46 protein-coding genes, 1 tRNA gene and 2 pseudogenes are annotated in these 51,628 nt (G+C 64.9%); 33 read left to right on the top strand and 16 right to left on the bottom strand.

Going from position 1 to position 51,628, the window contains the following annotated elements; translation table 11 throughout:
* The 11 genes and pseudogenes from K289_RS0134705 to K289_RS0134655 all read left to right on the top strand — a co-directional run.
* Nucleotides 1-274: pseudogene (locus tag K289_RS0134705) on the top strand (IS256 family transposase); the annotation flags it as partial.
* A gap of 36 nt (nucleotides 275-310) precedes the next feature.
* Nucleotides 311-1,345: pseudogene (locus K289_RS46150) on the top strand (PspA/IM30 family protein); the annotation flags it as partial.
* A 10-nt stretch (nucleotides 1,346-1,355) separates the two neighbouring features.
* Complete coding sequence (locus K289_RS0134695; RefSeq protein WP_027555662.1) at nucleotides 1,356-2,024, top strand: OB-fold-containig protein; 669 nt, start codon at nucleotides 1,356-1,358, stop codon at nucleotides 2,022-2,024.
* Between the two features lie 11 nt (nucleotides 2,025-2,035).
* Nucleotides 2,036-3,739 carry a flotillin family protein gene (locus tag K289_RS0134690; RefSeq protein WP_027555661.1) on the top strand — a complete coding sequence of 568 codons (1,704 nt, stop codon included), beginning with the start codon at nucleotides 2,036-2,038 and terminating at the stop codon, nucleotides 3,737-3,739.
* A gap of 150 nt (nucleotides 3,740-3,889) precedes the next feature.
* Nucleotides 3,890-4,258, top strand: coding sequence for a hypothetical protein (locus K289_RS0134685; RefSeq protein WP_027555660.1), 369 nt, complete (start codon nucleotides 3,890-3,892; stop codon nucleotides 4,256-4,258).
* Nucleotides 4,259-4,399: 141 nt separating this feature from the next.
* Nucleotides 4,400-4,474, top strand: a tRNA-Asn gene (locus tag K289_RS0134680).
* Between the two features lie 221 nt (nucleotides 4,475-4,695).
* Entirely contained in the window at nucleotides 4,696-4,875 is a 180-nt protein-coding gene (locus K289_RS0134675) for a hypothetical protein (protein WP_027555659.1), read from the top strand.
* Nucleotides 4,876-5,022: 147 nt separating this feature from the next.
* Entirely contained in the window at nucleotides 5,023-5,685 is a 663-nt protein-coding gene (locus K289_RS0134670; protein ID WP_027555658.1) for a protein-L-isoaspartate O-methyltransferase, read from the top strand.
* A 205-nt stretch (nucleotides 5,686-5,890) separates the two neighbouring features.
* Nucleotides 5,891-7,297, top strand: a complete 1,407-nt coding sequence (locus K289_RS0134665) for a TolC family outer membrane protein (RefSeq protein WP_027555657.1) — start codon at nucleotides 5,891-5,893, stop codon at nucleotides 7,295-7,297.
* 298 nt (nucleotides 7,298-7,595) lie between these two features.
* Nucleotides 7,596-8,363, top strand: a complete 768-nt coding sequence (locus K289_RS0134660) for a PopZ family protein (protein ID WP_027555656.1) — start codon at nucleotides 7,596-7,598, stop codon at nucleotides 8,361-8,363.
* 129 nt (nucleotides 8,364-8,492) lie between these two features.
* Nucleotides 8,493-11,369: a valine--tRNA ligase gene (locus tag K289_RS0134655; RefSeq protein ID WP_027555655.1), complete on the top strand. Its 2,877-nt coding sequence runs from the start codon at nucleotides 8,493-8,495 to the stop codon at nucleotides 11,367-11,369.
* A 49-nt stretch (nucleotides 11,370-11,418) separates the two neighbouring features.
* Here the strand turns inward: K289_RS0134655 and K289_RS0134650 are convergent, their stop codons facing one another.
* Nucleotides 11,419-12,033, bottom strand: a complete 615-nt coding sequence (locus tag K289_RS0134650; protein ID WP_027555654.1) for a DNA-3-methyladenine glycosylase — start codon at nucleotides 12,031-12,033, stop codon at nucleotides 11,419-11,421.
* A 130-nt stretch (nucleotides 12,034-12,163) separates the two neighbouring features.
* Between K289_RS0134650 and lipA the strand changes: the two genes are divergently transcribed.
* Both lipA and K289_RS0134640 read left to right on the top strand, forming a co-directional pair.
* Nucleotides 12,164-13,120, top strand: a complete 957-nt coding sequence (gene lipA / locus K289_RS0134645) for a lipoyl synthase (RefSeq protein ID WP_027555653.1) — start codon at nucleotides 12,164-12,166, stop codon at nucleotides 13,118-13,120.
* A gap of 6 nt (nucleotides 13,121-13,126) precedes the next feature.
* A complete protein-coding gene (locus K289_RS0134640) occupies nucleotides 13,127-13,597 on the top strand; it encodes a type II toxin-antitoxin system RatA family toxin (protein ID WP_027555652.1) in 471 nt (156 codons plus the stop codon).
* Here the strand turns inward: K289_RS0134640 and K289_RS0134635 are convergent, their stop codons facing one another.
* From K289_RS0134635 to K289_RS0134610, 6 genes are read right to left on the bottom strand one after another with little or no spacing between them, the layout of a single operon-like run.
* Nucleotides 13,598-14,413: a cytochrome c gene (locus K289_RS0134635; RefSeq protein ID WP_027555651.1), complete on the bottom strand. Its 816-nt coding sequence runs from the start codon at nucleotides 14,411-14,413 to the stop codon at nucleotides 13,598-13,600.
* Entirely contained in the window at nucleotides 14,413-16,035 is a 1,623-nt protein-coding gene (locus tag K289_RS0134630; protein WP_027555650.1) for a b(o/a)3-type cytochrome-c oxidase subunit 1, read from the bottom strand. Before K289_RS0134630 ends, K289_RS0134635 begins: the two co-directional genes overlap by 1 nt.
* Nucleotides 16,022-16,588 carry a cytochrome c oxidase subunit II gene (locus K289_RS0134625; RefSeq protein ID WP_027555649.1) on the bottom strand — a complete coding sequence of 189 codons (567 nt, stop codon included), beginning with the start codon at nucleotides 16,586-16,588 and terminating at the stop codon, nucleotides 16,022-16,024. The genes K289_RS0134630 and K289_RS0134625 overlap by 14 nt, the downstream gene beginning before the upstream one ends.
* On the bottom strand, nucleotides 16,585-16,761 hold the full coding sequence (locus K289_RS51865) for a hypothetical protein (protein WP_027555648.1): 177 nt from the start codon (nucleotides 16,759-16,761) through the stop codon (nucleotides 16,585-16,587). The genes K289_RS0134625 and K289_RS51865 overlap by 4 nt, the downstream gene beginning before the upstream one ends.
* Before the next feature lie 7 nt (nucleotides 16,762-16,768).
* Nucleotides 16,769-18,025, bottom strand: coding sequence for a cytochrome c (locus K289_RS0134615; RefSeq protein WP_027555647.1), 1,257 nt, complete (start codon nucleotides 18,023-18,025; stop codon nucleotides 16,769-16,771).
* A gap of 10 nt (nucleotides 18,026-18,035) precedes the next feature.
* A complete protein-coding gene (locus K289_RS0134610; protein WP_027555646.1) occupies nucleotides 18,036-18,743 on the bottom strand; it encodes a c-type cytochrome in 708 nt (235 codons plus the stop codon).
* A 383-nt stretch (nucleotides 18,744-19,126) separates the two neighbouring features.
* On the opposite strand from K289_RS0134610, the gene K289_RS0134605 reads away from it, so the two are divergent.
* The gene (locus tag K289_RS0134605; protein ID WP_027555645.1) at nucleotides 19,127-19,306 is read left to right on the top strand and encodes a hypothetical protein; all 180 of its coding nucleotides are present in this window, start codon (nucleotides 19,127-19,129) and stop codon (nucleotides 19,304-19,306) included.
* 195 nt (nucleotides 19,307-19,501) lie between these two features.
* On the opposite strand, the gene K289_RS0134600 is transcribed toward K289_RS0134605, so the two are convergent.
* Together K289_RS0134600 and K289_RS0134595 are read right to left on the bottom strand one after the other, a co-directional pair.
* Entirely contained in the window at nucleotides 19,502-20,104 is a 603-nt protein-coding gene (locus K289_RS0134600; protein WP_027555644.1) for a CinA family protein, read from the bottom strand.
* 3 nt (nucleotides 20,105-20,107) lie between these two features.
* Nucleotides 20,108-21,289, bottom strand: a complete 1,182-nt coding sequence (locus K289_RS0134595; protein ID WP_027555643.1) for a bifunctional 2-C-methyl-D-erythritol 4-phosphate cytidylyltransferase/2-C-methyl-D-erythritol 2,4-cyclodiphosphate synthase — start codon at nucleotides 21,287-21,289, stop codon at nucleotides 20,108-20,110.
* 280 nt (nucleotides 21,290-21,569) lie between these two features.
* Here K289_RS0134595 and dusB point away from each other — a divergent pair, with 280 nt between their 5' ends.
* The 3 genes from dusB to ntrC are packed head-to-tail and all read left to right on the top strand — an operon-like array spanning nucleotide 21,570 to nucleotide 25,195.
* A complete protein-coding gene (gene dusB / locus K289_RS0134590) occupies nucleotides 21,570-22,571 on the top strand; it encodes a tRNA dihydrouridine synthase DusB (RefSeq protein ID WP_027555642.1) in 1,002 nt (333 codons plus the stop codon).
* On the top strand, nucleotides 22,568-23,743 hold the full coding sequence (locus K289_RS0134585) for a nitrogen regulation protein NR(II) (RefSeq protein WP_027555641.1): 1,176 nt from the start codon (nucleotides 22,568-22,570) through the stop codon (nucleotides 23,741-23,743). Before dusB ends, K289_RS0134585 begins: the two co-directional genes overlap by 4 nt.
* A gap of 9 nt (nucleotides 23,744-23,752) precedes the next feature.
* The gene (gene ntrC / locus K289_RS0134580; protein WP_027555640.1) at nucleotides 23,753-25,195 is read left to right on the top strand and encodes a nitrogen regulation protein NR(I); all 1,443 of its coding nucleotides are present in this window, start codon (nucleotides 23,753-23,755) and stop codon (nucleotides 25,193-25,195) included.
* 162 nt (nucleotides 25,196-25,357) lie between these two features.
* Here ntrC and K289_RS50955 read toward each other — a convergent pair whose 3' ends face one another.
* Entirely contained in the window at nucleotides 25,358-25,510 is a 153-nt protein-coding gene (locus K289_RS50955; RefSeq protein ID WP_156918342.1) for a hypothetical protein, read from the bottom strand.
* A gap of 197 nt (nucleotides 25,511-25,707) precedes the next feature.
* Between K289_RS50955 and K289_RS0134570 the strand changes: the two genes are divergently transcribed.
* From K289_RS0134570 to hflX, 4 genes are all read left to right on the top strand, one after another.
* Nucleotides 25,708-28,077 (top strand): HAMP domain-containing histidine kinase, encoded by a 2,370-nt coding sequence (locus K289_RS0134570; RefSeq protein ID WP_027555638.1) that lies wholly within the window; start codon nucleotides 25,708-25,710, stop codon nucleotides 28,075-28,077.
* A gap of 17 nt (nucleotides 28,078-28,094) precedes the next feature.
* A complete protein-coding gene (locus tag K289_RS0134565) occupies nucleotides 28,095-29,465 on the top strand; it encodes a sigma-54 dependent transcriptional regulator (RefSeq protein WP_027555637.1) in 1,371 nt (456 codons plus the stop codon).
* A gap of 249 nt (nucleotides 29,466-29,714) precedes the next feature.
* A complete protein-coding gene (gene hfq, locus K289_RS0134560) occupies nucleotides 29,715-29,963 on the top strand; it encodes an RNA chaperone Hfq (protein WP_007591126.1) in 249 nt (82 codons plus the stop codon).
* A gap of 11 nt (nucleotides 29,964-29,974) precedes the next feature.
* Nucleotides 29,975-31,360 (top strand): GTPase HflX, encoded by a 1,386-nt coding sequence (gene hflX / locus K289_RS0134555; protein WP_027555636.1) that lies wholly within the window; start codon nucleotides 29,975-29,977, stop codon nucleotides 31,358-31,360.
* Between the two features lie 38 nt (nucleotides 31,361-31,398).
* Here the strand turns inward: hflX and mazG are convergent, their stop codons facing one another.
* On the bottom strand, nucleotides 31,399-32,256 hold the full coding sequence (gene mazG, locus K289_RS0134550) for a nucleoside triphosphate pyrophosphohydrolase (RefSeq protein WP_027555635.1): 858 nt from the start codon (nucleotides 32,254-32,256) through the stop codon (nucleotides 31,399-31,401).
* Nucleotides 32,257-32,382: 126 nt separating this feature from the next.
* On the opposite strand from mazG, the gene queC reads away from it, so the two are divergent.
* Nucleotides 32,383-33,096: a 7-cyano-7-deazaguanine synthase QueC gene (gene queC, locus K289_RS0134545; protein WP_027555634.1), complete on the top strand. Its 714-nt coding sequence runs from the start codon at nucleotides 32,383-32,385 to the stop codon at nucleotides 33,094-33,096.
* A gap of 242 nt (nucleotides 33,097-33,338) precedes the next feature.
* Here the strand turns inward: queC and K289_RS0134540 are convergent, their stop codons facing one another.
* From K289_RS0134540 to nthA, 3 genes are read right to left on the bottom strand one after another with little or no spacing between them, the layout of a single operon-like run.
* Complete coding sequence (locus K289_RS0134540; RefSeq protein ID WP_027555633.1) at nucleotides 33,339-33,716, bottom strand: nitrile hydratase accessory protein; 378 nt, start codon at nucleotides 33,714-33,716, stop codon at nucleotides 33,339-33,341.
* Nucleotides 33,716-34,375 carry a nitrile hydratase subunit beta gene (gene nthB, locus K289_RS0134535; protein ID WP_027555632.1) on the bottom strand — a complete coding sequence of 220 codons (660 nt, stop codon included), beginning with the start codon at nucleotides 34,373-34,375 and terminating at the stop codon, nucleotides 33,716-33,718. The genes K289_RS0134540 and nthB overlap by 1 nt, the downstream gene beginning before the upstream one ends.
* Nucleotides 34,372-35,004 (bottom strand): nitrile hydratase subunit alpha, encoded by a 633-nt coding sequence (gene nthA / locus K289_RS0134530; protein ID WP_027555631.1) that lies wholly within the window; start codon nucleotides 35,002-35,004, stop codon nucleotides 34,372-34,374. The genes nthB and nthA overlap by 4 nt, the downstream gene beginning before the upstream one ends.
* Before the next feature lie 122 nt (nucleotides 35,005-35,126).
* Between nthA and K289_RS0134525 the strand changes: the two genes are divergently transcribed.
* The 5 genes from K289_RS0134525 (at nucleotide 35,127) to K289_RS0134505 (ending at nucleotide 40,347) form a co-directional block, all read left to right on the top strand.
* Entirely contained in the window at nucleotides 35,127-35,933 is an 807-nt protein-coding gene (locus K289_RS0134525) for an enoyl-CoA hydratase/isomerase family protein (protein WP_027555630.1), read from the top strand.
* A 117-nt stretch (nucleotides 35,934-36,050) separates the two neighbouring features.
* The gene (locus K289_RS0134520) at nucleotides 36,051-37,526 is read left to right on the top strand and encodes a DASS family sodium-coupled anion symporter (RefSeq protein WP_027555629.1); all 1,476 of its coding nucleotides are present in this window, start codon (nucleotides 36,051-36,053) and stop codon (nucleotides 37,524-37,526) included.
* A 235-nt stretch (nucleotides 37,527-37,761) separates the two neighbouring features.
* Entirely contained in the window at nucleotides 37,762-38,886 is a 1,125-nt protein-coding gene (locus K289_RS0134515; protein ID WP_027555628.1) for a methionine ABC transporter ATP-binding protein, read from the top strand.
* Complete coding sequence (locus K289_RS0134510; protein WP_027555627.1) at nucleotides 38,876-39,541, top strand: methionine ABC transporter permease; 666 nt, start codon at nucleotides 38,876-38,878, stop codon at nucleotides 39,539-39,541. The genes K289_RS0134515 and K289_RS0134510 overlap by 11 nt, the downstream gene beginning before the upstream one ends.
* A gap of 29 nt (nucleotides 39,542-39,570) precedes the next feature.
* The gene (locus K289_RS0134505; protein ID WP_027555626.1) at nucleotides 39,571-40,347 is read left to right on the top strand and encodes a MetQ/NlpA family ABC transporter substrate-binding protein; all 777 of its coding nucleotides are present in this window, start codon (nucleotides 39,571-39,573) and stop codon (nucleotides 40,345-40,347) included.
* Nucleotides 40,348-40,362: 15 nt separating this feature from the next.
* Here the strand turns inward: K289_RS0134505 and K289_RS0134500 are convergent, their stop codons facing one another.
* Nucleotides 40,363-41,352 carry a helix-turn-helix domain-containing protein gene (locus K289_RS0134500; RefSeq protein ID WP_027555625.1) on the bottom strand — a complete coding sequence of 330 codons (990 nt, stop codon included), beginning with the start codon at nucleotides 41,350-41,352 and terminating at the stop codon, nucleotides 40,363-40,365.
* A 180-nt stretch (nucleotides 41,353-41,532) separates the two neighbouring features.
* On the opposite strand from K289_RS0134500, the gene K289_RS0134495 reads away from it, so the two are divergent.
* The 6 genes from K289_RS0134495 to K289_RS0134465 all read left to right on the top strand — a co-directional run bounded on the left by K289_RS0134495 (nucleotide 41,533) and on the right by K289_RS0134465 (nucleotide 50,240).
* Nucleotides 41,533-42,729, top strand: coding sequence for a serine hydrolase (locus K289_RS0134495; RefSeq protein WP_027555624.1), 1,197 nt, complete (start codon nucleotides 41,533-41,535; stop codon nucleotides 42,727-42,729).
* A 15-nt stretch (nucleotides 42,730-42,744) separates the two neighbouring features.
* On the top strand, nucleotides 42,745-44,745 hold the full coding sequence (locus K289_RS0134490) for a primary-amine oxidase (RefSeq protein ID WP_027555623.1): 2,001 nt from the start codon (nucleotides 42,745-42,747) through the stop codon (nucleotides 44,743-44,745).
* Nucleotides 44,746-44,846: 101 nt separating this feature from the next.
* Nucleotides 44,847-45,674: a hypothetical protein gene (locus tag K289_RS0134485; protein ID WP_027555622.1), complete on the top strand. Its 828-nt coding sequence runs from the start codon at nucleotides 44,847-44,849 to the stop codon at nucleotides 45,672-45,674.
* A gap of 121 nt (nucleotides 45,675-45,795) precedes the next feature.
* Entirely contained in the window at nucleotides 45,796-46,566 is a 771-nt protein-coding gene (locus K289_RS0134480; protein WP_051311103.1) for an IclR family transcriptional regulator, read from the top strand.
* Between the two features lie 302 nt (nucleotides 46,567-46,868).
* Entirely contained in the window at nucleotides 46,869-49,796 is a 2,928-nt protein-coding gene (locus K289_RS51860) for an MFS transporter (RefSeq protein WP_198024824.1), read from the top strand.
* Nucleotides 49,797-49,856: 60 nt separating this feature from the next.
* Nucleotides 49,857-50,240: a RidA family protein gene (locus K289_RS0134465; protein WP_027555620.1), complete on the top strand. Its 384-nt coding sequence runs from the start codon at nucleotides 49,857-49,859 to the stop codon at nucleotides 50,238-50,240.
* A gap of 317 nt (nucleotides 50,241-50,557) precedes the next feature.
* Here K289_RS0134465 and K289_RS0134460 read toward each other — a convergent pair whose 3' ends face one another.
* Nucleotides 50,558-51,589, bottom strand: a complete 1,032-nt coding sequence (locus K289_RS0134460; RefSeq protein ID WP_027555619.1) for an IS110 family transposase — start codon at nucleotides 51,587-51,589, stop codon at nucleotides 50,558-50,560.
* Nucleotides 51,590-51,628 lie beyond the last annotated feature (39 nt).

Below are 51,628 nucleotides of genomic sequence, written 5' to 3'. Positions count from 1 at the left end.
CCCGGCCGAACACTGGAAACACTTGCGGACGACCAATCCCATTGAAAGCACCTTCGCTACCGTGCGACACCGCACGATCCGATCGAAGGGTTGCCTGTCCAACAGGACGGCACTCGCGATGGTCTTCAAACTGCTTGAGGCCGCGCAGAAAAGCTGGCGTCGTCTCGATGGCCACAACCAGTTGCCAAAACTCGTTCTCGGTGTGACATTCAACGACGGGATCGAGGTCATCGCCAAACCGACTGACCGTCAGCCCATAACCGCCGCCGCCTGACCGGCCGCGCCGTCACCAAAATTTGGCGATAGCTCGGAGGAGGTCGGCCGGACCCACAATGTGGGGTCCAACGTCGTCCTGCTTCATGCCCACGCCTACGAGCCGATCCGGAAACAGACCGCGCTGCCGTCGCGCCTTGTGACGCTGGGCCTGCGCGACCGCGCCGACTATCGCGCCGCGCAAGTCCGACGCCTGCCGCTCGACGACAAGCTCGCCAAGATCAAGGGGCCGGCCACCATTTCGATCTCGACCGTGCAGGGCCGCTTCAGCGTGGCCTTCGATTACGCCGGCTACGCCGAGGGCTGGGGGCAGAGCGTGCCCGCGCACCTCATCCGCACCGACGACGGTTTTGAAGTTCACTACGGCGTCACGCCGAACAGTCTGCCAGAGGAGGAGAACGCCATGGATACCATCGCTGCCGCCCCCGACAACTTCCTGTCCCGGGTCGGGCGCCTGATCGCCGGGATCGCCTACGACGCGATCGAGCAGGCGGAAGGCAAGAACAAGCTCAAAGTCGTTGGACAGGCGATCCGCGAGATCGAGCGGGCCGAGAGCGAGGCGCGCGATGCGCTCGCCTCCGCCCGCGCCGAGGAATATCGCCTCAACGCCAGGCGAACCGAGATCGAGCGCGAGATGACCGATCTCGCCGCCAATATCCAGGGCGCGGTCGAGGACGGGCGCGACGAACTCGCGCGCGCCGGCATCGCACGTCAGATGGATCTGGAGGCGCAGTTCGAGGTGCTGTCGCGCGCCATCGACGAGAACAATGAGAAGATCGAGCAATGCGTCACCTCGCTCCGCGCCGTTCTGTCGGCACTTCAGGATGCTGAGCAGCGCCGCGCCGATCTGGAGAAGAGCGAAGCGGCCGCAAGCCATCAGGCCTCCACCTCGCCGCGGAAGCAGGGCGGCGCCTCGGCGGCGGCGAAGGCAATACGGGCCGGCAGGGCGGTGGCGCGCGCCACGGGCGTGCCGCCGGGCATTCCGTATTCGAGCGACATCGATGAACTCAGCGCGTTGCATCGCGACAAGGAAATTGCGGCGAGGCTCGCGCGGCTGAAATCGCGCTCCTGAGTGCCGTGTCATGAGCGTTCTGCTCGAACATGTGATGGCGCCCGAGGTCAGGCCGTTCGCGATCGCGGCGGCCATGATCCTCATCGTCGGCTCCGTCGAGATCGTCTCGATGCTGGTCGGCGTCTCCCTGAGCGAGATGCTCGGCGGCACCGTGGATTTCGGCCACCCCAGCGACAGCGGCGTGATCAACGCGATCTCCTGGATCAATGTCGGCGGCGTGCCGCTGCTGATCTTCCTGCTGTTGCTGCTCGGCACCTTCTCGATCACCGGCTTCCTCATCCAGGACGTTGCGCGGATGGTCGCCGGTCCGTTGCCAGCCATGGTCGCCTCGATCGCGGCCGTCGTCGTGTCTATTCCGCTGGTCCGCGCCGCGAGCGGGACCATCGCGCGGGTCATTCCCAAGGATGAGAGCTACGCCGTCGGTCTCGGCGATCTCGTCGGCCGTGTCGGCGAGGTCGTCATCGGCCCCCTGGACCAGGGCCCGCCCGGCCGCGTCAGCGTCGCCGACGTCCACGGCAACCGGCACTTCGTTCTGGCGATCGCGGCACCCGAGTCAGCCCCGCTGCCGCAGGGGACCCTAGTCCTCCTCGTCGATCGCGACGGCACCCGTTTCGTGGCGGTCAAGGCCGACGATGAACTCAAACCGTCCAAGCCCACTCTAAGCCAGCAAGCCCATTAGCGGAGAAAGTCATGTTCGACATCGCAGTCCCGGCCATGATCGGCGTCGCGCTGATCGTCGTCCTGGGGATCGTCTTCACCATCCTCTACAAGCGCGCCACACGCGACGAGGCGTTCGTGCGTACCGGCCTCGGCGGCAAGAAGGTCGTGCTCGATGGCGGCGCCATGATCCTGCCGATCTTCCACTCCTATGCCAGCGTCAACCTGAAGACCCTGCGGCTCACGGTCGAGCGCAAGGAGCGGGAATCCCTGATCACCAAGGACCGGCTTCGCGTCGACATCGTCGCCGAGTTCTACGTCCGCGTTCGCCCCGACGAAGAGAGCATCGCGCTCGCCAGCCAGACGCTGGGCGCGCTGACCAACGATGCTGAGGCGCTGCGCAACCAGGTCGAAGCCAAATTCGTCGACGGCCTGCGCTCGGTCGCCGCGACCATGACCATCCTGGAGCTCCAGGAGAAGCGCTCGGACTTCGTCAAGCACGTGCAGTCGACCGTCGAGTCCGACGTGAAGTCGAACGGCCTCGAGCTGGAGTCGGTGTCATTGACGAAACTCGACCAGACCGACGTCAAGTTCTTCAACCCCGAAAATTTCTTCGACGCAGAGGGTCTCACCCAGCTCAAGACCATTACCGAAACCCGCCGGCGCGACCGTAACGCCATCGTGCGCGACAACGAGGTGGCGATCGCGCAGAAGGACCTCGAGGCGCGGCAGCAGACCCTGGGGATCGAGCGGACCAAGAAGGAGGCCGAGCTGTCGCAGGAGCGCGACATCGCCAACAAGACCGCGAGCACCCGTGCCGAGGTGGCGACCGCGACCCAGACGGCGCGCCTGACCGAGGAGAACGCCCGCATCGATACCGACCGGGCGGTCGCCGAGAAGGAGGCCGGTGCCAAGCAGGTCAAGGAAACCGCCGTCATCGAGTCGGATCTCGCCATCAACAAGCGCAAGACCGACGCCCAGCGCGAGATCCAGATCGCCACGCAGGAGAACGAGATCCAGATCGCCAGCAAGAGCAAGCAGACGTCGGAAGCAGTGGCCGAAGCCAAGGCGGCCGAGGCACTGGCCGTCTCCGCGGAGGAAAAGGTCGTCACCGCGCGCGCCGTCGAGGTCGCCGATCGCGGCCGTCTCACCCAGGTGCTGGCCGCGCGCACCGAAGCCGAGCGCAAATCGACCGAGCTGATCGTCGCAGCGGAGGCCGAGAAGAGGGCGGCGCTCGATCGCGCCGAGGCTACCAAGACGTTGGCGACGGCGGAGGCCGAGTCCAACAAGATCAAGGCGGTCGGCGTCAGGAACATCGGTGAGGCCGAGGCCGCCGTGATCACGCTGAAGAACGAGGCGCAGAACAAGCTCGGCAACAACGTCATCGATTTCGAGCTCGCCAAGAAGCGGATCGAGACGATGCCGTCGGCGCTCGCCGAGATGGTGCGGCCGATCGGCAATCTGAAGGACGTCCGCATCCTTCACACCGGCGGCGCGTTCGGCGGTAGCGGCAACGGCGCAGGCAATGCCGGCTTCGGCGAAGGGCTCGCCGGCGAGCTTTTGAAGGTCCACGCGCTGCGTCCCATGATCGACGAGATCCTGCGCCAGAGCGGCTTTGCACCCGGTGAGGACCCGGTGAAGGCGCTGGTTGGTGCCGTCACCGGCAAGAGCAACGGCGCGGCGGTCACGCCCGCCGCAGTCCCTGCGCCGGAGAAAACAAACGCCGCAGATCTATGAATGCCCGTTCATTGCTGCGGTGAATGCTGATCGATAAGAACAGGCCGTGCGCGTCTCACCTCGCGCACGGCTGTCCGAGTGCAAGGTCGATCGCGTGTTGAAGCTTTCGATCGCCCTCCGAACGGATGTTCCTACGATCAGGGATTTCACATGAAGTATTTTCTGTCTGGACTGATTGCCATCGGTCTTTCGATTGCTGCCGCGCCATCCTTTGCGGCCGACGCCCGCAACGTCTCCGTGGTCAACGAGACCGGCTATGCCATCAAGTTTCTAGGTTTCAACGCGCCCGATGACGGCCTGGACGAATGGGACAACGAACTCGACAAGGTCTTGCACAACCAGGTGAGCACCTATGTCGAGTTCGACGAGGATGACGAGGGCTGCGTCTGGAACATCCGCGTCGACTGGCAGAACTATGACGAGTCGGTGCTGTGGAAGAACGTCAACCTCTGCAAGTTCAACGTGCTGAGGTTGCGCTACGACCCCGGCACCAAGACCACGTCCTTCATCGCGGAGTAGTTCGCCTTCGATGCCGGGAGGAGGGGCTTGACGCCCACGAAGGCCCTTCCTCAGGCGTTTGCGGAAGATGACGAATTCGTCCTTTGCAAGCGCAAGCGGCTTTGTTATACGCAGCCGCGCGCGAACGTCGGTTCGCCCTTTTCCTCGGTAGCTCAGCGGTAGAGCATCCGACTGTTAATCGGATGGTCGCTGGTTCGAATCCAGCCCGGGGAGCCAAATTCCGCTGCATTTTCAATAGATTGCGATTGCCTCTTCTGGCGTCGTGCGATGTCGTTGCAGTAAGCTAACAGGTACCGCCACCCCCTGCCTCGATGCAGAATCGCACTCAGGCATCAAGCAGTTGTGTGGAACAGCGCTGTCGCGCCACGAGGCCGGCGCCAAATCGACTCAATTCAAACCGAGCTTCCCGGGGCTGGACCCCAGAGGAGCTGATTCCAATGCGAGACATCCAGGTCGACTATTCGCGCTTGGCCCCCTCGATTCTTCCTGCCGACATTCCCGAACTCAGTGACGATGAATGCCTGGCGCGGCTCGCGCGTGCCGTCGAAGCGCCCGATTCTGCGCGACTAGACGAGGTCGCCGCGCTGATCGGCCGGCTCGCAGTCGCGATCGAATAGACCTGTTTGGATCGCTTTGCGGTCACGGGGACCGGGATGCTGTCCCGGCTGGTCCCTGCCAACGCCCGTGTTGCGTTTTCGCGGAGCTTGTTCCAAAGATGCCGCCAACTTTCGTCCGCGGCATTGTCCGCATTTCAGGGTCCGCAAATGTCCGGTTTTTCGACCGCGCGCCAAAAAATGGTCGATGGCCAGGTGCGCACCAATGACGTCACTGATCGCCGCATTCTCGACGCCATGCTCACGGTTCCCCGTGAGGCGTTCGTGCCCGCCGGCCGGCAGGCATTGGCCTATCTCGACCTCGATCTCGACGTGAGCGAGGGCGCTGCCAAGCGGTACCTGATCAAGCCGGCTCTGACCGGCAAGCTGCTTCAGGCCGCCGGGATCGGCGAGGCCGACAAGGTGCTCGTCGTCGGGTGCGCGAGTGGATATCTCGCCGCGCTGGTCGGCAAGCTTGCGGGTCAGGTTACCGCCACGGAATGCGATTCGGCGCTGGCCGCGAAGGCCAAGGACGCCATCGCCAGCCTCGGGCTCCCCAACGTCAGCTGCAAGGCTGCGCCCTGCACCGAAGGGGACCCGGCCGCAGCCCCCTATGACGTCATCGTTCTCAATGGCGCCGCCGAGGTGACGCCGGAAGGGCTGCTCGGCCAGCTCAAGGAGGGCGGGCGCCTGGTTGGGGTCTCCGCCGAATCGAAGCCGCCCCGGGCCATGATTGTGACCCATTCCCACGGCGAATTCGGCCATCGGACCCTGTTCGACGCCTCTGCACCGGTCCTCCCCGGGCTGGAACGGACCGCCGCCTTCGTCTTCTGACGGCCGATACCCCGTTAAAATACCGTTCTGAATCAGAAGTGTGGCCGGGAAGCTGCAGGTGAAGAGTTTCCGCTGAGAACTACTTCCGGGTAGTTCCGTCGCGCTCAACCCCGTCCTATGTTGCGACGGGGCAACGACTCCACTCGGATACGGTAACCAGGTTCGCGGGCACGAACCTGGCGTGAGATGAAACGGAATTTAAGGGATGCATGGGGTGAAGCTCTTCACCGGAGCTGCGGTTTCGGTCCTGCTGGCGGCGATCGCGGGGCCGACGCCTGCCTTGGCGGACACGATCGAGGCTGCGCTGGTGCGCGCCTATCAGAACAATCCGCAGCTCAACGCACAGCGTGCCCAGGTGCGCTCGACCGACGAAAACGTGCCGCAGGCGCTGTCGGGCTATCGGCCCAAGGTCGCGGTGACGGCCAGCGTCGGCGTTCAATACACGGATACGAACATTACCTCCGGGGGCTCGCTGAGCCAGATCGTCAGGACCGAGAACCACGGCGTGAACGCGCCGCGCAGCGCCGGCGTGACGGTGACGCAGAACCTGTACAACGGCAATCAGACCGCGAACAGGACGCGCGCTGCCGAGAGCCAGGTCTCGGGTTCCCGAGAGGCGTTGCGCGTGATGGAGCAGAGCGTTCTGCTCTCGGCCGCGACCACTTACATGGATTACCTGCGCGATTCGGCGACGCTGGAAGTCCAGCGCAGCAACGTGCGCGTGCTCGAGCAGACGCTCAAGCAGACGCGCGACCGCTTCAACGTCGGTGAGGTGACCCGCACCGACGTTGCGCAATCCGAGGCGCAGCTCGCCGCCGGCAAGACGCAGGCGCTGCAGGCCGAATCGAACCTGGTCACGACCCGCGCCAACTTCCGCCGCATCATCGGCAACGAGCCGGAAAACCTGGCGCCGGGTTCCCCGGTCGATCGCTTCCTGCCGGGAACGTTGGCCTCCTCCGTGAGCCTCAGTCTGGTCGAGAACCCCAACGTCACGGCCGCCATGTACGGCATCGACGTCAACTATCTCCAGGTCAAGATCAACGAAGGCGCGTTGCTGCCCACGATCAATTTCCAGGTCGCGGCGACGCAATCCTACGAGCAGACCATGACGATCTTCCGCTCGTTCGGTGCCTCGGCGGTCGCGCAGGTCTCCGCACCGATCTATCAGGGCGGCGCTGAATATGCGCTGATCCGTCAGTCCAAGGAAAACCTGGCGCAGCAGCGTCTCAATCTCGAAACGACCCGCGACCAGACCCGCGCCAACGTCGTGCAGTCATGGGGACAGTTGCAGGCCGGCAAGGCGCAGGTCGCCTCGGCGCAGGCGCAGGTCACTGCCTCCGAGATCGCGCTGAACGGCGTCCGCGAGGAAGCCAAGGCTGGACAGCGTACCACCCTCGACGTGCTCAACGCGCAGCAGGCGCTGGTCAATGCGCGCGTCGCGCTGGTGACCGCGCAGCATGATCGCGTGGTTGCGTCCTACTCGGTGCTGAGCTCGGTCGGCCGTCTGTCGCCGCAGGTGCTCGGTCTCTCCACGACGACCTATGATCCCAGCGTCCACTACCATCAGGTCCGCGACAGCTGGGCCGGCGTGCGCACGCCTGACGGACGCTGATTGCCGCAATGAGATTGGCCTCGCAAAAAGGCGAGGCCAATCGGCGGTTTGCTTGCAATCATCAAAATCCCTGACATAGCCTTTCAAGGAAGCAGCGGGCCGATTCGGCTCGCATGCGATGTCGTTTGCGTAACGTTTGGTGCCTGGGGCAGGGGCGCGCCGCACGTCGAGCCGTGAATTGGGGACAAGTCTGGCCGTCGCGACGAAAATGTCGGACTGCCCGTCGCGGAACCGGCCAATCCTGTCGTGCTTGGTGTAAAACAACGCATGCGAGGGCGTTGATGATGTGGAGTCGGAGATGACGCAGCCTGCAAAGGTCACAGAACCCTCGATGGAGGAGATTCTGGCCTCGATCCGGCGCATCATTGCCGACGACGAGGCCAAGCCGCCGCCGACAGACGCTGCCAAACCCGAGAAGGCTGCTGCGCCTGCCGCGCCCGCGCCGAAACCGCAGGCGATGAACGACATCCCGCCGTCCAAGATCACGCCGGCAAAGCCTGCCGCGGAAAAGCCGGCCCCGGCGGCCGCCGCCGCGAAGCCCGCATCGGCGCCAGCGCCTGCGGCGCCGAACAGCCAGGACGATATCGACGCATTGCTGGCGGGGCTGGACGAGGCGACACCCGCACCCGAGGTGCGGGCCCCGGAACCTGAGCCTGAACCCGAACCCGATGTGCTCGAACTGACCGACGAGATGGCGATGGAGCCGACGCCGCCTCCGCCGCCGCCGAGCTTCCGCAAGGTCGAGCCGCGCGACGATCTCGAGTTCGCCGAAGCGGCCCCATCGCGGCCCTCGACGCCACCGCCGTCATATGCGCCGGTGGATTTCGACGCGCCGCCGTTGCCGCCACAGCAGCCGATCCTGGCACAATCGACGGTCTCCGCGGTCGAATCCGCCTTCAATTCCTTGGCTCACACGGTTCTCTCCAGCAACGCACGAACGCTGGAGGATCTGGTCAAGGAAATGCTGCGGCCGATGCTGAAGTCCTGGCTCGACGACAACCTGCCGGGCCTTGTCGAACGCATCGTGAAGGCCGAAATCGAGAGGGTCTCACGCGGCGGCCGGTGAGCCGGGCCGCCTGGCCCCGATAAAGCCCTGCTTCCGTGTCCTATCTGGTCTGTCCGGCGGGCCGGAAAGCCCTTTTGCCGCTGAGCTTTCCGTTGACTTGAACCCCGCGCGCGGCTTTCTAGCAGCCCCATGATCGAGAAAAACTACCAGCCCGCCGATATCGAAGCCCGCATGTCCGTCGTGTGGGAGGACAGCCTTGCGTTCAAGGCCGGCCGTCCCGACCGCCGCGATGCCGCGCCCTTTACCATTGTGATCCCGCCGCCGAACGTGACGGGATCGCTGCACATGGGCCACGCCCTCAACAACACGCTGCAGGACATCCTGTGCCGCTTCGAGCGGATGCGCGGCCGCGACGTGCTCTGGCAGCCCGGCACCGACCATGCCGGAATCGCAACCCAGATGGTTGTCGAGCGGCAGTTGATGGAGCGCCAGGAGCCCGGTCGCCGCGAGATGGGACGCGAGAAATTCCTAGAGCGGGTCTGGGAGTGGAAGGCCGAGAGCGGCGACACCATCATCAACCAGCTCAAGCGACTCGGCGCCTCCTGCGACTGGTCGCGCGAGCGCTTCACCATGGACGAGGGCCTGTCGCAGGCCGTCATCAAGGTGTTCGTCGAGCTGCACCGCGATGGCCTGATCTACAAGGACAAGCGGCTGGTGAACTGGGACACCAAGCTGCTCACCGCGATCTCCGATCTCGAAGTGCAGCAGGTCGAGGTCAAGGGCAACCTCTGGTATCTGCGCTATCCGATCGAGGGCAAGACCTTCAGTCCGGATGATCCCTCGAGCTTCATCGTCGTCGCCACCACGCGTCCCGAGACCATGCTCGGCGACACCGGCGTCGCTGTGCATCCGGAGGACGAGCGCTATCAGAAGCTGGTCGGCAAGCACGTCATCCTGCCGCTGGTCGGCCGCAAGGTTCAGATCGTCGCCGACGAATATTCCGATCCGGAGAAGGGTTCCGGCGCGGTCAAGGTGACGCCGGCGCACGACTTCAACGACTTCGAGGTCGGCAAGCGCCACGGGCTGCGCCAGATCAGCGTGCTCGACAAGGAAGGCTGCCTCGATCTCCTCGACAACGAGGACTATCTGCGCGACCTGCCGGAAGGCGCCTCGCAATTCGCCGAGGAGTTCAACAAGGTCGAACGGTTCGCCGCGCGCAAGCGCATCGTCGAGCGGCTGGAGACGTTCGGCTTCATCGAGCGCATCGAGCCGCACACCCACACGGTGCCGCATGGTGATCGCTCCGGCACCGTGATCGAGCCCTATCTGACCGATCAGTGGTACGTCGATGCGAAGACGCTCGCGAGGCCCGCGATCGCGGCGGTGCGTTCGGGCGAAACGGCGTTCGTGCCGAAGAACTGGGAAAAGACCTATTTCGAGTGGATGGAGAACATCCAGCCCTGGTGTATCTCGCGCCAGCTCTGGTGGGGTCACCAGATTCCGGCCTGGTACGGACCAGACGGCAAGGTCTTCGTCGCCGAGACCGAGGAGGAGGCCGTCAGCCACGCGCTCGGCTATTACGTCGAGCAGGAGGTGATCACGCCGGAGCAGGGCCGCGAGATGGCGCTCGACCGCAACAAGCGTGAGGGCTTCATCACGCGCGACGAGGACGTGCTCGACACCTGGTTCTCCTCTGCGCTGTGGCCGTTCTCGACGCTCGGCTGGCCCGAAGATGCCCCCGAGGTGAAGCGCTACTACCCGACCAACGCGCTGGTGACCGGCTTCGACATCATCTTCTTCTGGGTCGCCCGGATGATGATGATGGGCTTGCACTTCATGAAGGAGGTGCCGTTCTCGACGGTCTACATCCACGCCCTCGTCCGCGACGAGAAGGGCGCCAAGATGTCGAAGTCGAAGGGCAACGTCATCGACCCCCTGCATCTGATCGACGAATACGGCGCGGACGCGCTGCGCTTCACGCTGGCCGCGATGGCCGCGCAGGGGCGCGACATCAAGCTCGCGACCAGCCGCGTCGAGGGCTACCGCAACTTCGCGACCAAGCTCTGGAACGCCTGCCGCTTCGCCGAGATGAACCAGTGCATTGTCCCCGAGGGTTTTGAGCCGGCGAAGGCGAAGGAGACGTTGAGCCGCTGGATCGCGCATGAGACCGCGCACACCACGCGCGAAGTGACCGAAGCCATCGAGGCCTATCGCTTCAACGACGCGGCAGGCGCGATCTACCGTTTCGTCTGGAACGTCTATTGCGACTGGTATGTCGAACTCGCAAAGCCCGTGTTGCTCGGTCCCGATGGACCGGCAAAGGCCGAGACCCGCGCCATGGTCGCCTGGGCGCGCGACGAGATCCTGAAGCTGCTGCATCCCTTCATGCCCTTCATCACCGAGGAGCTGTGGGAGGTGACGGCCAGCCGTGAGAGCCTGCTCGCGCTGGCGCCATGGCCGCTGAAACCGGCCGAACCGACGCCGGAGCAGCTTGCGATGCTCGCCGCGGCGGCCGGGCCGACCGATCCGCTGATCTCGCCGGCACTCATCATGCCCATGTTCGATCATGCCGACTTCACCGATCCTGCGGCCGAAGCCGAGATCGGCTGGGTGATCGATCTCGTCACGCAGATCCGCTCGGTGCGCGCCGAGATGAACATCCCGCCGGCCACGCTGACGGCACTGATACTTGCTGGCGCCTCCGCGGGGACGAAGGAGCGCGCGCCGCGCTGGACCGACGTCATCAAGCGTATGGCGCGGCTCTCGGACATCTCCTTCGCCGATCGCGCGCCCGATGGTGCGGTCCAGATCCTGGTGCGTGGCGAGGTCGCCGCCCTGCCGCTGAAGGGCGTGATCGATCTCGCTGCCGAGCGCGTGCGTCTCGACAAGGAGATCGCCAAGGCTGACGCCGACATCAAGCGCGCCGAGTCCAAGCTGGCGAACGAGAAATTCGTTGCCAACGCGGCGGAAGAGGTCGTCGAGGAGGAGCGCGAAAAGCGCGAGGCGGCGCTGGCGCGCAAGGCGAAGCTGCTCGAGGCGCAGGAGCGCTTGAAGCAGGTCTCGTGAGGCTCCGGTCATTCCGGGGCGATGCGCAGCATCGAACCCGGAATGACGCTCACTTGGGAAACGGCTTGCTCAGAAACTTCGATCCCTTGACGCCGTAGCGCCAGGGCAGCTCGACCGCCTTGGTAATGCCGATGCGGATGCCGGTCGCGACCTCGACATCTGCTGTCCGCGAATGCAGCGCGATCGGCGGCCGGTCGAGCGGCAAAGCGTTGTGGTCGATCGTGATGCCGAGCGCCTCCGTCAGCTTGCCTGGCCCCGAGCAAAGCGCGTGCACGTCGACAAGATGACGTCGCCGGCGCATCGCGCCGATGCCATGCGTCGGCGCCAACGCGCGGATCAGGACCGCACTGGCCGAGCCTTCCTCCTCGCAGACGAAGTTCACGCACCAGTGGATGCCGTAAGAGCGATAGACATAGGCAAAGCCGGGCGGGCCGAACATGACCCGGTTCCGCGGCGTCGGCCCGCGATAGGAGTGCGCCGCCGGGTCGGTATGATGATAGGCCTCGACTTCGACGATGGTCCCGCCGACGCCGCCAACCAGCATGGTCGCGCCGATCAGGTCGGGGGCGACCTCGTGGACGCTGCGCCCGAAAAAGGCACGCTTCAGCGGCTTGCCGAGGCGCGGCGTGGAGGCGTTCGAACTTCGTAGTTTTCTTGGAGCCATTCGAAGTGAGAATCGTCTGAGAACAGAGCAGGATATTCCCCATATCTGCCATGTTCCCTGAAGAGGTGCGAGCCGGGTTGCGATGCCATGCGATACCGACTAGGTAGGACCTGAACAGACCGGACACCCCATGGTCGTTATTGTCGATACCATCACGAACCCGTTGCGCCCGCGCCACCCGGAAAAGGTGAATCGGCCCGATTCAGCGTCGCCGCCGAAGCCGGACTGGATCCGCGTGCGGGCGCCCAACACCCGCGGCTATGCCGACACCCGCAACATCGTGCGGGCGAACGGCCTGCACACGGTGTGCGAGGAGGCGGGCTGCCCGAATATCGGCGAGTGCTGGGACAAAAAGCACGCGACTTTCATGATCATGGGTGACACCTGCACCCGCGCCTGCGCCTTCTGCAACGTCAAGACCGGCCTGCCCAACGCCCTGGACGCTGCAGAGCCGCAGAACGTCGCCGAGGCCGTGGCCAAGCTGGGGCTCGCCCACGTCGTCATCACCTCCGTCGACCGCGACGACCTTGCTGACGGCGGCGCCGAGCACTTTGCCCAGACCATCCGCGCGATCCGCACGGCCTGTCCCTCGACCACGATCGAGATCCTGACGCCCGACTTCCTGCGCAAGGACAGCGCGCTCGAGGTTGTCGTGGCGGCCAAGCCGGACGTCTTCAACCACAATCTCGAGACCGTGCCGTCGCGCTATCTCACAGTGCGGCCCGGCGCGCGCTACTTCCATTCGATCCGGCTGTTGCAGCGGGTCAAGGAGATCGATCCGAGCATTTTCACCAAGTCCGGGATCATGGTGGGCCTCGGCGAGGAACGCCACGAGGTGCAGCAGGTGATGGACGACCTGCGCTCGGCCGACGTCGACTTCCTGACCATCGGGCAATATCTCCAGCCGACGCGCAAGCATCATGCGGTGATGCGCTACGTGCCGCCGGACGAGTTTTCGTCATACGAAAAGATCGCCTACACCAAAGGCTTCCTGATGGTGTCGGCGAGCCCGCTCACCCGTTCGTCGCATCATGCCGGCGAGGATTTTGCAAGACTGAAGGCAGCGCGGGCCGCAACGGCTCGCTGACGTCCAATGCATCGAGTTTCGAGCAAGCACCGCGTCAACCACAGTGCGTCCGAGATGTTTGATCTGGTCGCCGATGTCGAGCGCTACCCGGAATTCGTGCCGCTGTGCAGCGCGCTGAAGGTGCGTCAGCGATTGGCCAAGCCCGACGGGACCGAGGTGCTGGTCGCCGACATGACGGTGTCGTTCAAGCTGGTCAAGGAATCCTTCACCAGCCGCGTGACGCTCGATCGTGCCAATTTGAAAATTCTCGTCGAATATCTGCAGGGGCCGTTCAGCAATCTGGAAAATCGCTGGACGTTCGAGCCGAAGGGCGAGGGGGTCTGCGACGTCGGCTTTTTCCTGTCCTACGAGTTCAGGAGCCGCATGCTGGCGATGCTGATGGGCTCGATGTTCGACGCCGCATTCGCGCGCTTTTCCGCGGCATTCGAAAAGCGGGCCGATGCGATCTACGGGCGGCCGAAGCTCGCATCGTCCTGATCAATCAACGGCTTTCACGATATCCGGCGGCTGCGAGGCATAATAGGCCGCGGCCTCCTCGATCTCCTGCGGCGTCATCGCGCGCGCGATGTTGCGCATCTGCTGGCTGATGTCGTTGCGCCGTTCGCTTGTGGCAAACGCCTGGAGCTGCGCCTTCAAGTAGGCCTCGGATTGGCCCTCCAGCCAGGGACTGCCGGTCTTGTTGTCGAGACTGCCGTGGCAGGAGCCGCAAGGTGCAATGCCGCGCATCGGCGCGCCGTAGATGACGATGTTGGGCTTGGGAAGCTGCGGCGTCGGATGGTACGCCGGCAGCCGCGGCAGATAGGCGTAATAGACTGCGAGATCGGCGATTTCCCGGTCCGTCAGGTTGACCGCGAAGGGCGACATCACGGCGTTGGTGCGCGCGCCGGAGCGGAAATCGTGCAGCTCCTTGTAGATCACGGCGGCGTACTGGCCGGCGAGGTTGGGCGAATCCGCCCGGCTGATGCCGGTCGGGCCGTGGCAGATCGCGCAGCGCTGCGCCAGCGTGGCGCCGCGGCCGATCGCCTCCTGGTTCGGACGCGACAGCGTGCGCGAGGTCAGCACAACCTCCGACAGGCGCTTGTCCTGCGCCTGCGCAGCGACGCCTGCTGAGCGTTGCGGCACCCCGGCAGCGCTGCAGATCGCATCCCAGACATTGGCGAATTGAACCCAGGGCTGCGCGAAGGGCAATACGATGAAGCCGACAATCACCGTCACGATGAAGATTGCAGCGGTGATACCGACGCTCGACTTGAAGTGCCAGTTGCTGAGCGTGAAAAGGTCGCGCGCACTCATCACTGCGCTCCCACATAGACGGCCGGCACCGACGTGCCCTCGGTCATTGCCAGGGTGAGGATCGGGTAGCCGTAGTTGGTGATGGTGAGCGCGATCATCAACGCCACCCACAGCGCATGCGTGTTGAGCGCAAGCGGAACGGTCGCCGGCTGATGCACCGCGAGGCTGAAGCGATAGGCGCCGGTCTCGGCCGCGGGCGATCGCATGCCGCGCGCCAGGATGACCAGGAACAGGATGCCGGAGGTCAGCAGGATGAAGCCGCCGATCGCGGAGAAGGTGACCGAGAGCGCCTGCGGCGCGATCGCGGGATCGCCGAAATCGAAATAGGCCATGCGGCGAGGCATGCCCAGAATGCCGACCCAGTGCCACGGGAAGGTGGTGACGATCATGCCGACGAACCACAGCCAGAGCTGAGTGCGCATCAGGCGGAGATCGACGAGCTCGCGGCCGGTGAGATGCGGCCACAGATCATAGGCGATCGCGAAATACATGATCACGATGGCGCCGCCGAAGATCAGATGGAAATGGCCGGTGATCCACTGCGTATTGTGGATCGATGCATCGAGCTGATAGCTCATGTTGATGAGGCCGCCGGCGCCGCCGAAGCCGAGCATGACGAACGAGAAGGCGAGCGCCAGCATCATCGGATTGTCCCAGGGCAGCGCCCGGAGCCAGCCAAACATGCCGCGGCCGCCGCGCAGGCGCGCCGCGATCTCGATGGAGGCGCAGATCGTGAACACGGTCAGAAGCGTCGGCAGCGCGACCAGCGCCGTGAAGGCCGAATGGATGAACTTGAAGCCGGCGCCGACCTGCGGATCGGCGAAGGTGTGGTGCATGCCGATCGGCATTGCCACCACCAGGAACAGGATGAAGGAGATCCGCGCCATGGTGTCGGAGTAGACCCGGCCGCCGATCGCGCGCGGCACGATGGTGTAATAAGCGATGTAGGTCGGCATCAGCCAGAAATAGACGATGGCGTGCAGCGTCCAGGAGAAGAACACCCGGGCAAGTCCGGCATCGATCGTGGCCTTCAGCCCCGCCGCGACCGGGATAATCTGCAACAACAGCTCGAGCGCCGCACCGAGCGCGGTCCAGGCCCACAAATAGGAGCCCGCAACATTGGCGAACATCGCCAGCGGCACCGCTGCTCCGGGGTGCGCCCTTCTCCAGACGCGCAGATTGATCGACATCAGCGCGACCCAGATCCAGGAGCCGACCACGACGAGCACGACGCCGATGTAATAGAAGACGTTGCCGATCAACGGCGGATAGAAGGTGTAGAGCACCGAGGCGCGCCCCAGCGCGATCGGGATCACCGCCATGACGCTGCCTGCAACGATCAGCCAGAAGCCGGCCCACGCCCAGCGCACGCCGACCAGGCGCTGCTCCAGCGCGGACTCGCTGATCGCATAGCCGAATCCCATCGCAACCAGGGTCGGGAAGACGTAGCCCATGACCGTGCCATGCGCAGTCAGCGAGCGGTAATAGAGCTCGGGATTGGAGAGCCAGGTGCCGATCGGACTGCGGATGAACATCTGCCAGGCGCCGAGCGTGAGAGCGACGCCGAACACGGCAAAAGCCAGCCAGAAATGGGCGAGGATGAGCTTTCTATTGGCCAACACAGCTCACCCTCCCACCGCTCTTCGCAAGCTCCGCGAACTTCGTTTTGTCGATCACGCGGACCTTGCCCCACATGCCCTCGTGGCCGAAGCTGCAAAACTCCTGGCAGGGCATCAGATAGTCGCCGGTCTTCTCGAAACGCATGAGCTGCTCGGAGACGTAGCCCGGCACCAGCATGGTGTTGATGTTGGTGCCCTGGATCAGGATGCCGTGCACCACGTCGGCGCTGGTGGCGCGCAGCGTGATCGGCGTCTCGGACGGAACCACGATGCAGGCCGGCGTGAAGGAATATTGCTGGCCGATCGCGCGTACAGTCACCGCGCCATTGGTCTCGAGCACGCTGCCGAGATTGCTCTCGATGAACTCGCCGGACAGATGTATCCGTGAAGGATCGGTCGTCTCGACGCGCGGCTGCGGCATGGTCGCACGATGAATTCCGGCAAACGCCGCCAGCAGCGCCATCCCCACGATGATGATCACGGATACCGTGGCCCAGCGCCGCTCGGTGCGCGCCGCGATCTCGGCGCCGTGATGGCCGTCCTCCTGCACGCTCATTGCAGCGCCCCGCGTGGCAGGAAGACGAAGAGATAGAACGCCAGCCAGATCGCGACGACGCAGGCCGTGGCGATCCCCGCGAGCGCGATGGCGCCGGACGGGCCTTGCGCGACGACCTCCTCGACGGCCTGGTCGGCTGCGGCTGGGCTGGTCGGCGGATCGGAATTGATCATGGCGGCCTCAGTTCAGCGGTGCGGAGCGCAGCTCGTTGGCTTCGCGCGCCGAAACCGGCGTGCCGCGATTGCCCCAGGCGGTGCGGATATAGGAGACGACGGCGGCGACCTCGTTGTCCGAGAGGAGCCCTGCGAAAGGCGGCATGCCGTAGGGCATCGGATTGCCCTTGGTGCCTGGCGGATAGCCGCCGTTGAGCACCATGCGGATCGGATTGACCGCCGACTGCATCTCGATCGACTGGTTGTTGGCGAGCGGCGGCCAGTGCGGTGGCTTGCCTTCGCCCTGGGCACCATGACAGCTCGCGCAGTTCTTGTCGTAGACCGTCTTGCCGAGGCTGATCAGCAGGCTGCTTTCGGTCGTCGGCAGCACCGAGCTCGCCGGCGGCGGAGGCGAAGGCTCGGAGATCCCCTTCAGGTAGACCGCCATCGCCCTCGTATCCTCGTCACTGAGATATTGCAGGCTGTTGTGTACGACCTCGGCCATCGGGCCGTAGACCACGCCGCGCTGCGAGACGCCGGTCTGGAGCAGATCAGAGATGTCCTGGATGCTCCAGTCGCCGAGACCCGCCTCGCGGTTGGAGGTCAGGGAAGGCGCGTACCAGTTCTGCATCGGGATCAGCCCGCCCTTGAAGGCATCGGATTGCGCGGTGCCACCGAGCGCGTTGATCGGCGAATGGCACATGCCGCAATGGCCGAGGCCTTCCACCAGATAAGCGCCGCGATTCCACTCGGCCGACTTGGTGGGGTCCGGCTTGAACTCGCCCTCGTTGAAGTACAGCGTGCGCCAGCCAAGGATGAGCTGGCGGTTGGAATAGGGGAAGCGGAGGTCGTGCTCCCGGTTTCTCTGATTCACGGGCGGGATCGACTTCAAATACGCGAAGATCGCCTCGCTGTCGGCCCGCGTGACCTTTGTGTACGAAGCAAACGGCATCGCCGGATACATCAACCCACCATCCGGGAAGCGGCCGGTGTGCATCGCCTTGTAGAAGTCCTCGGCGGTCCATTTGCCGATTCCGGTCTCCCGATCCGGCGTGATGTTGGACGAGTACAGCGTGCCGAAAGGCGTCGGCATGGCGCGTCCGCCGGCGAAAGTGCGGCCCTCAGGCGCGGTGTGGCAGGCGATGCAGTCGCCGGCGCGCGCCAGATACTCGCCGCGCGCGACGATGTTGTCGCTGGTCGGGCCGGACTTCTGCTGCGCCTCGGCGGCCGAGCCGGCAAACAGCGACCACAGCAACAGTACCAGGATTGGTGAGCGCGATGGCATCCTCGTCTCCTCACTCCGGTTCGCTGCCGCAGGCGAAGGGCAGCACGTAGGTGCCCTTCGGTGCTGGAGCGTTCATCACCGGCGCCGGGTGGTTCGCCAGCCATGCCGCGACCGCTGTGACATCCTCCTCCGTGAGTCGAGCAGCAACCTGCTGCATGCAGTCCGGCGCCTTTGCCGTGCGGGTGCCATAGCGCCACGCTCCGAGCTGGGCGCTGATGTAGTTTGGGCGCAGTCCGAGCAGGCCGGGGATTCCCGGTTCCATGCCGGTCAGGGCCGGGCCGTGGCAGCTACCGCAGGCCGGTATCTGGCGTTGGGGATCGCCGCGCGTGACCAGTGACTGACCGCGCTGGAGGACCTCCTGGCTTGCATCGCTTGCTACCAGTGGCGGCAGCGCCGGATGCTGATCGGCGAAGTAGTCCGCCATCTGCTGCAGGTAGGGATCGGTGAGGAATTCCAGCAAATAGTTCATCGGCGGGTATTTTCGCCGGCCGTTCTTGAAGGCAAGCAGCTGATTGTAGAGATAGCCGGCCGGCTTGCCGGCAAGGCGCGGGAAATAGACGTCGCTGGTGCCTTCGCCCTTGTTGCCATGGCAGGGCGTGCACGCTTCCACGCGCGCCGCCATGGTATCCGGCGGCTGGTTGGCCGTTTGTGCGGCCGCAACGTTGCAGGCGGCCAAGGTAGCAATGGCGAGAGCCAAAGCAGCGTTACGAGCGAACACGTCGCCGCCCTCCAGAACTGGATCGGGTTGATTCCTGATCGCAACGTAGATCTGCATTATTGCGCCAATATAGTCGCGCGCAAGCTTTGAAGAGGACGATGACGTTTGGTCGCGCGGCCGAACCGCGATCATGATCGTTTTCGGCAAATTTCGCGCGGTTTTTCCAAACGACGGATGAGGCGCATCGATCTCCGGCGTGTTGCACCCGAGTTTTCCAGACTGGGCTCCACGGCCGTGACAAGTGCAGTTTGTGCCAAAGAGTGACCTGCTGACGGAACGCCCCTTGCCGCGAGCGGCACACCTGTAAAGCTGCATTTCATGGGATTTTCAACTAAAGTTCGAGTCGGCGCTCGGGGTAATATGTGTGGGTAGGACCAGGGGACATGGGACGCTGGAAGCAATCGTGGAGTGCGGAAGATCTGAGCAAGCTCAAAACACTCGCAGGCACCAAACCGGTCACGATGATCGCAAAAGAACTCGGCCGCACCACGGGCACGGTGCTTGCGAAGGCGATCGAGCAAAACCTTCCGGTCCTGCATCGCATCAAGCAGACGGGCGAATGATCAGGCCACCGGTCGCTGAGTCCGAGCCGGTGACGATCCGAGATTGATGGCCGCTGTTTCCGCTGGACCATGTGATCCGGTGGCAGCCGTCTGACGATATCGGATCCCAGCCTCAGCAGAATGCGGCGGCCTGCAGCGTTGTAAGCCACATAACTTCATCGCGAGGGCCTGCCAGGTCTCACCAGGTCAGACGGCTCACCCGCGCGGCGTACGCCGGCGCTTCACCGCGTGCCGTCGCGGCGAACGGGCGACGCGCGGGCGCAGGCGGCTTGCCGTGTCGCGGCGCGGCTTGACCTGGGCCTGCGGGCCGCGGGCGAGATCCATCAGCATGCGCAGCGCCTCGACCACCGAACGCTGCCGCACCGCGGTGCGGCCGATGGCGCCGAAACGGTGCTCGCGGTGGATGATGCGGCCGTCGCGCGCAGCGGCGGCGAAATGCACGAGCCCAACCGGTTTGCCGGGCGTGGCGCCGCCGGGCCCGGCAATGCCGGTGATGGAGACCGCGAGGTCGACACCGGCGCGCTCCAAGGCGCCGACCGCCATCGCGGTCGCCGTCTCCTTGCTCACCGCGCCGAAATTGGCAAGCGTGCTCGTCTCGACGCCGAGCATCGCGCGCTTGGCATCGTTGGAATAGGTGACGAAGCCGCGGTCGATCACATCGGAGGAGCCGGGGATGTCGGTCAACGCGCCGGCGACGAGGCCGCCGGTGCACGACTCAGCAGTCGCAATCGTCAGCTTGCGCATCCGGCACAGATCGAGCAGCGAGCGGGAGAGGGCGCGTGCGTCGCTGCCGCCCATGGTTCACAGGCTCCAGGGCAGGCGGATGGTAGCGCTCGCAGTGGCCGCGATGCCTTCCTCGCGGCCGGTGAAGCCGAGCCGCTCGCTGGTTGTCGCCTTCACGGCGACGCGGGAGATGTCGACCCCGGAGATCTCGGCGATGCGCGCGCGCATGGTATCGCGCAGCGGGCCGATCTTCGGCCGTTCGCAGACCATCGTCACCTCGAGATTGGCGACGCGGCCACCGCGGGCCGTGACGCGCTCGATGGCGTATTTCAGGAACTGGTCAGAGGAAGCCCCCTTCCACTTCGGATCGCTCGGCGGGAAGTGCGAGCCGATGTCGCCGTCGGCCAGCGCGCCGAGGATGGCGTCGACCAGCGCATGCAGGCCGACATCGCCGTCGGAATGGGCCAGGAAGCCCTTGGTATGCGGCACGCGAACGCCACAGATCATGACATGGTCGCCTTCGCCGAAGGCGTGCACGTCGTAACCCGTGCCTGTCCTGATGTCGCCGAGTTGGGCGGCCAGGCGCGCTTCCTCGCGCACGAAGTCTTCGGGAGTGGTGAGCTTCATATTGGCAACATCGCCTTCAAAGGTTGCAACCGTCAATCCCGCCCATTCGGCAATCGCCGCATCATCGGTGAAATCGCTGCGTCCTTCCTTTGCGGCGCGACGATGCGCCTCGAGGATGACGTCGAAGCGAAAGGATTGCGGCGTCTGCGCGATTCTCAGGCGCGCCCGGTCCGGCGTGCCCTCGACGTGTCCGGCCTCGCCGGTGAGCTTGATGGTGTCGGTGACGGGGATGGCGGGGATCGCCGCACCGGTGCGGCTCGCCGCTTCGATCGCGCGGGAGATCAGCGCCTGCGAGACGAACGGCCGTGCCGCGTCATGGATCAGCACTATGTCCGGCTTGTGCTTGGCAAGCGCCTCGAGACCCGCAAGCACCGAGGCCTGCCGGGTCGCGCCGCCATTGGTCGGCGGCTCGTGGCGTAGCCCTTCGACCGCGGCGGTGAACATCGCGCTGTCGTCGGGATTGACCACGGGCTGCACCGCGAACACGTCTGCATGGCGGCTGAAGGGTTCCATGGCGCGATAGATCACGGGCTGGCCGCCGATCGTGCGGTATTGCTTCGGCCCGCCGGCGCCGGCGCGCAGTCCGCGACCGGCTGCGACGAGAACGACTCCAGTGCGCTCTGATTTCGCCATAGGGCTCGATTACTCAATTGCTGGTGGAGAGTCGGAGAGTGGGGTGATTACGGGCATGCCTCTAGCACGGCAGGGCCGCAAAAAAAGAGGTTTCCCTGCGTTGTGGGAAACAGCATTTTGCTGCACTGCACTTGAAAGATCGGAAGAACTGTCTAAACTGTAGGCATGACGCTTGACTGCACAAGAATTGTGCGCAAGATAGGTCATGACAGGTGCGATGAGGCCCTGTCCTGTGAACGAGACCTTCGTGACCGGCTCGGAAGCATTCGGCGCTAAGCCGTTGAAGATAGGCGATATTGACGTCGCCACCCCGGTTTTCCTGGCGCCGATGTCAGGGGTGACCGACTCGCCGTTCCGGCGGCTGGCCGCGGAGCTCGGGGCCGGCCTTGTCGTGTCCGAGATGACCGCCAGCGACGAACTCGCCAATGGCCACCGGATGTCGCGGTTGCGCTGCGAAGCTACCGGGATCGGTCCGCATGTGGTCCAGCTTGCTGGCTGCGAGGCACGCTGGATGGCGGAGGGCGCCCGGATCGCGGAAGCCGGCGGCGCCGACATCATCGACATCAACATGGGCTGTCCGGCCCGCCACGTCACCGGCGGCCAGTCCGGCTCGGCCTTGATGCGCGACCTCGACCATGCCGTCACCCTGATCGAGGCGACGATCGCAGCGGTGCAGGTCCCGGTGACGCTGAAGATGCGGCTCGGCTGGGACGACCGCACCCGCAACGCGCCGGAGCTGGCGCGACGGGCGGAAGACGCCGGCGTCAAGCTCGTCACTGTGCATGGCCGCACCCGCTGCCAGTTCTACAAGGGCGAGGCCGATTGGGATGCAATCCGCGCGGTGCGCGAGGCGATCTCCATTCCGCTGGTCGTCAATGGTGACATCACCTCTTATGACAAGGCACTCGCCGCGCTCGACGCCTCCGGCGCCGATGCCGTGATGATCGGCCGCGGCGCGCAGGGCCAGCCCTGGCTGCCCGGTCAGATCGGCCGACGCCTGAGCGGCAGGGCGGCAGAGGCCACGCCGTCGCTCGATCAGCAGCTCGGCTATGTTCGCGCGCTCTATGAGGGCGTCTGCGCGCTCTACGGCCTGCGCATTGGCCTGAAGCATGCGCGAAAGCATCTCGGCTGGGCGCTCGATGTCGCCGCGCAGGCGAGCCGTGCGCCGGCCGAAAAGCTGAAGACTTGGCGCCAGACGATCCTCACCTCGGAGGATCCGCGCCTCGTTCACCGGTCGCTGCAGGATGCCTTCGACGATTTCGCATGGAGCGCTGCCGTATGAGCTCAGGCGCTGACCATCGCCGACCGCTTTCGTCCGACAGCGATGCCATCCTGGATGCATTGCCCAATCCCGTGCTCACGATCGGGCCCGACGGCAAGATCGTCGCCGCCAACATCGCGACCGAGGCGTTCTTCGAGATCTCGACGCAGTTCCTGAAGCGGCAGTCGCTGAAGGAGCTGGTGCCGTTCGGAAGCCCCTTGCTGGCGCTGATCGATCAGGTCCGCTCCTCCAACTCGCCGGTCAACGAATACAAGGTCGATCTCGGCACGCCGCGCATGGGCGGCGACCGCCAGGTCGATCTCCATGTCGCCCCGCTGACGGAGCGGCCCGGTCATATCGTGGTGATGCTCCAGGAGCGCACCATCGCCGACAAGATGGACCGCCAACTCACCCATCGCAGCGCCGCGCGCTCGGTGATCGCGCTGGCCGCAATGCTCGCGCATGAGATCAAGAATCCGCTCTCCGGCATTCGCGGCGCGGCACAGCTTCTTGAGCAGCAGGCCTCCTCCGAGGACCGGATGCTGACGCGGCTGATCTGCGACGAGGCCGACCGCATCGTGACGCTGGTCGACCGAATGGAGGTGTTCGGCGACGAACGCCCGGTGATGCGCGGCCCGGTCAACATCCATTCGGTGCTCGATCACGTGAAGCGGCTGGCGCAGTCCGGCTTTGCCCGCAACATCCGCTTCATCGAGGACTACGATCCCTCGCTGCCGCCGGTGCTGGCCAACCAGGACCAGCTCATCCAGGTGTTCCTCAATCTGGTGAAGAACGCCGCGGAAGCCCTGATCGACGTCCCCGACGCCGAGATCCAGCTCACCACCGCGTTCCGCCCCGGCGTTCGCCTGTCAGTCCCCGGTCAAAAAACCCGGGTATCCCTGCCGCTGGAATTCTGCGTCAAGGACAATGGACCAGGCGTGCCCGACGATCTTCTGCCCAACCTGTTCGATCCCTTCGTGACCACCAAGCAGACCGGTAGCGGTCTTGGCCTGGCGCTGGTCGCGAAAATCATCGGCGATCACGGGGGCATCATCGAATGCGAGTCTCAGCCGCGCAAGACCACCTTCCGCGTGCTGATGCCGATGTACTCGACATCGGTCAAACACGCCGATCACAGCAGTCACGCCGACTCTGCCGGGAAGTCGTCGCCTGCATCACAGGGGGCAAAATGAGGATTAACGATGCCCGCAGGTAGCATTCTCGTTGCTGATGACGACACCGCCATCCGCACGGTTCTCAATCAGGCACTATCCCGCGCCGGCTATGAAGTCAGGCTGACCGGCAATGCCGCCACGCTGTGGCGCTGGGTCAGCCAGGGGGAGGGCGATCTCGTCATCACCGACGTCGTGATGCCGGATGAGAACGCCTTCGACCTGCTGCCGCGGATCAAGAAGATGCGGCCTAACCTGCCGGTCATCGTCATGAGCGCGCAAAACACCTTCATGACGGCGATCCGCGCCTCCGAGCGTGGCGCTTACGAATACCTGCCGAAGCCCTTCGATCTGAAGGAGCTGATCGCCATCGTCGGCCGCGCGCTCGCCGAGCCGAAGGAGCGCACGCCGAGCCCGGACGAGGACGCCGAGATGGAGGCGATCCCGCTCGTCGGCCGCTCGCCGGCGATGCAGGAAATCTACCGCGTGCTGGCGCGGCTGATGCAGACCGACCTCACCGTGATGATCACGGGCGAGTCCGGCACCGGCAAGGAGCTCGTGGCGCGCGCGCTGCACGACTATGGCAAGCGCCGCAACGGCCCGTTCGTCGCGGTCAACATGGCGGCAATCCCGCGCGACCTCATCGAATCGGAGCTGTTCGGCCATGAGCGCGGTGCCTTCACCGGCGCCAACACCCGCGCCTCCGGCCGCTTCGAGCAGGCCGAGGGCGGCACGCTGTTCCTCGACGAGATCGGCGACATGCCGATGGAAGCGCAGACGCGGCTCCTGCGCGTGCTCCAGCAGGGCGAATACACCACAGTCGGCGGCCGCACCCCGATCAAGACCGACGTGCGGATCGTCGCCGCCTCCAACAAGGATCTGCGCGTCCTGATCCAGCAGGGGCTGTTCCGCGAAGACCTGTTCTTCCGCCTCAACGTCGTGCCGTTGCGGCTGCCGCCCTTGCGCGAGCGCATCGAAGACCTGCCGGATCTCGTGCGCCATTTCTTCGCGCTGGCCGAGAAGGACGGCCTGCCGCCGAAGAAGCTCGATGCGCTGGCCCTGGAGCGGCTGAAGCAGCACCGCTGGCCGGGCAATGTGCGCGAGCTCGAAAACCTCGCGCGGCGCCTCGCGGCGCTCTATCCGCAGGACGTGATCACGTCCTCGGTCATCGACGGCGAGTTGGCGCCGCCCTCGGTCAGCCCGGGCGCGGCGGTCCAGCAGGGTGTCGACAATCTCGGCGGCGCGGTGGAGGCCTATCTGTCCTCGCACTTCCAGGGCTTTCCCAATGGCATGCCGCCGCCGGGCCTCTATCACCGCATTCTCAAGGAGATCGAGGTGCCGCTGCTCACGGCTGCGCTGGCCGCCACCCGCGGCAACCAGATCCGCGCCGCCGACCTGCTCGGCCTCAACCGCAACACGCTGCGCAAGAAGATCCGGGATCTGGATATTCAGGTGTATCGGAGCGGTGGGTAGTCCCCTCAAACCGGACGGTGGCTCAGCTCCCCCTACCACAGCGGAGCTGAGCCTGTCCGAATCGCGCTGGCCTGAGTGGCCGGCGCGGAGAGCAGAAGTCGGAATATGACCGAAATGTTCCGTGGTCCTGCGCGACCTGGTTCGCTCGATCGCGGATCGCACCTATCTGATAAGCCGAGCCGGCGCCGCGGGCAGGACGTTGGCAACGTTGGCCGACTGTTGCATGCCGGGGCTGTTAACCAGACGGTCCGCGGCCACGATCAGCAACAGGACGGCCGAGACCATCATCGCGAGAAAAAATCTATCCATCGCCATCAAGCCGCGATCCCGCCAGTCAGTTCCGCGGGACGGCCGGGCTCGAACATTAGGGCTCGTCGGGAACCGTAACCCTGTGGATGCGCCGGCCGCCGTGGCTGAGACGCCGCGGAATTGTCGCAATTCGGCAACAATGTGGTACGAATACATCAGTATCCGCCCGCCGCGGACCCCTTTTCAGCATCGCCATTGCCGGAATGATCAGCGCAGATACCTCGGCCGCATCCTATGACACGGCCCAACCCGAAGAGCCCAGGCGCTGGTCGCTGAGCCGGTGGCTGGCACCTTTTGCGGTCGGGCTGGCGCTGCTGTCGGCCTTCCTGACCTTCGTGGTCCTGACCGGCCTGACCAATATCGAGCCCACGCCGGAGGTCGTCAGATCCTTCCTGCTGATCAATGCCGGCACCATCCTGCTCCTGGTCGGCATCATCGTCCGCGAGGTCTGGCAGATGGTCCAGGCCCGCCGGCGGGGCAGGGCGGCGGCGCGGCTGCACGTCCAGATCGTCGGCCTGTTTTCGATCGTTGCGGTGCTGCCGGCTGTGCTGGTGGCCATCGTGGCCAACGTCACCATCGAGCGCGGCCTCGACCGCCTGTTCTCGGGACCAACCAAGGAGGTCATCCAGAACTCGCTGATCATCGCGCGCGCCTACATGCAGGAGCACGCGCAGCTCATCCGCGGCGACATCATCGGCATGGCCAACGACGTCTCGCGCGCCTCGCTGCTGTTCGACCGCGACCGGCAGTCCTTCCTTCAGCTCCTGACGGCGGGTGCGGCGGCCAGAAACCTGCCGGGCGCGATGATCATGGGCAAGGACGCCAATCCGATCCTGTCGGCGGAAACCGGCGGCATCCCGCTCGCCTTCGCGCCGCCAAATCCTGAATTCTTGAAGAACGTCAACGAGAACGAGCCCGAGATCGCGGTCCTGCCCGACCAGAATCTGGTCGCCGCCGTGATCAGGCTGAGGTCGTTCAACGACACCTTCTTCCTCTACGTCGCCCGCCAGCTCGACCCGCGTGTGGTGGACCAGCTCAAGCAGACCGAGCTCAGCGTCGCCGAATATGCCCAGATCGAGTCGCGCCGGCTCGGCATCCAGGTCGCGTTCGCGCTGATGTTCGCGGTGATCGCGCTGACCATCCTGATGGCCTCGGTGCTGATCGGGTTCAACTTCGCCAACTCGCTGGTGGCGCCGATCCGACGGCTGATGAACGCGGCCCATACAGTGTCGACCGGCAACCTGCATGTCCAAGTGCCCGTGCACAAATCGGAGGGCGACCTCGCGCAGCTCGGCGCGACCTTCAACAAGATGACGCAGGAATTGCGCAGCCAGCGCGACGAGCTCGTCAACGCCAGCGATCTCATCGACAGCCGCCGCCGCTTCATCGAGGCGGTGCTGTCCTCGGCAAGCGCCGGCATCATCGGCGTCGATGCCTCGGGCAGCGTCGGCATCCTCAACCGATCCGCCGAGAAGCTGATCGGGCACGCCGAATCCGAAACGCTCGGCCATCCCTTGTCCGACGTGCTGCCCGAACTCGACGAGATGACGAAGACGGCGCGGGAAGGGACCCAGCGCCTGGTGCAGGGCCAGATCACCATCACGCGCGACGGGCAGGAGCGCAATCTGTCGGTCCGCGTCAGCGCGGAGAAGACCAGCCAGGCGCGCGACAGCTACATCATCACGCTCGACGACATCACCGAGCTCGTCTCGGCGCAGCGGACCTCGGCCTGGGGCGACGTGGCGCGCCGCATCGCTCACGAGATCAAGAACCCGCTGACACCGATCCAGCTCTCGGCCGAGCGCATCCGCCGCAAGTTCGGCAAGACCATCACCGAGGACAAGGACAAGCAGATCTTCGACCAGTGCACCGACACGATCGTGCGCCAGGTTGACGACATCCGCCGGATGGTCGACGAATTCTCGCGTTTCGCGCGCATGCCGAAGCCGGTGATGGAGGGCGAGGACGTCGCCGACACCGTGCGGCAGGCGGTGTTCCTGATGAAGGTCGCCCATCCCGAGATCGATATCGAGGCGGAGTTCAAAGAGGATCCGCTGCGCGCCCAGTTCGACCGCCGGCTGATCTCGCAGGCGGTCACCAACATCGTCAAGAACGCCACCGAGGCGATCGAGCAGGTACCGCCCGAGGAGCTCGGCAAGGATCACGGGAAGGGCCGCATTGACGTCGTGGTGTCGCGCGAGGGCGAAGACGTTCTGATCGACGTCATCGACAATGGCATCGGCCTGCCCAAGGTCGCGCGCTCGCGACTTCTTGAGCCTTACGTCACGACGCGCGCCAAGGGCACTGGCCTTGGGCTTGCGATCGTCGGCCGCGTGCTGGAAGACCATGGCGGCCGAATCGAGCTGAAGGACGCCTCCGACTTCCGGGAAGGCCAGCGCGGTGCCTGGATGCGGATGCGCTTTGCGATCTCCGGCCATCCCAAGAAGATCGAGGTCGCGGATGCGGCACCAACCAGTCCCGACCAGGAAATAAAGGAGCCGGCCAGCGAAACCAAAGAGCCGGCCGAAAAGACTAATGACTCAACGAAAATCGAAGCCTCAACAGGCAGCTGACAACACAGGCGCGACCCATGGCTAGTGAAATTCTGATTGTCGATGATGAGGCCGATATTCGGGATCTCGTTGCGGGCATTCTCGAAGACGAGGGATTCGTCACAAGGACCGCGCGCGACAGCGACACGGCGCTCGCCGAGATCGCCAACCGCAGGCCGCACCTGGTTTTCCTCGACATCTGGCTCCAGGGCTCCAAGCTGGACGGGCTTCAGTTGCTCGAGCAGGTCAAGAGGGACAATGCCGACCTGCCCGTCGTCATGATCTCGGGCCACGGCAACATCGAGACCGCGGTCGCCGCGATCAAGCGCGGCGCCTACGACTTCATCGAGAAGCCGTTCAAGGCGGACCGCCTGATACTGGTGGCGACACGGGCGCTGGAGAACTCACGGCTCAAGCGCGAGGTCAAGGAGCTGAAGCAGCTCGCGCCGAGCGCAAGCCAGCTGGTCGGCCGCTCGCCCAGCATGAACCAGCTGCGCCAGACCATCGAGCGCGCGGCCAAGGCCAACAGCCGCATCCTGATCGTCGGCCCCGCCGGCGCCGGCAAGGAATTGACCGCGCGCACGCTGCATACGGCCTCGGGGCGCGCCGACGGTCCCTTCGTGGTGATCAACGCAGCCGCCATCACGCCCGAGCGCATGGAGCACGAGCTGTTTGGCGTCGAGCAAACCAACGGCGAGCAGCCGCGCAAGCCGGGCGCGCTCGAAGAGGCCCATGGCGGCACGCTGTTCATCGACGAGATCGCGGACATGCCGCGCGAGACCCAGAACAAGATCCTGCGCGTGCTGGTCGAACAGTCGTTCCAGCGCGTCGGCGGCACTTCCAAGGTGCAGGTCGACGTCCGCATCATCTCCTCCACCGCCCGCAACCTCGAGGAGGAGATCGCGGCCGGCCACTTCCGCGAGGACCTCTATCATCGCCTCTCGGTGGTGCCGATCCGCGTCCCGGCGCTGTCGGAGCGGCGCGAGGACATTCCGGAATTGATCGACTATTTCATGGAGCAGATTTCGGCCGGCAGCGGCCTGCCCAAGCGCCAGATCGGGCAGGACGCCATGGCGGTGCTGCAATCGCATGTCTGGCCCGGCAATGTGCGCCAGCTCCGCAACAACGTTGAAAGAGTCATGATTCTCGCCGCAGGCGGGCCGGAGGTGATCATCACCGCCGACATGCTCCCCCAGGACGTCGGCTCGATGGTGCCGGCGATGCCGACCAGCAACAATGGCGAGCACATCATGGGCCTGCCGCTGCGCGAAGCGCGCGAAGTGTTCGAGCGCGACTATTTGATTGCACAGATCAGCCGTTTTTCAGGAAATATTTCTCGAACGGCGGAGTTCGTTGGCATGGAGCGTTCGGCACTACACCGGAAGTTGAAGGCGCTCGGCGTCGGTTGACGCCCCGCGACCTCACGGCCACACGTTCACAATATCCAAGGGAAAACATCGATTTCCGTAGTTTTTCGGTCCAATAGGACGGGCTCTGCCGCGCGAAGCGGCTTGCCTAATAAGTCCACCTGTCCTCTAATCGTGCTGCCGGACCTCCGAGGGGGATCTCATGAGGGACGGCAACCGGAAGAGGCCCCGAATTTCGCGAGAGGGCCGCAACCGGCGCAATAAAAAGAAACTCAAAGCGAGATAAAAACAATGGCGGCAGACCGCGCACAAAACCTACAGGACACCTTCCTTAATCACGTTCGCAAAACCAAGACGCCACTGACGATCTTTCTGGTCAACGGAGTGAAGCTCCAGGGCATCGTGACCTGGTTCGACAATTTCTGTTTGCTGCTTCGGCGCGACGGTCACTCGCAGCTCGTCTACAAGCATGCGATCTCGACCATCATGCCGGGTGCCCCGATCCAGTTGTTCGAAGGCGGCGAGGATCAGCCGGCTTGAGAGTGATCTGATTGGAACCCCGGAATTTCGACCGGGATGCCGACCGTCCGCGGTCGGCAGGGGCTAAGCAGACGGGGCGGGTGCTTGTCATCGGCCCCTACTTGCGGGTGCGCGCGGGCGGAGCCGACGCGCAATCGGAGAGTTATGTCCTGCGAGACGCCGACGCCCGGCTCGACGAAGCCGCGGGCCTTGCGCGCGCGATTGATCTCGTCATTGCGGATGCGATCATCGCGCCGATCAGCCAGATCCGGCCCGCGACCTATATCGGCAAGGGCAAGGTCGAGGAGATCACCGGGCTGATCAAGAGCCTGGAGGTCGACCTCGTCGTGATGGATTGCGCGCTGGCGCCGATCCAGCAGCGCAATCTCGAGAAGGAGTGGAACGCCAAGGTGCTCGACCGCACCGGGCTGATCCTCGAAATCTTCGGCCGGCGCGCCAAGACCAAGGAGGGCTCGCTCCAGGTCGAGCTCGCGCATCTGAACTATCAGCGCTCGCGCCTGGTGCGATCCTGGACCCACCTCGAACGCCAGCGCGGCGGTTTTGGATTCATGGGCGGTCCCGGCGAGACGCAGATCGAAGCAGACCGGCGGCTGATCCAGGAGCGCATCTCCAAGCTCGAGGGCGAGCTGAAAAAGGTTCAAGCGACGCGGCGTTTGCATCGCGCCGGCCGCCAGCGCGTGCCGTACCGCGTCGTCGCGCTGGTCGGTTACACCAATGCCGGCAAGTCGACGCTGTTCAACCGCCTGACGCGCGCCGACGTGCAGGCCGCCGACATGCTGTTCGCGACCCTCGATCCGACGTTGCGCGCGCTGAACCTGCCGCATGGCGGCAAGGCGATGCTGTCGGACACCGTCGGCTTCATCTCCAACCTGCCGACGCAGCTCGTCGCCGCCTTCCGCGCGACGCTCGAGGAAGTGCTCGAGGCCGACGTCATCCTGCACGTTCGCGACATCTCGCATGAGGACGCCGAAGCGCAGCAGAGCGACGTCGACGCGGTGCTGCGCCAGCTCGGCATCAACCCGGATGACTCGGGCCGCATCATCGAGGTCTGGAACAAGATCGATCGCTTCGATGCGGAGCAGCGCGACGAGCTGCTCAACATCGCCGCGCGCAGGCCGGAGGATCACCCGGCGATGCTGGTCTCCGCGGTGTCAGGCGAGGGGATCGACGCGTTGCTCGCCGCGATCGAGGAGCGGCTCGCGGCCAAGCGCACCACGCTCGACCTGTCGATCGACGCCGCTGATGGCGCCGGCATCTCCTGGCTGCACCGCAATTCGGAAGTGCTGGCGAAAGAGCTGCACGACGGCCGCTTCGATATGACCGTGCGCGTAGATGAGACCAAGCGGGATATCGTGGTGTCGCGGTTCGACGCCGTGCCGCATCTGTCAGCCCCATAGCACACGTCGTCCTGGCTTTCGCCAGGACGACACCTGAGCTAGCGGTGGACTTGCTTGCTTTTCTCGACCGCTGGAGCCTTCTTCTCCTCGCCCTTCGCCGCATTCCACAGCGCGTCCATCTCAGCCAGCGACGTCTGCTCCAGCGTCCGTCCCTGCGCCTCCAGCGCGCGCTCGATATAGGCGAAGCGGCGTTCGAATTTCGCGTTGGTGGCGCGTAGCGCGGCTTCCGGATCTGCATCGACGTGGCGGGCGATATTGACCAGAGCGAACAGCAGATCGCCGGTTTCCTCGGCAAGCTCCTGCTTGTCGTTGCGGTCCAGTGCGGCCTCGATCTCGTCGGCTTCCTCGCGAATCTTCGCCAGCACCGCGCGCGGATCGTTCCAATCGAAGCCCACGGTGGAGGCCTTGCGCTGCAATTCCATGGCGCGCGTCAGCGCGGGCTGGCCCGCCTTCACGCTCGACAACAGCGATTTGCGCGAGGTCTCCTCCGGCGGCCGCCGCGCGGCGCGTTCGGCCTTCTCCTCGGCCTTGATGCGGTCCCAGACTTCCGTGACATGAGAGGGCGCGAGGTTGCCGTCCTTGTCGGCGAAGACGTGGGGATGGCGCCGGATCATTTTGCGGGTGATGGCTTCGACCACGTCGCCAAAGGCGAATGCTTTCTGCTCCTCGGCCATCTGGGCGTGGTACACGACCTGCAACAGGAGGTCGCCGAGCTCCTCGCGAAGGTCATCGAGATCGCCGCGGGTGATGGCGTCGACCACCTCATAGGCTTCCTCGATCGTGTAGGGCGCGATCGTCGCAAAATTCTGCTCGAGGTCCCAGGGGCAGCCGGTTCCGGGCGCGCGCAGCGCCGCCATGATCTCGATCAAGCGTGAAATGTCGCGGGAAGGGGTCATCGCGGGGGCGTCTCCTGGCTCGTAAGCCTTATGCCAAAAGCGGCCCTCCGTTCCCAGCGTAAGGCGCGGAAACGGAGGAGTTTCCACTGATTGGCGGGCCGCCCCCGTGGTGCTAAAGCGCGGGCCATGAGTGACACATTTTCGACCGAAACCGCGCTGGTGCTGTTCTCCGGCGGTCAGGACTCCACCACGTGCCTCGCCTGGGCGCTCAGCCGCTTTGCGCGCGTGGAGACGCTGGGGTTTGAATACGGCCAGCGCCACGCCATCGAGCTTGCCTGCCGCGACCGGCTCGTCGACGGCCTCAAGGCGTTGCGCGCGGAGTGGGCTTCCAGGCTCGGCGAGAGCCACACGCTGTCGATCCCGACGCTGGCGGCCGTGTCCGAGACGGCCCTGACGCGGGATGTCGCGATCGCGATGGGCGCAGACGGCCTGCCGAACACGTTCGTGCCCGGCCGCAACCTGGTGTTCCTCACCTTTGCCGCGGCGCTGGCCTACCGGCGCGGCATCACCCACATCGTCGGGGGGATGTGCGAGACCGATTATTCCGGCTACCCCGATTGCCGCGACGAGACCATCCGCGCCATGCAGGCCGCGCTCTCGCTCGGCATGGCGAGGAAGTTCGAGCTGCATACGCCCTTGATGTGGATCGACAAGGCGGCGACCTGGAAGCTGGCGCATGACCTCGGCGGGCAGGGGCTCGTCGACCTCATCCGCGAGCAGTCCCACACCTGCTATCTCGGCGAACGCGGCGCGCAGCACGATTGGGGATACGGGTGCGGGGAGTGTCCCGCGTGCAGCCTGCGGGCAAAGGGATGGAAGGAGTACGTGGCGGCGAGCTGACGCCAAATGCTCGGTGTGATCACCCGCGAAAGCCGATGATTCAGTATTCCAAAGGCGCTTGTGGGATACGGAGAGGCCGCGGCGTACTGGGTCGCCCGGTCAAGCCGGACGACGACGAGTGGAGAGGACGGATGCTCCCTCAAGCCGTCATTGCGAGGAGCTCTTGCGACGAAGCAATCCAGAATCTTTCCGCGGAAAGACTCTGGATTGCTTCGCTGCGCTCGCAATGACGGGTGTGGCAGCTAGCCAAAATCCTCCGGCGTCAGCTCGATCGGCTTGCCGTGCGGGGTGCGATCGGCGGCGTGGTCCCAGGCGTCACGGTAGCGGTTCAGAGTCTCCGTGGATGCAACGCCCTTGCTGGCGACGAGCTTTTCCAACGTGGCGAGCCAGTGCAGATAGTAGGTCTCGCCGGTGTCGGGATCGCCGGCGGCCTGCGCGCGCTTGATCTCGTCGGCGAGCGCTGAGGCCCATTCGGGCCACGTGAACACGCCGCGATCATGCAGCGTCAGCACCATGGCGAAGGCATGCGCCTCCCACGGGGCGCGGAACACCGGGCCATCGTCATCGCGCGGAATGCTCGGAATCGCCGCCGTCGCGGCGGCAGCAAGTGTGCTGCTCATCACGCCGGATCCAGATAGGGCTCGAAGGCGTCGATCGAGACCTTTGAGGTCGGATCACCGTCCGCGCCCCAGAGATCGCGCCCCTCGAACACGACCGTGTAGAGCCATTGCGGGTTCTCGCCGAGCTCCATCGCCGCGGAATCCGGAAACACGTGACAGCCGTGGTTCAGCTCGACGATTCCGACATGGCCACGGACATAGCGCGGCAGCCGCGTATGCGTGGTGGGGTGAATGTTCTTCGCGCGCACGCGATCGCCGATCTTGAATTTCGCCGGCACTGGAGCAGGGCGGGCGAACTTGCCGCGCACCATGACGCGCTCGACATCGTCGAGACCGAACTTGCCGTGCTTGAGCGCTTTCGCCGGCTGCACTGCGCGGCCGGCGGCGACCTCCTCCCTTGTGAGGTAGCCCTTGGCGATCAGCATCTCCTCGAGGCCGAGGAACCACTTTTTGTAATAGGAGCTCGAGAGGTAGACATGCGGCGGCAGCGTCTCGCGATAGAAGCGGGAGGTGTCGATGTTGAAGGCGCCGGCCGCACCCATCGCGCGCACCATGGCGAGGACACGCGACTCCCAGTCCGCGTGGAACATCGGTTCGTTCGGCTCGGGCTCGACCTTGCCGAACCCGTCCATACCGCCCATGTCGTGCACGCCGTTCATGACGGCGCTCCCGGCTTCCTCGGAAATCCGGTGCCGATCATGGAATCGCGGGTGACGAGCTCGGTGAGCTGCTCCTCGCTCCAGCCTTCCGTGCCTTCGGGGCGCATCGGCAGCACCAGGAAACGCGTCTCGGCAGTCGAATCCCACACCCTGATTTCGATGTCCTCAGGCACCGTCACGCCGAAATCGGCGAGCACGCCGCGCGGATCCTTCGCAGCACGCGAGCGATAGGGCGCGGCCTTGTACCAGACCGGCGGCAAGCCCAGCATTTCCCATGGGTAGCAGGAGCACAGCGTGCACACGACCATGTTGTGACGCTGCGGCGTGTTCTCGACCACGACGAGATGATCTCCGACGCGGCTGACATGGCCGAGCGTGCCGATCGCCTTGCTGCCGTCCTCCAGCAGCGCCGTCTTGAAGGCCGGATCGGTCCAGGCCTTGGCGACGACGCGAGCGCCGTTATGCGGACCGATCTTGGTCTCGTAGGCCTGGATGATGGCGTCGAGCGCGGCCGGCTCGACGTAGCCTTTCTCGGTCAGGATCGTCTCGAGTGCGCGCACGCGCAGCTCCGTCTCGGACAGTTCCGAATGGTCTTGATCGTGATCATGGTGGTCGTGACCGCTGCTCATGGCTACGAAGATAGGCGTAATCTTCCCCGCCTGTCGAGCCTTCGTTGCAGCGCAATCCGGACGCGTATTCGTGACGCCGTTTGTGCGCTAGCATCGGCACAAACTTGCTTTGGAGGCGCCCGGTGACGAACTTCGTGAAGATCGAGAAGGGCCATGGCCCCGAGGGGCGCATCGCAATCGTGCGGTTCGACCGCGGCGATGGCATCAACGCGCTGTCGCCGGAGGCGCTGCGGCAGCTCACCGCAGCCGCGCGCAGCTTCGAGGATGACGCTGTGACCTCCGTCGTGGTGCTGACGGGAAACACGGATTGCTTCAGCGCCGGCTTCGACCTGAAGGACGCGGAAGGCCGCTCGCGCAAGGACATGGATCTCGGCACGTTGCGCAGGCACCTGAAACTCGGACCGCGCCTGACCCAGGCGTGGCAGGAGATGGAGCAGATCACGATCGCGGCCATCGAAGGCTTTTGCATCGGCGGCGGCGTGGCGCTCGCCGTGGCCCTGGACTTCCGCGTCATGGGCAGCGATGCACATCTGCGCGTGCCCGAGATCGGGCTCGGCATGAACATGAGCTGGCAGAGTATCCCGCGCATGCTGCACCTGATCGGGCCGGCCCGCACCAAGCAGGCGGTGATCCTGGCCGACCAGCGCATCTCGGCGGACGAGGCCTATGAATGGGGTCTGGTGGAGCAGGTGGTCGATCCTGGCAAGGCGTTCGATGCCGCCATGGATCTGGCCTGGAAGGTCGCCGCCCAGCCGCCGCTCTCGGTCGCCATGACCAAGCTCACCGTCAACCGCCTCGCGCATGCGCTGGACGATCTCGCAAGCCACATGGACGTCGACCAGTTCGCGCTCGCAAGTCTCACCGAGGACCACAAGGAGGGCGTGGAGGCGTTCCTGACCCGCCGCAAGCCGCGGTTCAAGGGACGGTAGAACGTCAGGCGAGGCCATTGATCGCACCGCGGACAGTTCGTATACGCCGCGACAGGGACAAAAGCGCTGGGCCAACCGGCCGGTACAGAATGCCGTGAAAATTGGAGGGGAGGGCCGATGACCGCCAGCTCGCAGGCGCCTGAGGCGAAACGATTTAGTTGGAAACAGCTCGCGCCACTCGTGGTGTGGCTCGCGATCTATCTGTGGCCGGTCCCTCCGGGGCTCAATGTCAATCAGTGGCACTATTTTGCAGTCTTCGCGGCGGTCATCACCGGCCTCATCCTGGAATCGATGCCGGTCGGCGCGGTCGGCCTGATCGGGCTCACCGTCGCGGGCGTCAGCGGCTATATCGAAGCCGACCCGACCAAATCGCTGCGCTGGATGTTGGCGGGGTTTGCCGAGAGCACGGTGTGGCTGATCGTCGGCGCCTTCGTGTTCTCGATCGGCTATCGCAAGAGCGCGCTCGGACGACGCATCGCGCTCGTGCTGGTACAACGCCTCGGCAGCAATACGCTCGGCCTCGGCTATGCGGTCGCGATGTCGGACTTCCTGCTCGCACCGGCGACACCATCCAACACGGCGCGCAGCGGCGGCATCGTCTATCCCATCATCAGCAACATCCCGCGCATCTACGGCTCCGAGCCGGGACCGACCGCCGGCAAGATCGGCACCTATGTGATGTGGACCGCCTTTGCCGCGACCGCTGTCACGAGCTCGCTGTTCTTCACCGCGCTGGCGCCCAATGCGGCGGCGCTCGCGATCGCCAAGAGGACGGTCGGGGTCGAGATCAGCTGGAGCCAGTGGTTCATCGGCTTCGCGCCGCTCGGCATCCTTCTGATGCTGCTCGTCCCGCTGCTCAGCTATCTCGTATGCCGTCCGGAGGTGAAGCGGAGCCCGGAGATCTCCGAATGGGCAGCGAAGGAGCTCGCGGGCATGGGCCCGATGTCGCGCAACGAATGGATCATGCTGGCGCTGATCGTGCTCGCGATGTTCCTGTGGATCGCAGGCTCGAGCCCGGACATCCACGTACCCTTGCTCGGCTCCAACTTCGTCAACGCCACCACCGTCGTCTTCATCGTGATCTCGCTGATGCTGGTCACGGGCGTGATCGAGTTCGCCGACATCGTCGCCGAGAAGAGCGCCTGGGAGGTGTTTTTCTACTTCACCTCGCTCTTGACGCTCGCTTCGGGTCTCAACGAGATCGGCTTCATCAAATGGTTTGCCACCGAATATGCAAAGCCGCTGGCCGGGCTGTCGCCGTCGACTGCCATGATCCTGCTGGTCGCGCTGTTCTTCTGGATCCACTATTTCTTCTCGAGCATCACTTCGCATGCGGCCGCGGTGCTGCCTGTGGTGCTCGCGGTCGGCTCGGGCATCGCCGAGATGCCGGTCGTAACGCTCGCCATGCTCTGCATGTATTCGCTCGGCCTCATGGGCGTGATCTCGCCTTACGCGACGGGACCCGCGCCGATGTATTTCGGCAGCGGCTATATCGGCAAAGGCCAGTTCTGGAGCTTTGGCCTGATCTTCGGCCTGATCTATTTCGCAGGACTGCTCTTGGTCGTGCTGCCCTGGCTGCAGCTGGTCCGGTAGCGGGCGGAGGCGACCCTTGCGCAGATGAATTTTCTTCCGAGGAGAGGGATCGGGAAAGCTTTCTCCACCACCCCGCAAATATCTGAAATTGCAAGGCGGCCGCGAACGCGCGATGGTGCGTGCTGCAGTGCAGCGTTTCCCTTGGAACCGTCTGCCCCCATGTTTCCCCGTCGCCTGAAGCGACTACCCCTCGTGCGCCGCGTGGCATGCGAGCGGGCGATCTGCTGTGAAAGAAATGAACGCGCACCAATCACTGGCGATCGGACAGCCGATTGATCCTCGTGAGGCAGTTTCACCCGCCGCGGCCGAGACGGATCCGATGGTCCGGTTCGAAAGCATTTCGAAGATCTATCCGGCCTATCGCGGCAAGCCCGGCGTCAACGCGCTGCAAGGCATCGACTTCGCAATCCCGCGCGGGTCGATCACGGGCGTAATCGGCCGCTCGGGCGCCGGCAAGTCGAGTCTCGTTCGTCTGATCAACGGACTGGAGAAGCCGACCACGGGCCGCGTCGTCGTCGATGGCCGCGATATCTCGGCGCTGGCCGGCCACGAGCTGCGGCTGGCGCAGCGTTCGATCGGGATGATATTCCAGCACTTCAACCTGCTGTCGTCGCGGACCGCGGCTGCCAACATCGCGCTACCGCTGGAGATCGCCGGCTGGCCGAACGCCGAGATCAAGGCGCGCGTCGCCGAGCTGCTCGCGCTGGTCGGGATCGCCGACAAGCACGACCGCTATCCATCAGAGCTCTCCGGCGGCCAGAAGCAGCGCGTCGGCATCGCGCGTGCGCTGGCGACCCGGCCGAGCGTGCTGTTGTCGGACGAGGCGACCTCGGCGCTCGATCCGCAGACCACGCGTGCGATCCTCGATCTGCTCGCGAACATCAACCGCGAGCTCGGTGTGACCATCGTGCTGATCACCCACGAGATGTCCGTCGTTCGCCAGCTCGCGAAGGAAGTCGTCGTGCTCGACAGCGGCCACGTGGTCGAGAAGGGCCATGTCGCCGACATCTTCACCCATCCGCAGCACCCGATCACGCAATCCTTCCTGGCCGAGGTGATCGGCGACAGCCTGCCGGTGTCACTGGCGAGCCGGATCGTGCCGGAACCGCTCACGGGCGGGCACGCGGTCATCCGCGTCCAGGTGCGCGGCGCCGGGGCCGGCGATACGCTGGTCGCGCGGCTGGCGCGCGAGCTCGGCCTCGACGTATCGCTGCTGTCGGCGCGGATCGACGAGATCGGCGGTCAGCATGTCGGTTCGCTGACCCTGGGCATTCCCGGCGGCGAAGCCGCGGCCGGGCGCGCGCTCTCCTTCCTCTCCCTGCAACAGATTTCCGCGGAGCGGCTCGGCTATGTCGCCTGAACTCATCAACCTGATCATCCAGGCCACCGGCGAGAGCCTGTTCATGGTCGGGGTAGCGGCGCTGCTCGGGACGGTTTTCGGCCTGCCGATCGGCGTCTTCCTCGCGACCAGCCGCAAAGGCGAGCTGTTCGCGGCGCCTGCGGTCAACGCGGTGCTCGGCATCATCGTCAATGCGACTCGCTCGACGCCTTTCATCATCCTGGTCGTGGCCATCATCCCGTTCACGCGGCTCATCGCCGGCACCTCGATCGGATCGACCGCGGCAATCGTGCCGCTGACGATCGCCTCGACGCCGTTCATCGCGCGCCTGGTGGAAGCCGCGATCCGCGAGGTCGATGCCGGGCTGATCGAGACCGCGTCCTCGTTCGGTGCCTCGCCGCTCCAGATCGTGTTCAAGGTGCTGATCCCCGAGGCGCTGCCGGGCCTGTTGCTGGCGCTCACGCTCGCGGTGGTCAGCCTGCTCGGCTACTCCGCCATGGTCGGCGCGGTCGGCGGCGGCGGCCTCGGCGATCTCGGCATCCGCTACGGCTACCAGCGCTTCATGCCTGAGATGATGCTGGCCGTCGTCGTGGTGCTGATCGCGCTTGTGCAGCTCGTTCAGAGCGCGGGCGACTATCTGGCACGCCGGGTCAATCGCCGGCTGCGCCACCGCTGACGTAAGCTTTCCTGACATCGGAGACATTGATGCGTTTTCTCGTGACGATCGTGGCTGCCGCGATTCTGCTGGCCGGCCCTGCGCAGGCCGAAACCATCCGGGTCGGGGTGACCGCGGGTCCCCACGCCGAGATCATGGATGTCGTGAAGAAGGTCGGCGCCGAGCGCGGCCTCGACATCAAGGTGGTCGAGTTCACCGACTATGTAATTCCGAACCAGGCGCTGGCACTGAAGGACCTCGAAGCGAACTCGTTCCAACATGAGCCCTACCTGAAGAACCAGATTTCCAAGACCGGCTGGAAGATCGTCAAGGTCGCAACCACGATCGGCTCGCCGCAGGGCGTCTATTCGCTGAAGTACAAGAAGCCCTCCGACCTGCCGGACGGCGCCCGCGTCGCGATCGCCAACGATCCCTCCAACGGCGCGCGCGGGTTAATGATTCTGGCGCTGCACGGCGTGATCAAGCTGAGGGATCCCAACGACGTCACCTCGACCATTGCCGACATTACCGACAATCCCAAGAAGCTCCGTTTCGTCGAGCTGGACGCCGCCCAGCTTCCGCGCTCGCTCCAGGATGTCGACCTCGTCTCGATCAACAACAATTACGCAGTGCAGGCCGGCCTCAATCCGGCAGTCGATGCGATCGCGCGTGAGAACGCCGACGGCCCCTGGGTCAACATCCTCGCCGTCCGCGAGGAGGACAAGGACAAGCCCTGGGTCAAGCAATTGATCGAGGCCTACCACTCCACACCGGTTAAGGAGTTTCTCGAGAAGCGGTTCAAGGGGACGTATCTGCCGACCTGGTAGACACTCGGCTGCGGGTCAGGCGGCTCGCCTGGCGCGCCGCAGGGTCTCCGAGGGCAACTCGGAGAAGTGGCGCTTGTAGTCGAGCGAGAACTGGCTGAAGTGCCAGAAGCCGTGCCGGACAGCGACGTCGTAGACGGAAGCCTTGGTGCCATCGCAACGCTTGAGATCGCGGCGCACGCGGTTCAGCCGCATCGCGCGCCAATAATGCATCGGGCTCGTGCCCAAGACCTCCTGGAAGCTATAGCCGAGCTTGCGCGGGCTGGCGCCGACCGCCTTGCACACCTCCAAAAGTGAGAGCGAGCGATCGCCGCTGCCATGCATCAGTTCGCGCGCACGCTCGACGGTCCGCTTGCGCGCCACGGCGCTGCGTCCGGGATCGCTCGGACGCGCCGTCGGCAACATATCCATGATCTCGACGAGGAGGGCGTCCTCCAGCACCTGTTGCGCCACTGGATCGTCGAACCGCTCCGGTACGGCGGTGATGGTGTCGTGGATCGCGACGAGATGGTCGCGCAGCCGCGCGAATGGCGCCTCGGCCATCTCGATCACGGAGAGCTGGTGCCAGACGGCACGCGGCACCGCGATGTCGAGCCGCGCGGCTAGCTCCTCGATCAGCGCGGCGCTGGTGACGACACCGCGCAACTCAAACGCCTTCGGTGTGCACATGTCGACTTCGGCATCGATGCAGGCGATGACCTGCGCGCCCGCGACGCTGGCGCCATTGCAATTGACCTCGCCAGTGGCGTGCCAGGGCAGGCCGATGCCAAGACTGCCGGCGCCGAGCTGGCCGTATTGGCGAACCTGCTGGCTGGTGACCTCGCGGAACACCTCGACGCGCGGCAGCGAGAGCTGCGTGAAACTGCCAGCGAACGCACCAGCGCTGATCTGGTCGTAATTGAGCCGCCAGCGGCCGAGCGCGGCACAATGCTCATCGACGTCCGTGCTGCTGGCCTGGAGCAGGCAGGCAGCCGAAGGCGGCGTCGGAAGAGTCGTGTCCAAGGCCATGACAACGCTCGAAATGTTCTGGCCAGCGAACCAACAAGGACCGCGCCAGACTGGCATGGCGGTAGCCGGTGTCCAGCAAAATATTGCCGGATCTCGATAACGCCCGGTCGCGTCCGGGTGCAGTCTTTCGTCCCATCCATTCCCGGCATCGGGGGCGGGATTGCCTTGCGGAGGATCGAGATGCGACCAACCGAGATCATGCGCGGCAGCCCAGCTGCGCCCGAGGGCCAGGTGACACGCGCGAATTGGCGCAGCTTTCCCGCGATCCGCTGGGGCTTTACCCACACCCGCGAGGTGCTTCCGACCGCGGAGGTTCGCCGCTCGTCACAACCGACGCCGATCGTAAGCGCGCCGCGTGAGCTGACAAAGCTCGGCTTCACGGCGCCCGACGGCAACCCCACCACCGTCGAAGCCACGCTCCGCGAGACCTTTGCCGATGCGCTGCTCGTGATGCACCGGGGCACGCTGATCCACGAATGGTACGGCGACGGCATGACCGCGACCACGCCGCATCTGATCTGCTCCATCAGCAAATCGATTGCCGGCACGCTCGGCGGCGTTCTGGCCGCGCGTGGGCTGGTCGATCCCGAGGCGAGAGTGGTCCGCTACGTGCCGGAGCTCGAGAGGTCCGTCTATGGCACCTGCACCGTCCGCAACGTCCTCGACATGGCGGTCGCGATCCAGTTCGAGGAGGATTACGAAGACCCGGCTGGCGACGTCGCGCGCTATCGCTTTTCGTCCGGCTGGGACGTGCCGCCCCCGGGCGTCGAGGCCGGCCACCAGCGGGCTTACCTCACGACGCTGCGCGGGACGGGGAAGCCGCACGGCAAGGTGTTCCATTACGTCTCGACCAATACCGAGGTGCTCGGCTGGGTCTATGAGCGCGCCTGCGGCATGCCATACCCGCGCATCCTGTCCGAATATCTCTGGCAGCCGATGGGCGCAGAGGAGGATGCCTCCATGACGCTCGACAGCCACGGCATGGGCCGCATCGCCGGCGGCCTCTCCGTCACCGCGCGCGACTTGATCCGCTTCGGCGAGATGATCCGCTGCCACGGCGTGGTTGGCGGGCGACAGGTCGTGCCGGGTTGGTGGATCGACGACATCCACGAGAACGGCGATCACAAGGCCTGGGCCGACGGCGACCTCGCCGACATCTTCCCGGGCGCCCGCTACCGCAGCAAATGGTACACGATCGATCCCTCGCGCAACGATCTCGCCGGGATCGGCATCCACGGCCAGTGGCTCTATGTCGATGCGGCCTCCGACACCGTCATCGTCAAGCTGGCGACGCAGCCGAAGGCGATGGACGTTCCGCTCGACCATCGCTGGCTCGCCGCGTTCCGCACCATCACCGTGCATCTCGACTCGCGCTGAGCTTCGGACATCGTCATGCTCGATACCGTCAAAGCCAAATCGCCGGCGCAGTCCGCCATACCGCAGCCGCTCGATCCGCTGACGGCCGAAGAAATCACAGCGGCCTGCACGCTGGTGCGTGCGGCGTCCACGTCGCCTGAGGCCTGCCGCTTCCCGACGGTGCGGCTGGAAGAGCCGACCAAGCAGCAGCTGGCAGTGGGCGGGGCAAGCCTGCCCCGCCGCGCTTTCGTGCTGACGCTGGATGTGCAGAACGGCGAGGCGATCGAGCACGTCGTCGATCTCAGCCGTGGCGAGATCGTAGTGCGCAAGCTCGTTCCGAACCGCGAGGCGCCGTACGGGCAGCCGTCGGTGATGCTGGAGGAGTTCTTCAAGTGCGAGGCCGTGGTGAAGGCCGATCCCGGCTGGCGCGCGGCGATGCATCGGCGCGGGCTTAGCGACAACGATATCGAGCTCGTCCAGGTCGATCCGTTCTCCTCCGGCTTCTTCGACAAGGCGTTCGAGCGCGGCGCGCGCATCGTGCGTGCCGTCAGCTATTTTCGCGAGCATCCGCAGGACAACGGCTACGCCCATCCGATCGAGGGCGTGGTCGCGGTCGTCGACCTGATCGGGGGCAGGGTCATCGACCTCACCGACGAAGACCCGATCGTGCCGATCCCGCGCAAGAAGCGCAACTACGGTGCTCACGAAACCAGGAACCCGCGCGCCGACATCAAGCCGCTGCATATCGAGCAGCCGGAGGGCGCGAGCTTCCGCGTCGATGGCTGGAAGGTCGACTGGCAGAAGTGGAGCTTTCGCGTCGGCTTCACGCCGCGCGAAGGCCTGGTGCTGCATCAGCTCGCCTACCAGGACGGCGAGCGCAAGCGTTCGCTGATCCATCGCGCCAGCGTCACCGAGATGGTGGTGCCCTATGCCGACCCGACCGCCAACCATTTCTGGAAATCGGCGTTCGATGCCGGCGAATACGGGCTCGGCATGCTCGCCAATGCGCTGGAGCTCGGCTGCGACTGCCTCGGCAACATCCACTATTTCGACGTGCCGGCAGCCGACAGCAAGGGCGAGCCATTCATCATGCAGAACGCCATCTGCATGCATGAAGAGGACTACGGAATTGCCTGGAAACACTACGAATTCCGCAACGGCCTGTTCGAAGTCCGGCGCTCCCGGCGCCTCGTCATCTCGTTCTTCGCGACCGTCGGCAATTACGACTACGGCTTCTACTGGTATCTCTACCAGGACGGCACGATCCAGCTCGAGACAAAACTGACCGGCATCATCCAGACCGCGGCCGTCAGGCCCGGCGAAAGTTATCGCTGGGGCGGCATGGTCGACGACAATCTGGGCGGCCCGACGCACCAGCACTTCTTCAACGTGCGCCTGCACATGGATCTCGATGGCGGCGGCAACACCGTCACCGAGCACGAGTTCGTGCCGCGGCCCTGGGGCCACGACAATCCGCATGGCAACGTGTTCGATACGACGACGCGCGTGCTATCGCGCGAGCGAGATGCGGCCGCAATTGCCAACGGTGAGACCGGTCGCTTCTGGAAGATCAGCAATCCGAACGAGACCAACTCCGTCGGCGGCGCGCCGGCCTACAAGCTCGTGGTCAATCCGAGCCCGCTGATGCTGGCGCAGGAGGGCAGCTACGTGCGCAGGCGAGGCGGATTCGCCACCAGGCATGTCTGGGTCACGGCGTTCGACCCGGCTGAGAAATACGCCAGCGGCGACTATCCCAACGTCCACGCCGGCGGCGACGGCCTGCCGCGCTACGCCGCACAGAACCGCAACATCGAGAACGCCGACATCGTGGTCTGGCACTCCTTCGGCCATACCCATGTCTGCAAGCCCGAGGACTTTCCGATCATGCCGGTCGAATATGCCGGCTTCATGCTGAAGCCGACCGGCTTCTTCGCGGCAAACGCGGCCGGCGACATCCCGCCGGACCGCAACAGCCGCAGCGTCCTCGCCGGCGACCAGAAAGGCACCGGCGGCGGATCGTGCTGTCACGCGAGCTAGGCGAGGGGGCGACGGCCGGTCCAGTCGCGCCTCCGAACATGAACCTTCCCGCCGGACGCCAGCACAAAGACTGGTGACAGCTCCTCCCCCGCGGGATCCCCATGAAGTGGCTTGCCTTGCTTTGCCTGCTCGTGTTCGCCACGAACGCGAAAGCGGCCGGGCCTGAGCAGCACTACCTCGAACTGCGCGATCGCTACATCGCGAAGTTCTCGAAGGCTGCGGAGAACGAGGAGACTTACAAGCAGCACGATACGGCTCTCAAGGAGTTGGCAGACGTGTTGCGTGGCCTGGTGGGGCCGATCACGATCAAGGGGCTACCGACGGAGGCAACGTCCAACGTCGACACGCTCTACAAGGGTGACTCGGGTTTCGGCCATCTCGATGGGCTCGCTTTCGCCTCCGAAGGCGACAAGACGCAAGTCGTGGTCACGACCAGCGCGCTGCTCGAGCACTGGCTTCGCGAACACCGCGAGGACGGCATGCCGCAGGAGATCAGCGCCGCGTTCAGGTCAGACCACTTCTACTACGCTGCGATCCAGGACTCCGCCTTCGCCAAATATGCGGAGCTGCCGATCACAAAGCCCGCGACCGCGAGTGCAGCGTTCGCCGTGCTGGGCGTGCGCGGCAATGGCGATCTGAAGGGACCGCCTGATGAAATCGACGTCGTCGTGATCCAGGGCGGGAAGGTTTTCTTTGTCGCCACATCGGACGCCGTGAAGACGGCCCCGATCCCGGCCTGCGAGAAGGTCTTTAAGCAGATGATGGCAAAGCCCGTCGACAAGAAGGACCCGCGGGGCGACATGACCCGCGAAGACAATGCGATGACGGCCTTCACCCAGTGCTTCGCCAAGGCGGCGCCGAGCCAGAGCTGGTTTGCCACAGTCGTCAAGAGGGCGCAGAACCAGCTCGATCTGCTGCCGCTGCGCTAGTTTCCATCGAGCCTCGATTGACAAGCTGGTCCTGTATGCGGGGAGGCCGGATACACTATACTGCCGGTGCGGTTTGTGCCAAAAACCGCGGGCGCGAAGCTGATGAAAGGACGTGTGAAGTTTGGCCGCATCCAAAAAGGGGGCTGAGCCTGCGGAACGCCAGAACGGGATTGATCGGACCATCGATCTCCTGGAAGCGCTGCTGCATTTGCGTGCCCCCTCCAAACTCAGCGACCTCGCGAAGCAAATGGGCGCGCCGCGCTCGACGGTCTATGCCATCGCCAACCGCCTGATCGAGGCGGACCTGCTGGAAAGCGTCGGCGAGGGCGGTCAGGTCTATTTCGGCAAGGCGGTGCATCTCTACGGTCGGGCCTATGCGGAGGCCAATCCCCTGCATCGCCGATGCCGCGAAGCCCTCGACCGGCTCGCGACCCAGCACAGCGCGACCGCGCAACTCTGCGCGCTGCGTGGCCGCAAATACGTGGTGGTCGATACCAGGGACGGGTCGGGCCTGTTCCGGATCACCACGGATGTCGGCATCGAGGTGCCGCTGCCGTGGACTGCATCCGGCAGGTTGCTGCTGGATCACATGAGCCCTTCGGAGATTCGTGCGTTCGTTCCGAAAGAGGATTTTCGCCTTCCGGACGGCCGACTGCTCGATGTCGGTGATTTCATCAAGGATGTCGCGCGCGCGAGGCGCGAAGGCAGATGCGTCACGACGGCGCTGTCCGACCGGTTTACGTCGTGTCTAGCCGCGCCCATCCGCGACAAGAAGGGGATCGCGGTCGCGACCCTTTGCTTCGTCATTCCGGCGGACTCGCCGAACAAGCGTAGGACCGAGCTGCTCGACGACCTGGTCGCCACCGCAACTGAACTCTCAGATCGTCACTGAGCCGAGCCGACAGGCGGCGCAGGCGCACCGTTTCGTGGCCGTCCTCGCGCGGTCCCTGCCGCGTGCGCGCGACGCATTCAGGTGAGGCGGTCCGGAAATGTCTGGACTTGACATCACGGCGTCGGCATCTAGCATGACGCTATAAGATAAAGTTGTCCACTATAAGAGACATCAACAGCACCCAGCGCGGCGAGGTTCTCTCAGTTCCGTATTCCGGCGGGACGAAGGACTTGATCGCGCGTTCTTTCGCGGGAGGATTCGAAATGGCGAAGGCAAGCCAACAAGTACCCGGGCGACGCTGGTTGATCGGTTGTCTCCTCGGCGTCGGAATCCTCATCAACTACATCGATCGTGTCGGGCTCTCCGCCGCCACGCCCGAGCTCACCAGGGAGCTGGGCCTCACCGCCACCGACATCGGTCTGCTCGGCAGCGCGTTCTTCTGGACCTATTCGCTGCTGCAAGTCCCCGGCGGCATGGTGCTCGACCGCTTCGGCGTCACCACGGTCGGCCGTGCCAGCAGCTTCCTCTGGGCGGTCGCCGCCACCATCACCGCGCTCGCCAGCGGACTTTGGGGTATCGCCGCCGCGCGCCTCTTGCTCGGGGTCGCCGAAGCGCCGGCGTTTCCGGCAAGTCAGAAGGCGACCGGCCACTGGTTTCCGCTCGACGAGCGCGCGCGATCGACGGCGATCTTCGATTCCGCCGCCAAGTTCTCCAACGTGATCGGCGTGCCGCTGGTCGCCTATGTGATCTATCTCTACGGCTGGCGCTGGGGCTTCGGCGTCACGGCGCTACTGAGCTTTTTGTATTTCGTCGCTTACTACGTCATCTATCGAAATCCGAGCGAGGATCCGAAGCTTTCCAGGGCGGAGCATGACTACATCGTCGCCGGCGGCGGCACGCCGGAAGGCCCGGCCACGGCGGGGCAGAGCCGCATGCTCGGCTACCTCTTGCGCAACCGCAAGGTCTGGGGGCTGACCATCGGGTTCTCGGCCTATGGCTACACTTTCTATCTCTTCCTCACCTGGCTGCCGGGCTATCTCGCCCAGACCATGCACATGAATCTCATGTCGGCCGCGGGCTATTCGACGATCCCCTGGATTTTCGCGACGCTGTCGGACCTCCTGATCGGCGGGTTCCTGGTGGATCACCTGATTGCCCGCGGCTACGACAGCACGAGGGTGCGCCAGTCGGTGATCATCGTCGGCATGCTGATGGGGCTCGCCGTGATCGGCGCCGCGTTCACCGTGAAGCCGGGCTGGGCGCTGCTGTGGCTGTCGATCGCGATCTCGGGGCTGTCCGCGGCGGCGCCCGTCGGGTCCTCGATCGTGTCGCTGATCGCGCCCAAGGGCGGCGCGGGAACGGTTGGCGGCATTCTGAATTTCACCAACAACATGATGGGCGTCCTCGCGCCGATCGTGACCGGAATCGTGGTCGACTGGACGCAATCGTTTGCCGGTGCCTTCATGATCGCCGGCGTCGTGCTGCTGATCGGCATCTTCTTCTATGTCGTGGTGTGGGACGGATCGAGTCGATTCCGGATTTCGAAGAGGCGCCATTGCGAGACGCCGTGGCCGTCCACTGAGGAGAGGGGCATGCCCCAAACTACAAGCCGAGATCCGAACCAGGGCAGAAGCAAGGATACCCTCATCCGCAATGCGCGGCTGATCGACGGCACCGGCGCGCCGTGGTTCGAGGCCGATCTGCGCATCAGCGGCAGCCGCATCGCGGCGATCGGCGTCTCCTTGCCTGCGGACGGAGCCGAAATCATCGATGCGCGCGGATGCTATCTCGCGCCCGGCTTCATCGACGCCCACTGCCATGACGACCTGATCTGCCTGCGCGAGCCTGATCGGCCCGAGAAGGCGCTGCAAGGTGTGACCACGCTCGTGGTCGGCAATTGCTGCTTCTCGCTCTATCCGGCAACCGCAAGCTCCGCAGAGATGCTGCGCCAGCACTTCTCGGGACTCGCCGGTGAAACCCGGGCGAACGAAGTCTTCGACAGTTTCGACGGCTACCGGCTGGCCCTGGAAGGGCCGGGCGTAGCGCTCAATCTCGTCTCCCTGGTCGGGCATGCCGCGATCCGGCTCGCCGTTCTCGGTTACGAACGCCGCGCGGCAACCGACCAGGAGGTCGCGGCCATGCAGGCGCTACTTGCGCAGCAGCTCAGCCAGGGCGCCGCAGGCCTGTCGCTCGGCCTCGTCTATCCGCCGAGCGCGTATGCCGACAGCAATGAACTTTGCGCGCTGGCAGCGACCGTTCGCGCTCACGGAAAGCTGCTCACGGCGCATATCCGCAGTTACGAAGCGGGCCTGCTGAAATCCATCGACGAGTTCATCGCGATCTTGCGCGCCTCCGGCGCGGCGGGGCTGCTGTCGCATCTGCAGTCGGCGGGAAAGCCGAACTGGGGCGCCATTCCAAGAGCCCTCGACCGGCTCGAGGCCGCGCGAGCGGAGGGGATCGATATCTCCTTCGACATGTATCCGTATCCTGCCGGCAGTTCCTACATGCTGCAATTGCTGCCGCCGGCTGCGCTCGAGGGTGGCATCGACGCCCTGCGCGCGCGGCTGCGCGATCCCTTGAAGCGCGAGGCGCTTCGCGTGCTGGTGGAGGAGGGCGATCCCGATCCGCATGCCGCGCAGTCCAAGATCGTGCTGATCGGCTGGCACAACGTGCGCATTTCCGGCACCGGCAATCCCGCGCTGAAGCCGCTCGAGGGCAAATCGATGGTCGAGGCCGCGCGCGAGCTCGGCATCTCGCCCTTCGATCTCATGGTTCGGTGCATCGAGGAAGACCAGGGCCAGACCGGCATCATCATGTTCCAGCTCGATGAGGCCGACCTGCGCGCAGCGTTCACCCATCGCCTGCACATGGTCGGCTCCGACGGCATTCCGCGCCCGGGCACCAAGCCGCATCCGCGCGCCTATGGCAGTTTCCCGCGCGTCGCCGGCCGGCTGACGCGCGAGCAGGGCTGGATGACCTTGGAAGATGCCGTGCGGCGGATGACCGCGATGCCTGCCCAGCGCTTCGGCCTTTCCGACCGCGGCATCCTGCGGCCGGGCATGACCGCGGATCTCACCCTGTTCGACGATACCATCATGGACAAGGCGACGTTCGAGGCGCCGACGGAAATGCCCGCGGGCATCCGTTCGGTGTTCGTCGCGGGCGAGGCCGTGGTCGCAGATGGACGCAGTACCTTCGCGCGTCCGGGCCGGGCCCTGATCGCCGGATGACGGCACCGTCATCCATGGCTCGACGCTAAATCAAAATCATCACACACAGGACGATATGCAATGACGCTGAAACGATATGGCGCGGCCGGTGGCACCGGCACCGGCGGCCAGCACCTTCCTTTTGCCCGCGCGGTGGAGGCCAACGGCTGGCTCTACGTCTCGGGGCAGACGCCCATGGAGAACGGCGAAGTGATCGAGGGCGGCATCATCCCGCAATCGCACAAGGCGATCCGCAACCTGCTCGCCATTCTGGCCGAGGCCGGCTTTGAACCCAAGGATGTCGTGCGTTGCGGCGTCTGGCTCGACGATCCCAGAGACTTTCAGAGCTTCAACAAGGTCTTTGCCGAATATTTCGGCGTCCATCCGCCGGCGCGGGCATGCGTGGTGTCGAGCATGGTGGTGGACTGCAAGGTGGAAATCGATTGCGTCGCCTATCGCGGGTGAACGATAGCGGCGCCAGGCCTTGCAGGTTCAGGTGGCAGCGCAATTCGCGATGGGCCATGTGTGGACGGCTCCTGGTTGGCAAGGAGAATCTTCACTTTGCGGCGTTGGTCGGAGCGGCCATGTGTTCGGCCTGTTTGCGCGGTTCACATGACCGCTGGCCATAATGCCCTCCGCGGATCAGGTCCCGATCAAAAGCACGCATTCGAAGATGCCATGGCCCATGTGGGTTGTCCTGATCGCCGGATCGACCGGCGCTGCATTAAGTGCTGTTCGCCCTTCCAACCGTTACGTCACACCGGATATCCGGCGCGATGCCTTCATGCCGCGAGTGCGGCGGGCTCCCTGTAGCGCTCACCCCTGGCCATCATGGCCCATGCCATGCGGGCGATCTTGTTGGCGAGCGCGATCGCAGCAACCTTGGTCGGTCGACGCGCCAGTAGCTCCGTAAGCCAGGGCCGATGCCGTGTGCCATGGATCTTGGCATAGCGGATCACGGCGAGCGCGCCAGCTGTGAACAAGCTGCGCAAATAGCGATCACCTTGTTTGCTGATACTGCCAAGCTTGTCCTTGCCCCCGCTCGAGTTCTGCTTCGGCACGAGCCCAACCCAGGCCGAGAAATCCCGACCCGATCGAAAGGTCTTGGCATCGGCAACGCTCGCGACCAGCGCTGTCGCCAACGCCGGCCCAACGCCAGGGATCGCGTCCAGCCGTTTACTCGTCGCACTTGATCGATGCCAGACGATGATGCGTCGGTCGAACTCCAGGATTTGGGCCTTCAGCGCCCGCAATTGACTGCCGAGAGCCGCAAGACATGCGCGGGCCACCTCTGGGAGCCGGCGGTCAGCTGTATCGGCGACGACTTCCAGCAATTGCTCGACACCCCGGCGCCCAACGGGAGCGACAATCCCGAACTCGGCAAGATAGGCGCGGATTGAATTGATGACCGCAGTCTGCTGGCGGATGAAGAGATGGCGCGCTCGATGAAGCATCAGGCCGCTCTGTTGCTCGACCGTCTTGGTCGGAACGAACCGCATGTTTGGCCTCGTGACCGCTTCGCAAATCGCCTCGGCGTCGGTGGTGTCGTTCTTCTGCCGCTTGACGTAGGGCTTCACATAGGCGGGAGGCATCAACCGCACCGTATGCCCCAACGCCTGCAGTTCGCGGGACCAATAATGGGATGATGCGCAAGCCTCGATCCCTACCAGGCACGGCGACAACTTCTCAAAGAAGGACAGCACGAAACGGCGCTTGAGCTGGCGGCGGATCACCACCTGACCGGTTCCATCGACGCCATGCACTTGAAAGACCGACTTCGCAATATCCAGACCAATCGTCGAAATTGACTGCATAGGCTGCTCCTCCGAATCGTGGGAGCCTCAAACGGCGCC

The organism is Bradyrhizobium sp. Cp5.3 (assembly GCF_000426265.1).
GTDB classification, from domain to species: Bacteria; Pseudomonadota; Alphaproteobacteria; order Rhizobiales; family Xanthobacteraceae; genus Bradyrhizobium; species Bradyrhizobium neotropicale.
This window is presented reverse-complemented; position numbering and strand designations above follow the sequence as displayed.

Bases quoted from the DNA above. Each gene is read 5' to 3' on its own strand.
- K289_RS0134695 (WP_027555662.1), top strand. From the start codon at position 1,356: ATGAGCGTTCTGCTCGAACATGTGATGGCGCCCGAGGTCAGGCCGTTC.
- K289_RS0134690 (WP_027555661.1), top strand. From the start codon at position 2,036: ATGTTCGACATCGCAGTCCCGGCCATGATCGGCGTCGCGCTGATCGTC.
- K289_RS0134685 (WP_027555660.1), top strand. From the start codon at position 3,890: ATGAAGTATTTTCTGTCTGGACTGATTGCCATCGGTCTTTCGATTGCT.
- K289_RS0134675 (WP_027555659.1), top strand. From the start codon at position 4,696: ATGCGAGACATCCAGGTCGACTATTCGCGCTTGGCCCCCTCGATTCTT.
- K289_RS0134670 (WP_027555658.1), top strand. From the start codon at position 5,023: ATGTCCGGTTTTTCGACCGCGCGCCAAAAAATGGTCGATGGCCAGGTG.
- K289_RS0134665 (WP_027555657.1), top strand. From the start codon at position 5,891: ATGCATGGGGTGAAGCTCTTCACCGGAGCTGCGGTTTCGGTCCTGCTG.
- K289_RS0134660 (WP_027555656.1), top strand. From the start codon at position 7,596: ATGACGCAGCCTGCAAAGGTCACAGAACCCTCGATGGAGGAGATTCTG.
- K289_RS0134655 (WP_027555655.1), top strand. From the start codon at position 8,493: ATGATCGAGAAAAACTACCAGCCCGCCGATATCGAAGCCCGCATGTCC.
- K289_RS0134650 (WP_027555654.1), bottom strand. From the start codon at position 12,033: ATGGCTCCAAGAAAACTACGAAGTTCGAACGCCTCCACGCCGCGCCTC.
- lipA (WP_027555653.1), top strand. From the start codon at position 12,164: ATGGTCGTTATTGTCGATACCATCACGAACCCGTTGCGCCCGCGCCAC.
- K289_RS0134640 (WP_027555652.1), top strand. From the start codon at position 13,127: ATGCATCGAGTTTCGAGCAAGCACCGCGTCAACCACAGTGCGTCCGAG.
- K289_RS0134635 (WP_027555651.1), bottom strand. From the start codon at position 14,413: ATGAGTGCGCGCGACCTTTTCACGCTCAGCAACTGGCACTTCAAGTCG.
- K289_RS0134625 (WP_027555649.1), bottom strand. From the start codon at position 16,588: ATGAGCGTGCAGGAGGACGGCCATCACGGCGCCGAGATCGCGGCGCGC.
- K289_RS51865 (WP_027555648.1), bottom strand. From the start codon at position 16,761: ATGATCAATTCCGATCCGCCGACCAGCCCAGCCGCAGCCGACCAGGCC.
- K289_RS0134615 (WP_027555647.1), bottom strand. From the start codon at position 18,025: ATGCCATCGCGCTCACCAATCCTGGTACTGTTGCTGTGGTCGCTGTTT.
- K289_RS0134605 (WP_027555645.1), top strand. From the start codon at position 19,127: ATGGGACGCTGGAAGCAATCGTGGAGTGCGGAAGATCTGAGCAAGCTC.
- K289_RS0134600 (WP_027555644.1), bottom strand. From the start codon at position 20,104: ATGGGCGGCAGCGACGCACGCGCCCTCTCCCGCTCGCTGCTCGATCTG.
- K289_RS0134595 (WP_027555643.1), bottom strand. From the start codon at position 21,289: ATGGCGAAATCAGAGCGCACTGGAGTCGTTCTCGTCGCAGCCGGTCGC.
- K289_RS0134585 (WP_027555641.1), top strand. From the start codon at position 22,568: ATGAGCTCAGGCGCTGACCATCGCCGACCGCTTTCGTCCGACAGCGAT.
- ntrC (WP_027555640.1), top strand. From the start codon at position 23,753: ATGCCCGCAGGTAGCATTCTCGTTGCTGATGACGACACCGCCATCCGC.
- K289_RS50955 (WP_156918342.1), bottom strand. From the start codon at position 25,510: ATGGCGATGGATAGATTTTTTCTCGCGATGATGGTCTCGGCCGTCCTG.
- K289_RS0134570 (WP_027555638.1), top strand. From the start codon at position 25,708: ATGATCAGCGCAGATACCTCGGCCGCATCCTATGACACGGCCCAACCC.
- K289_RS0134565 (WP_027555637.1), top strand. From the start codon at position 28,095: ATGGCTAGTGAAATTCTGATTGTCGATGATGAGGCCGATATTCGGGAT.
- hfq (WP_007591126.1), top strand. From the start codon at position 29,715: ATGGCGGCAGACCGCGCACAAAACCTACAGGACACCTTCCTTAATCAC.
- mazG (WP_027555635.1), bottom strand. From the start codon at position 32,256: ATGACCCCTTCCCGCGACATTTCACGCTTGATCGAGATCATGGCGGCG.
- queC (WP_027555634.1), top strand. From the start codon at position 32,383: ATGAGTGACACATTTTCGACCGAAACCGCGCTGGTGCTGTTCTCCGGC.
- K289_RS0134540 (WP_027555633.1), bottom strand. From the start codon at position 33,716: ATGAGCAGCACACTTGCTGCCGCCGCGACGGCGGCGATTCCGAGCATT.
- nthB (WP_027555632.1), bottom strand. From the start codon at position 34,375: ATGAACGGCGTGCACGACATGGGCGGTATGGACGGGTTCGGCAAGGTC.
- nthA (WP_027555631.1), bottom strand. From the start codon at position 35,004: ATGAGCAGCGGTCACGACCACCATGATCACGATCAAGACCATTCGGAA.
- K289_RS0134520 (WP_027555629.1), top strand. From the start codon at position 36,051: ATGACCGCCAGCTCGCAGGCGCCTGAGGCGAAACGATTTAGTTGGAAA.
- K289_RS0134515 (WP_027555628.1), top strand. From the start codon at position 37,762: ATGAACGCGCACCAATCACTGGCGATCGGACAGCCGATTGATCCTCGT.
- K289_RS0134510 (WP_027555627.1), top strand. From the start codon at position 38,876: ATGTCGCCTGAACTCATCAACCTGATCATCCAGGCCACCGGCGAGAGC.
- K289_RS0134505 (WP_027555626.1), top strand. From the start codon at position 39,571: ATGCGTTTTCTCGTGACGATCGTGGCTGCCGCGATTCTGCTGGCCGGC.
- K289_RS0134500 (WP_027555625.1), bottom strand. From the start codon at position 41,352: ATGGCCTTGGACACGACTCTTCCGACGCCGCCTTCGGCTGCCTGCCTG.
- K289_RS0134495 (WP_027555624.1), top strand. From the start codon at position 41,533: ATGCGACCAACCGAGATCATGCGCGGCAGCCCAGCTGCGCCCGAGGGC.
- K289_RS0134490 (WP_027555623.1), top strand. From the start codon at position 42,745: ATGCTCGATACCGTCAAAGCCAAATCGCCGGCGCAGTCCGCCATACCG.
- K289_RS0134485 (WP_027555622.1), top strand. From the start codon at position 44,847: ATGAAGTGGCTTGCCTTGCTTTGCCTGCTCGTGTTCGCCACGAACGCG.
- K289_RS0134465 (WP_027555620.1), top strand. From the start codon at position 49,857: ATGACGCTGAAACGATATGGCGCGGCCGGTGGCACCGGCACCGGCGGC.
- K289_RS0134460 (WP_027555619.1), bottom strand. From the start codon at position 51,589: ATGCAGTCAATTTCGACGATTGGTCTGGATATTGCGAAGTCGGTCTTT.